General features: G+C 58.4%; 52 protein-coding genes, 4 tRNA genes and 1 pseudogene (2 of these 57 only partly in view). 22 read left to right on the top strand and 35 right to left on the bottom strand.

Going from position 1 to position 56,092, the window contains the following annotated elements; all coding sequences use genetic code 11:
• The 12 genes from ACUN0G_RS09195 to gltX form a co-directional block, all read right to left on the bottom strand.
• Nucleotides 1-1,610: the 5' portion of a hypothetical protein gene (locus tag ACUN0G_RS09195; RefSeq protein ID WP_445573183.1), read on the bottom strand. It extends 289 nt beyond the left edge of the window; only the first 1,610 of its 1,899 coding nucleotides appear in the window; it begins with the start codon at nucleotides 1,608-1,610; its stop codon lies off the left edge, out of view.
• 59 nt (nucleotides 1,611-1,669) lie between these two features.
• Nucleotides 1,670-2,617: a hypothetical protein gene (locus tag ACUN0G_RS09190; RefSeq protein WP_445573182.1), complete on the bottom strand. Its 948-nt coding sequence runs from the start codon at nucleotides 2,615-2,617 to the stop codon at nucleotides 1,670-1,672.
• Nucleotides 2,618-2,698: 81 nt separating this feature from the next.
• Nucleotides 2,699-3,652, bottom strand: a complete 954-nt coding sequence (locus ACUN0G_RS09185) for an adhesin (RefSeq protein ID WP_445573181.1) — start codon at nucleotides 3,650-3,652, stop codon at nucleotides 2,699-2,701.
• 542 nt (nucleotides 3,653-4,194) lie between these two features.
• Nucleotides 4,195-5,160, bottom strand: coding sequence for a tRNA dihydrouridine synthase (locus ACUN0G_RS09180; protein ID WP_445573180.1), 966 nt, complete (start codon nucleotides 5,158-5,160; stop codon nucleotides 4,195-4,197).
• A 40-nt stretch (nucleotides 5,161-5,200) separates the two neighbouring features.
• The gene (locus ACUN0G_RS09175; RefSeq protein WP_093199400.1) at nucleotides 5,201-5,650 is read right to left on the bottom strand and encodes an acyl-CoA thioesterase; all 450 of its coding nucleotides are present in this window, start codon (nucleotides 5,648-5,650) and stop codon (nucleotides 5,201-5,203) included.
• Between the two features lie 50 nt (nucleotides 5,651-5,700).
• Nucleotides 5,701-6,534, bottom strand: a complete 834-nt coding sequence (locus tag ACUN0G_RS09170) for an alpha/beta hydrolase (RefSeq protein WP_445573179.1) — start codon at nucleotides 6,532-6,534, stop codon at nucleotides 5,701-5,703.
• A gap of 28 nt (nucleotides 6,535-6,562) precedes the next feature.
• On the bottom strand, nucleotides 6,563-7,102 hold the full coding sequence (locus ACUN0G_RS09165; RefSeq protein ID WP_017478788.1) for a TetR/AcrR family transcriptional regulator: 540 nt from the start codon (nucleotides 7,100-7,102) through the stop codon (nucleotides 6,563-6,565).
• A gap of 183 nt (nucleotides 7,103-7,285) precedes the next feature.
• A tRNA-Glu gene (locus tag ACUN0G_RS09160) sits at nucleotides 7,286-7,361 on the bottom strand.
• Nucleotides 7,362-7,441: 80 nt separating this feature from the next.
• Nucleotides 7,442-7,517: transfer RNA gene (locus ACUN0G_RS09155), tRNA-Ala, on the bottom strand.
• A 50-nt stretch (nucleotides 7,518-7,567) separates the two neighbouring features.
• A tRNA-Glu gene (locus ACUN0G_RS09150) sits at nucleotides 7,568-7,643 on the bottom strand.
• A gap of 79 nt (nucleotides 7,644-7,722) precedes the next feature.
• Nucleotides 7,723-7,798: transfer RNA gene (locus ACUN0G_RS09145), tRNA-Ala, on the bottom strand.
• A 147-nt stretch (nucleotides 7,799-7,945) separates the two neighbouring features.
• Nucleotides 7,946-9,427 (bottom strand): glutamate--tRNA ligase, encoded by a 1,482-nt coding sequence (gltX, locus tag ACUN0G_RS09140; protein ID WP_093199413.1) that lies wholly within the window; start codon nucleotides 9,425-9,427, stop codon nucleotides 7,946-7,948.
• A gap of 196 nt (nucleotides 9,428-9,623) precedes the next feature.
• On the opposite strand from gltX, the gene ACUN0G_RS09135 reads away from it, so the two are divergent.
• Nucleotides 9,624-10,670, top strand: coding sequence for an HlyD family secretion protein (locus ACUN0G_RS09135; RefSeq protein WP_445573178.1), 1,047 nt, complete (start codon nucleotides 9,624-9,626; stop codon nucleotides 10,668-10,670).
• Nucleotides 10,660-12,210 carry an MDR family MFS transporter gene (locus tag ACUN0G_RS09130; protein ID WP_218264093.1) on the top strand — a complete coding sequence of 517 codons (1,551 nt, stop codon included), beginning with the start codon at nucleotides 10,660-10,662 and terminating at the stop codon, nucleotides 12,208-12,210. Before ACUN0G_RS09135 ends, ACUN0G_RS09130 begins: the two co-directional genes overlap by 11 nt.
• 238 nt (nucleotides 12,211-12,448) lie before the next feature.
• Here ACUN0G_RS09130 and uvrB read toward each other — a convergent pair whose 3' ends face one another.
• A complete protein-coding gene (gene uvrB, locus ACUN0G_RS09125; RefSeq protein WP_008438773.1) occupies nucleotides 12,449-14,464 on the bottom strand; it encodes an excinuclease ABC subunit UvrB in 2,016 nt (671 codons plus the stop codon).
• 343 nt (nucleotides 14,465-14,807) lie between these two features.
• Between uvrB and ACUN0G_RS09120 the strand changes: the two genes are divergently transcribed.
• A complete protein-coding gene (locus ACUN0G_RS09120) occupies nucleotides 14,808-16,004 on the top strand; it encodes an amino acid aminotransferase (RefSeq protein ID WP_003214471.1) in 1,197 nt (398 codons plus the stop codon).
• A 320-nt stretch (nucleotides 16,005-16,324) separates the two neighbouring features.
• Nucleotides 16,325-16,534, top strand: a complete 210-nt coding sequence (locus ACUN0G_RS09115; RefSeq protein WP_093199424.1) for a hypothetical protein — start codon at nucleotides 16,325-16,327, stop codon at nucleotides 16,532-16,534.
• 1,551 nt (nucleotides 16,535-18,085) lie between these two features.
• Here the strand turns inward: ACUN0G_RS09115 and ptrR are convergent.
• Complete coding sequence (gene ptrR / locus ACUN0G_RS09110; RefSeq protein ID WP_177027211.1) at nucleotides 18,086-18,958, bottom strand: putrescine utilization regulator PtrR; 873 nt, start codon at nucleotides 18,956-18,958, stop codon at nucleotides 18,086-18,088.
• A gap of 104 nt (nucleotides 18,959-19,062) precedes the next feature.
• Here ptrR and ACUN0G_RS09105 point away from each other — a divergent pair, with 104 nt between their 5' ends.
• Complete coding sequence (locus tag ACUN0G_RS09105; protein WP_445573177.1) at nucleotides 19,063-20,454, top strand: aldehyde dehydrogenase family protein; 1,392 nt, start codon at nucleotides 19,063-19,065, stop codon at nucleotides 20,452-20,454.
• Nucleotides 20,455-20,488: 34 nt separating this feature from the next.
• Here the strand turns inward: ACUN0G_RS09105 and ACUN0G_RS09100 are convergent, their stop codons facing one another.
• Nucleotides 20,489-21,127, bottom strand: coding sequence for a TetR family transcriptional regulator (locus ACUN0G_RS09100; RefSeq protein WP_445573176.1), 639 nt, complete (start codon nucleotides 21,125-21,127; stop codon nucleotides 20,489-20,491).
• 129 nt (nucleotides 21,128-21,256) lie between these two features.
• On the opposite strand from ACUN0G_RS09100, the gene ACUN0G_RS09095 reads away from it, so the two are divergent.
• Nucleotides 21,257-21,913, top strand: coding sequence for an O-methyltransferase (locus tag ACUN0G_RS09095; RefSeq protein WP_421523382.1), 657 nt, complete (start codon nucleotides 21,257-21,259; stop codon nucleotides 21,911-21,913).
• A gap of 98 nt (nucleotides 21,914-22,011) precedes the next feature.
• Nucleotides 22,012-23,184, top strand: a complete 1,173-nt coding sequence (locus tag ACUN0G_RS09090; protein ID WP_445573175.1) for a YeeE/YedE family protein — start codon at nucleotides 22,012-22,014, stop codon at nucleotides 23,182-23,184.
• Nucleotides 23,185-23,316: 132 nt separating this feature from the next.
• Here the strand turns inward: ACUN0G_RS09090 and ACUN0G_RS09085 are convergent, their stop codons facing one another.
• From ACUN0G_RS09085 to ACUN0G_RS09065, 5 genes are all read right to left on the bottom strand, one after another.
• Nucleotides 23,317-23,700: a c-type cytochrome gene (locus ACUN0G_RS09085; protein WP_445573174.1), complete on the bottom strand. Its 384-nt coding sequence runs from the start codon at nucleotides 23,698-23,700 to the stop codon at nucleotides 23,317-23,319.
• 33 nt (nucleotides 23,701-23,733) lie between these two features.
• Nucleotides 23,734-24,633 (bottom strand): alpha/beta hydrolase fold domain-containing protein, encoded by a 900-nt coding sequence (locus ACUN0G_RS09080; protein WP_445575536.1) that lies wholly within the window; start codon nucleotides 24,631-24,633, stop codon nucleotides 23,734-23,736.
• Between the two features lie 146 nt (nucleotides 24,634-24,779).
• Entirely contained in the window at nucleotides 24,780-25,220 is a 441-nt protein-coding gene (gene tspO / locus ACUN0G_RS09075) for a tryptophan-rich sensory protein TspO (RefSeq protein WP_026078147.1), read from the bottom strand.
• Nucleotides 25,221-25,344: 124 nt separating this feature from the next.
• Nucleotides 25,345-25,737: a hypothetical protein gene (locus ACUN0G_RS09070; protein ID WP_445573173.1), complete on the bottom strand. Its 393-nt coding sequence runs from the start codon at nucleotides 25,735-25,737 to the stop codon at nucleotides 25,345-25,347.
• 48 nt (nucleotides 25,738-25,785) lie between these two features.
• Nucleotides 25,786-26,385 (bottom strand): hypothetical protein, encoded by a 600-nt coding sequence (locus ACUN0G_RS09065; RefSeq protein ID WP_134326062.1) that lies wholly within the window; start codon nucleotides 26,383-26,385, stop codon nucleotides 25,786-25,788.
• 114 nt (nucleotides 26,386-26,499) lie between these two features.
• Here ACUN0G_RS09065 and ACUN0G_RS09060 point away from each other — a divergent pair, with 114 nt between their 5' ends.
• Nucleotides 26,500-26,772: a DUF3630 family protein gene (locus ACUN0G_RS09060; protein WP_445573172.1), complete on the top strand. Its 273-nt coding sequence runs from the start codon at nucleotides 26,500-26,502 to the stop codon at nucleotides 26,770-26,772.
• Between the two features lie 325 nt (nucleotides 26,773-27,097).
• Nucleotides 27,098-27,430, top strand: coding sequence for a DUF6124 family protein (locus ACUN0G_RS09055; protein WP_445573171.1), 333 nt, complete (start codon nucleotides 27,098-27,100; stop codon nucleotides 27,428-27,430).
• Nucleotides 27,431-27,452: 22 nt separating this feature from the next.
• On the opposite strand, the gene ACUN0G_RS09050 is transcribed toward ACUN0G_RS09055, so the two are convergent.
• From ACUN0G_RS09050 to ACUN0G_RS09035, 4 genes are all read right to left on the bottom strand, one after another.
• The gene (locus ACUN0G_RS09050; protein ID WP_003214497.1) at nucleotides 27,453-27,686 is read right to left on the bottom strand and encodes a hypothetical protein; all 234 of its coding nucleotides are present in this window, start codon (nucleotides 27,684-27,686) and stop codon (nucleotides 27,453-27,455) included.
• 217 nt (nucleotides 27,687-27,903) lie between these two features.
• A complete protein-coding gene (locus ACUN0G_RS09045) occupies nucleotides 27,904-28,611 on the bottom strand; it encodes an endonuclease NucS domain-containing protein (protein WP_445573170.1) in 708 nt (235 codons plus the stop codon).
• A 96-nt stretch (nucleotides 28,612-28,707) separates the two neighbouring features.
• The gene (locus ACUN0G_RS09040) at nucleotides 28,708-29,541 is read right to left on the bottom strand and encodes a hypothetical protein (protein ID WP_445573169.1); all 834 of its coding nucleotides are present in this window, start codon (nucleotides 29,539-29,541) and stop codon (nucleotides 28,708-28,710) included.
• 577 nt (nucleotides 29,542-30,118) lie between these two features.
• Entirely contained in the window at nucleotides 30,119-31,993 is a 1,875-nt protein-coding gene (locus tag ACUN0G_RS09035; RefSeq protein ID WP_445573168.1) for an AAA family ATPase, read from the bottom strand.
• Between the two features lie 610 nt (nucleotides 31,994-32,603).
• On the opposite strand from ACUN0G_RS09035, the gene ACUN0G_RS09030 reads away from it, so the two are divergent.
• Entirely contained in the window at nucleotides 32,604-33,548 is a 945-nt protein-coding gene (locus ACUN0G_RS09030) for an EamA family transporter (protein WP_445573167.1), read from the top strand.
• Between the two features lie 104 nt (nucleotides 33,549-33,652).
• Here the strand turns inward: ACUN0G_RS09030 and ACUN0G_RS09025 are convergent, their stop codons facing one another.
• The 4 genes from ACUN0G_RS09025 to ACUN0G_RS09010 all read right to left on the bottom strand — a co-directional run bounded on the left by ACUN0G_RS09025 (nucleotide 33,653) and on the right by ACUN0G_RS09010 (nucleotide 36,271).
• Nucleotides 33,653-33,895 (bottom strand): hypothetical protein, encoded by a 243-nt coding sequence (locus ACUN0G_RS09025; RefSeq protein ID WP_177027225.1) that lies wholly within the window; start codon nucleotides 33,893-33,895, stop codon nucleotides 33,653-33,655.
• 12 nt (nucleotides 33,896-33,907) lie between these two features.
• The gene (locus ACUN0G_RS09020) at nucleotides 33,908-34,387 is read right to left on the bottom strand and encodes a hypothetical protein (RefSeq protein WP_177080334.1); all 480 of its coding nucleotides are present in this window, start codon (nucleotides 34,385-34,387) and stop codon (nucleotides 33,908-33,910) included.
• Nucleotides 34,388-34,442: 55 nt separating this feature from the next.
• Nucleotides 34,443-34,943 carry a GNAT family N-acetyltransferase gene (locus ACUN0G_RS09015; protein ID WP_445573166.1) on the bottom strand — a complete coding sequence of 167 codons (501 nt, stop codon included), beginning with the start codon at nucleotides 34,941-34,943 and terminating at the stop codon, nucleotides 34,443-34,445.
• A 431-nt stretch (nucleotides 34,944-35,374) separates the two neighbouring features.
• A complete protein-coding gene (locus tag ACUN0G_RS09010; protein ID WP_421552648.1) occupies nucleotides 35,375-36,271 on the bottom strand; it encodes a LysR family transcriptional regulator in 897 nt (298 codons plus the stop codon).
• 136 nt (nucleotides 36,272-36,407) lie between these two features.
• On the opposite strand from ACUN0G_RS09010, the gene ACUN0G_RS09005 reads away from it, so the two are divergent.
• On the top strand, nucleotides 36,408-37,154 hold the full coding sequence (locus ACUN0G_RS09005) for an SDR family oxidoreductase (protein ID WP_445573165.1): 747 nt from the start codon (nucleotides 36,408-36,410) through the stop codon (nucleotides 37,152-37,154).
• Between the two features lie 96 nt (nucleotides 37,155-37,250).
• On the opposite strand, the gene ACUN0G_RS09000 is transcribed toward ACUN0G_RS09005, so the two are convergent.
• Complete coding sequence (locus tag ACUN0G_RS09000; protein ID WP_445573164.1) at nucleotides 37,251-37,814, bottom strand: NADAR family protein; 564 nt, start codon at nucleotides 37,812-37,814, stop codon at nucleotides 37,251-37,253.
• A 342-nt stretch (nucleotides 37,815-38,156) separates the two neighbouring features.
• Here ACUN0G_RS09000 and ACUN0G_RS08995 point away from each other — a divergent pair, with 342 nt between their 5' ends.
• The 3 genes from ACUN0G_RS08995 to ACUN0G_RS08985 are packed head-to-tail and all read left to right on the top strand — an operon-like array spanning nucleotide 38,157 to nucleotide 42,222.
• Nucleotides 38,157-38,609, top strand: coding sequence for a (2Fe-2S)-binding protein (locus ACUN0G_RS08995; protein WP_445573163.1), 453 nt, complete (start codon nucleotides 38,157-38,159; stop codon nucleotides 38,607-38,609).
• Complete coding sequence (locus ACUN0G_RS08990; RefSeq protein ID WP_404605424.1) at nucleotides 38,609-40,861, top strand: xanthine dehydrogenase family protein molybdopterin-binding subunit; 2,253 nt, start codon at nucleotides 38,609-38,611, stop codon at nucleotides 40,859-40,861. Before ACUN0G_RS08995 ends, ACUN0G_RS08990 begins: the two co-directional genes overlap by 1 nt.
• 17 nt (nucleotides 40,862-40,878) lie before the next feature.
• Nucleotides 40,879-42,222, top strand: coding sequence for a c-type cytochrome (locus ACUN0G_RS08985; RefSeq protein ID WP_445573162.1), 1,344 nt, complete (start codon nucleotides 40,879-40,881; stop codon nucleotides 42,220-42,222).
• A gap of 140 nt (nucleotides 42,223-42,362) precedes the next feature.
• On the opposite strand, the gene msrA is transcribed toward ACUN0G_RS08985, so the two are convergent.
• A complete protein-coding gene (msrA, locus tag ACUN0G_RS08980; protein ID WP_177027235.1) occupies nucleotides 42,363-42,869 on the bottom strand; it encodes a peptide-methionine (S)-S-oxide reductase MsrA in 507 nt (168 codons plus the stop codon).
• Between the two features lie 243 nt (nucleotides 42,870-43,112).
• Between msrA and ACUN0G_RS08975 the strand changes: the two genes are divergently transcribed.
• On the top strand, nucleotides 43,113-44,450 hold the full coding sequence (locus ACUN0G_RS08975) for an MFS transporter (protein ID WP_445573161.1): 1,338 nt from the start codon (nucleotides 43,113-43,115) through the stop codon (nucleotides 44,448-44,450).
• Between the two features lie 209 nt (nucleotides 44,451-44,659).
• Complete coding sequence (locus ACUN0G_RS08970; protein ID WP_445573160.1) at nucleotides 44,660-45,112, top strand: thiol-disulfide oxidoreductase DCC family protein; 453 nt, start codon at nucleotides 44,660-44,662, stop codon at nucleotides 45,110-45,112.
• Between the two features lie 170 nt (nucleotides 45,113-45,282).
• On the opposite strand, the gene ACUN0G_RS08965 is transcribed toward ACUN0G_RS08970, so the two are convergent.
• From ACUN0G_RS08965 to ACUN0G_RS08955, 3 genes are all read right to left on the bottom strand, one after another.
• Entirely contained in the window at nucleotides 45,283-46,083 is an 801-nt protein-coding gene (locus ACUN0G_RS08965; protein WP_445573159.1) for a GNAT family N-acetyltransferase, read from the bottom strand.
• 190 nt (nucleotides 46,084-46,273) lie between these two features.
• Complete coding sequence (locus ACUN0G_RS08960; protein ID WP_445575535.1) at nucleotides 46,274-47,605, bottom strand: IS4 family transposase; 1,332 nt, start codon at nucleotides 47,603-47,605, stop codon at nucleotides 46,274-46,276.
• Nucleotides 47,606-47,712: 107 nt separating this feature from the next.
• The gene (locus ACUN0G_RS08955) at nucleotides 47,713-48,723 is read right to left on the bottom strand and encodes a zinc-dependent alcohol dehydrogenase family protein (protein WP_421552623.1); all 1,011 of its coding nucleotides are present in this window, start codon (nucleotides 48,721-48,723) and stop codon (nucleotides 47,713-47,715) included.
• Nucleotides 48,724-48,894: 171 nt separating this feature from the next.
• Here ACUN0G_RS08955 and ACUN0G_RS08950 point away from each other — a divergent pair, with 171 nt between their 5' ends.
• The gene (locus ACUN0G_RS08950; protein WP_445573158.1) at nucleotides 48,895-49,809 is read left to right on the top strand and encodes a LysR family transcriptional regulator; all 915 of its coding nucleotides are present in this window, start codon (nucleotides 48,895-48,897) and stop codon (nucleotides 49,807-49,809) included.
• Here the strand turns inward: ACUN0G_RS08950 and ACUN0G_RS08945 are convergent.
• Nucleotides 49,806-50,393, bottom strand: coding sequence for a TetR/AcrR family transcriptional regulator (locus tag ACUN0G_RS08945; protein WP_258344633.1), 588 nt, complete (start codon nucleotides 50,391-50,393; stop codon nucleotides 49,806-49,808). The two genes, ACUN0G_RS08950 and ACUN0G_RS08945, sit on opposite strands and share 4 nt — an antisense overlap.
• Nucleotides 50,394-50,560: 167 nt before the next feature.
• Between ACUN0G_RS08945 and ACUN0G_RS08940 the strand changes: the two genes are divergently transcribed.
• The 4 genes from ACUN0G_RS08940 to ACUN0G_RS08925 all read left to right on the top strand — a co-directional run bounded on the left by ACUN0G_RS08940 (nucleotide 50,561) and on the right by ACUN0G_RS08925 (nucleotide 54,519).
• On the top strand, nucleotides 50,561-51,661 hold the full coding sequence (locus ACUN0G_RS08940) for an alkene reductase (RefSeq protein ID WP_445573157.1): 1,101 nt from the start codon (nucleotides 50,561-50,563) through the stop codon (nucleotides 51,659-51,661).
• Nucleotides 51,662-51,733: 72 nt separating this feature from the next.
• Nucleotides 51,734-52,522 (top strand): SDR family NAD(P)-dependent oxidoreductase, encoded by a 789-nt coding sequence (locus tag ACUN0G_RS08935; RefSeq protein ID WP_421552620.1) that lies wholly within the window; start codon nucleotides 51,734-51,736, stop codon nucleotides 52,520-52,522.
• A gap of 84 nt (nucleotides 52,523-52,606) precedes the next feature.
• Nucleotides 52,607-53,476, top strand: coding sequence for an alpha/beta fold hydrolase (locus tag ACUN0G_RS08930; protein WP_421552619.1), 870 nt, complete (start codon nucleotides 52,607-52,609; stop codon nucleotides 53,474-53,476).
• Between the two features lie 41 nt (nucleotides 53,477-53,517).
• A complete protein-coding gene (locus tag ACUN0G_RS08925; RefSeq protein ID WP_445573156.1) occupies nucleotides 53,518-54,519 on the top strand; it encodes an NADP-dependent oxidoreductase in 1,002 nt (333 codons plus the stop codon).
• Here ACUN0G_RS08925 and pdxR read toward each other — a convergent pair.
• Nucleotides 54,403-55,893, bottom strand: a pseudogene (pdxR, locus tag ACUN0G_RS08920) (MocR-like pyridoxine biosynthesis transcription factor PdxR); the annotation flags it as partial. The gene ACUN0G_RS08925 and the pseudogene pdxR sit on opposite strands and share 117 nt — an antisense overlap.
• Nucleotides 55,894-55,970: 77 nt before the next feature.
• Between pdxR and ACUN0G_RS08915 the strand changes: the two are divergent.
• A protein-coding gene (locus tag ACUN0G_RS08915) for a M24 family metallopeptidase (protein ID WP_445573155.1) crosses the window boundary here: on the top strand, nucleotides 55,971-56,092 show its 5' portion. It continues 1,549 nt past the right edge of the window; the window shows 122 of its 1,671 coding nt (coding positions 1-122); it begins with the start codon at nucleotides 55,971-55,973; the stop codon falls past the right edge of the window.

Raw genomic sequence — 56,092 nt, 5'->3', positions numbered from 1 at the left:
CGCTTGGCACTGACGGCGTACAGGAAATTCGCATCCTTGAGCAGTCCGCTGTCTGGGCCCTTGAAATGTGAGCCTTCCCGGGCCTTGTTCAGCTCGTCATGGGTCAGGTGCAGCGTACAGCCGTCGCGCAGGGTCACGGTAAAACCGTCCCGTGTCGGGGTGATGCTTTTATAGATGCCTCGGGGATTTTGACCGTACTTCATCATCGCCGCCTTGATCGCGGACACCGTGACGCAATTACCCTCGACCCCTTGATAAAATCCGCCCCAGATATCGGCAGGCTTGATGCCCACCGGCACATCCGAGGTTGGCGAAACGACGGCGCTTGAATCAATCGGTAATCCGGCAGGTATCTCACCGGCGAGCATGTAGCCATACGACCTGGCGACAGGGGCTTTACTTCCAGCGCTGTGCTGTACGCCCTCCAGGACAAAGGCGCTCGAATAGCCAAAGGTATTGATCACCCCGGCAGCACCCCGCGCCTGCATCTTGTCGGCGGCGACCAAGCGCAAAAAGCCGATCATCCCAAGATCCTTCAAGACCCTGTAGGGCGTATCGCCTTTTAGCGCGCTTGATAAAGACCGTTCAAAGGCGTTGTCCGGGGCAGGATCAAAGCGCGTCAGTTGCCTGCGTTTTACATAGGCCGCCCACATGAAGTTGGCCTGGCTCACTGCGTCCCGGTCAGGCCCGGCGAACCGCGACGCTTCGCTCGCCTGCGCCAATTCCTGCTGGGAAAGGTGAATCGCGAAACCATCCTTCATCGTGATGTCATAGCCACCGCCTGCCGGGGTGACGCTCTCAAGCATGTCCGTGAGGCTTTGGCCAAACCTCAGCATGATCATCTTGATCACGGCGGCATGGCTGCTGACATCAAACGACTCGCCAAACCTGGGTTCAACCGCATTAAAACCATTCAGGATCCCCGCGGGTTTCTCGGCGTGGTGCCTCGTCTGCCCAGCGCTGTCCAGCACGTAGACGTAAGGTCGGTCGGGGCGGTATTGACGGTCAAACCGATGCGCGACCCCGTTACGGATCAATGAGGCCCCAAAGTCGTGAGCTTCCATCACGCCAACGGCGTCCTTGCCGACAAGCTGGTGCGAAGGGAGCCGCCGCATAAACCGCTTCATCCCCATGCCTTTGAGCAGATTAAAAGCAGTCTCGCCCTGGAGAGACGCCGACAACGCTGCATCAAAGTGGCGGTTGATACTGCTGTCAGCGCTGGACAATTGTTTGCGTTTGATAAAGACCGCCAACGCAAAATTCGCATTCTCCATCGTGCCTGAATCACTGCCGACAAATCTCGACGCCGCTGTTGTACGGCGTAACTCATGCCCGGAAAGATGCAACGTGTAGCCATCTTTCAGAGTGACAACGTAACCATCGCCGACGCGCCTGACCTCGCTGAACATATCCACGGGGCGTGGGCCGAACGTGACCATCATCATCTTGATGACCGCCGAATGGCTGCTGGTATCAAAGTGTTCAGCAAACCTTCCCTCGGTAGAACTGAAGGCACTGACACTATCGGCGGGCCTTTTTTCAGCTTCCTGCTCACCAGGGAACACGTTGAACCCGACATTCATCGCAAAACCAGCGTTCAAAACAGTCATGGTCATGACCCTCAAAAAAACCACCACATGCCGGGCCTGTTGTTCGCCCCGGGAGAACGTCAGACCAATGCGATGGCATCCCCGAAACGCGGCGGTCCTCCTTTCCTGCCGTAGTACTCCTCACATCCATCGACCACAGCCACCGAGTGAGCATCCCTGTTGACCATCCCTATCATCGACTTATCTCGGAAGGCGCTGACCGATACTGTCTTCATGTGATTGCGCAAGCCCAGTCGCAGGAAGCCTTCCCCCGCCCCGCGCTCGTCTTCACCATCGTTGAGGCTATGTACGGCGGCATCAAAGCTCCTCGCTGCACGCCCATCGTTGTTTTCCATTTGTGCCCGTTTGGCGCTGACAGCAAACAGAAAGTACGCGTCCTTGAGCATGCCGGGGTCACGCATCGGGACAAACCTTGAGCCCCTTATCGCGGTGGCCAGTTCATGTTTTTTCAAGTCCAGCCTGAATCCGTCCCGCATCACGACGTGATAACCGTCACCTACGGCTTGAACAGAGCTGAAAATATCGGTCGGGCTCTGCCCAAACTTCATCATCGCCGCCTTGATCGCCGAAATGGTCACGCAATTGCCGTCGGGGCCTTGGCGAAATCCATTCCATATATTGTCGGGCTTGGCGCCATTGCGCTTATCGGAAAGATCAGGAAGCCGCAGTGGGGTTGGAGCAGGTAGTGGTACGTCCGGCTTGGGCACCACAGCGAGCTGGGCCGCAGGCGTTACCTGAGTCGGAGCGATGTTTGTCTGCTCCTTGCCTGTGAGCAGACTTTGCAACTGCGTAAAAAACTGGGTGAACAGCTCAAGAAGCTTCGCTAATACCGGCGCGTCGCTGGCGGTGTTACCCACACCACCTTGACCTTTATTAACGAGCGATGAGGAGGTCTGCCTATCTACGCTTACCTGCTCAACCGGAACCGATCGCCGTGGTGTGCAGGTTTCCAGGTGTTGGTAATAGTTGCCGAGCTTTCCCGCATTGTTAATTTCTGAACACGACATATAACTATCCTTCTCCAAGGGCTCCCCGGCGTTTATTGGCCGGGAAGCGCTTTATTGAAAAAACCAGAGGAAGTCGCTGACTTACCTGTTCACTCGGCGATCAGGATTGGAACGCCAGTCGTTGTCATAAGCCCGGCGCCTGCCTGTGGTTTCCAGCACAAAGTCATCCTCGGCCGGCCCGGGTGCGGTAATGTCCGGCGTCGGTGTGCCCGGCTTCGGCAGGATTGGCGCGTCTGGATTCGGCGAGACCGGCACGTCTGGATTCGGCGAGATCGGCGCGTCCGGCTTCGGCGAGACGAGTACCGTCGGTGCATTGGGCTTCGGCGGTACGGGGGCGCGTGTATTCGGTACATCCGGGTGAGGGCAATGGCAGTTCATCACCTGGACCGTGACGTTTACATCGGAATTGCTCCTGTTGTTCACTTGCACGTCTTTGTGCAATGTGGGTTCCCGGAAGCGGAATTCCGTCAACGTCTGGGGCTTTGGCGTTACGGTGAGCGTGGAATTCGGGACCGCTGGATTGTTTGCCGGCGTGTCTTTCTGCGTAGACACCTCAGGATTAGTCCCGGCCTTGTCCTTGAGTACCGTCTTCAGCACTTCCGCTTGGGTCCCGGCCATATCTTTGAGCACCGTCTTCAGCACTTCCGATTGAGTCCCGGCCTTGTCCTTGAGTGCCGTATTCAGCACAGTGGCCTGACTGCCAGTCTTATCCTTGACCAGGGCATCGCCCTCTCTCTCGGGTTTAGGCTGTGGACCTGCATCGGGTATCAACCTGGGCATCGCACCCTGACCGGACAGCATGTTCCGTATAGTCTTAAAGGCATACTCAAACATCTCGAACAACTTCTCGAGTGCATCTTTATTTAAGGTAACTGTTCCGTCCGACCCAATGGCGGGATTATTCTTCAATAATGTACCGGCCGTAGGTGCCGGCTTTTCACCCGCGTTCTTATCGACAGACCCTGGCAGCTCCGTACTTTGCTGATTGAAGTCATTATTCAAGCGAGAGAAGTTATTGACCGAAAAATGAGACATAAATAATTCCTTATTCAGTGATTGCCAAAACGCCGTCAGCGGCCTGGAACAGACCGTCCGGGTTCTGGACTGGAAACAAACCCAAGTGCTGCACACTCGCTACTTTCGTGGGTGTTGCGGGCATCGGGTTCCGAAACTCAGCCTTCACATAAGGAAATCAAATGAAAATCGAGACGTTATCCTATGGACTTTCCGGAATACATCGTGCTTTACCGGTCTTCGCAGTGGGCAAAACAGATATATCAGGCAACAGTCAGGGATTAAGGCAAATTGCTGAAATCACTCGCTCACACAAACCCATCTAGCCTGTGTTATTGCGCGCTCTCTAATACCCAAACTAATAAAAATTCAAAATATCACCATTCAACCAAGCAAGACTTTGTAGCAAACAAGAAGTCCGCTCACATATATAAAGCAACTAAAAATCGACACGGCAACCCAACAGCGACCTTTCTTCTCACGGCACAACGCTTTATTACACGCAAAAAAAGGGCGCCCATGGCGCCCTCGATGACTGAATTGAAACGTTTATATATATGAACTTAATTTTGCAGCGCCACCGAATCCGGTACCCCCAGCAATCGTCCTACCTGCTCCAGGTCGGTTTCCCGACGCATCTGTGTAAATAGTTCGACCGCTTCGGGATAGTTACGGGTCAACATGGCCAGCCATTGCTTCAAGCGTCCCGGCGCCTGGCGCTCGGTCAATTGCTCGACGGATTGCCGCCAGAACTCATGAAGCATGGGCTGCATTTGCGCCCAAGTCATCTCCACCACCTCTTCCCCTGCCCGCGCGGCAGCAATCTGCCGAGCCAGGTCGGGGCGAGCCACCAGGCCGCGGCCGAGCATGATGTCTTCCACACCGCTGATTTCCCGGCACCGTCGCCAGTCTTCAACGCTCCAGATATCACCGTTGGCGAACACCGGCACCTTCACCACCTCCTGTACGCGCGGGATCCACTCCCAGTGCGCCGGGGGTTTGTAGCCGTCGACTTTGGTGCGGGCGTGCACGACGATATGCGCCGCGCCGCCTTCGGCCAGGGCCGTGGCGCACACCAGGGCACCGTCCGGGCTGTCGAAGCCCAGGCGCATCTTGGCGGTGACCGGAATATGGGCCGGCACCGCACGCCGCACGTGCTCGACGATCTGGTTGAGCAGTTCCGGTTCCTTGAGCAATACCGCTCCGCCACGGGACTTGTTGACGGTCTTGGCCGGGCAACCGAAGTTCAGGTCAACCACCTGCGAGCCCAGCTCACACGCCAGGGCCGCGTTTTCCGCCAGGCACACCGGGTCTGAACCGAGTAACTGCACACGCAGAGGCACGCCGGCAGCGGTCCTGGCACCGTGCAGCAACTCAGGGGCGAGCTTGTGGAAATAGGCAGGCGTCAGCAGGCGGTCATTGACCCGGATGAATTCGGTCACGCACCAATCAATACCGCCGACCCGGGTCAGCACGTCCCGCAGGATGTTGTCGACCAACCCCTCCATGGGCGCCAAAGCAATTTGCATGGAAAACACTCAACGAAAAACGTGGCGCAGTTTACGGGTTTCAGGCGCCGGAGGGTAACTCGCCTTGCAGCGCCGGGCCGTAACCTTCAATAAATTCCGACGGCATGCGCTTGGGCTTGCCGCTGGACAACTCGATGCAGACAAAGGTGGTTTGCGCCCGCAGCAAGGTGGCGCCGTCACGGGGGCGTACCAGCTGGAAGCGTCGGGTCATTTTCAGGCGCTGGTCCCAGTCGACGATCCACGTCGCCAACTGCAACTCGTCGCCTTCGTAGCCGGCGGCGAGGTAATCGATCTCATGGCGCACCACGGCCATGGCGCGGTCCAGTCGGCGGTACTCGGTAAGGTCCAGCCCCAGGCGCTGGGAATGGCGCCAGGCGCAGCGTTCCAGCCAGGACACATAGACCGCGTTGTTGGCGTGCCCCAGGCCGTCGATGTCTTCGGCACCGACCTGAAGATCGATGATAAACGGCGTTGCCAAATCCCAGCCCATGCAGTGCTCCCGGTCGATTAATGTCGGCGGCGAGCAGTGTAACCCATGGTTCAGGCGGTTTGGCGCTCCGGCACGTGGCGGCCGGCGAGCAGCGCCAGGACGCCTTCGATCACGCGTGGATCTGCCAGCACCTTCTGGTGCCCGCCTTGCTCCAGGCGCAGCAGGCGGCTGTCGAACCAGGCGTCGTGGATCACCTGGCAGGCTTTGACCGAGACGAAGGTATCGTCTTCGGCATGCACGATCAGCCCCGGGATATTCATGTGATAGTGGGCGACGTCGAGGTGCTTGAGGGGCATGCCCATCGTCAGTTCCACCTCCTGGATAAACGCCGACCGCGCTCGCGCTGGCAGACCGACCATGCCGGCAAAGCCGCGCAATACATCGAGAAACCGCGAGGGTGCCGCGATGCTGACCAACGCCTCGGTGCGCAAGCCCAACTGCACCGCCAGCATCGCACTGGCGCCGCCCATGGAGTGACCGACGACCGCATGCAGCGGTGGCAGCTCGGCCGCGGCTTCCAGCATGGCGCGGGCAAACAGCAGCACATGGGCTTCGCGCCCCGGCGAACGCCCGTGGGCCGGACCATCCAGCGCAACCACCGAATAGCCCGCCTCCACCAGTGCCGTGATCAGGCTGGCGAACTGCGTCGGGCGCCCTTCCCAGCCATGCATCAACAACACTGCAGGGCCTTGGCCCCACTTCAGCGCCGACAGGCCGAAACGCAAAGTGATGCGCTCGGATTGCGCCAGCAGCGGCAGCTCCCAGTCACGGGGTGGCAAATCGCGAGGCGTCATGAACACTCGACGCATCTTGCTGGCAACGGTGTGCGGCGCCAGCCGGCCCAAGGTGCCATTGACGCCACGAATCCATTTCAACGTGCCCATCGCTCATTCCTCAGGCCAGAAGCCGTTTTTAACGCACTGCGGACTTGGCCGCACGCAACACACGGTCCGACAACTCACCCGGGCCCAGGGCGCGGGCCAGCGACAAGCCGCCGATCATCAGCGCCATGTCGGCCAGGGCCTTGTCGGTGTCTTCCGGGCTGGCGGCCAGCTGTGCGGCCATCAGCTCGCAGTGTTCGTTCAAGGCCTGGCGAAATTCGTCCGGCAGGCGGCTCATCTCGCCCACGGTGGCCGGGATCGGGCACGCCTGGGCGGTAGAGTCACGGTGCTTGCGCGACAGGTAGAACGCTGCCACCAGGGCGCGGCGCTCTTCACCGGTCAAGGTCGAGTCCATGTCATCGATGGACGCGCGACGCCGGGCCAACAACGCGGTGAAGGCCTCCAGCATCAGCGCATCCTTGCTTTCAAAGTGCGCGTAAAAACCACCGACGGTGAGCCCCGCCGCGCCCATCACTTCGCCCACACTCGGCTCGGCCGGGCCACGCTGCACCAGGGCGGCGCTGGCAGCTTGCAGAATACGTTCGCGGGTTTGCGCTTTTTTATCGTTCATCGTTGCCTCCGAATCTCATGCTTCGAATATTATTACCATAATAATATTTCGCAAGCCACCGGCATGACCATTGGTCAGAAGAACATTCAAGGAAGAGGAAGGAAGATTGGCCAAACGCCAGACAAACAAAAGGGCCATTCAATAATTGAATGACCCTTAAAAATCCCGCAGAGCGGGTAATCGTGGCGTCCCCTAGGGGACTCGAACCCCTGTTACCGCCGTGAAAGGGCGGTGTCCTAGGCCACTAGACGAAGGGGACACAAACCTTCTGTACAACTGATCAGCGCTGAGGACTGATCGAATTCAAGGACGGTGTGGCCAGACCTTGAACCTGTAAATTGGTGGAGCTAAACGGGATCGAACCGTTGACCTCTTGCATGCCATGCAAGCGCTCTCCCAGCTGAGCTATAGCCCCGGATTTTTCGCCTCGCGGCGCAGCAGACCTTTCGAACTGCTTGTTGAAACTGGCGTCCCCTAGGGGACTCGAACCCCTGTTACCGCCGTGAAAGGGCGGTGTCCTAGGCCACTAGACGAAGGGGACACAAACCTTCTATACAACGTGATCAGGCTGAGTCTGATCGAATTCAAGGACGCTGTGGCCAGACCTTGAACCTGTAAATTGGTGGAGCTAAACGGGATCGAACCGTTGACCTCTTGCATGCCATGCAAGCGCTCTCCCAGCTGAGCTATAGCCCCTCGTCGGTGAGGACGGGGCGAATCTTAATGGCGTATTCGAAACGTGTCAAATTTATTTTCAACAATTTTCAAAATTTTTTGCCGAGATAACAATCACTTACCGAGCAAACCCCGGAAAACCGGGGTTTGGCCATTACAACAGCAGGCTTAAGCGATAGCGCCCAGCAGCTTTTCCCATTCCTTGTTTTCTTTCTTCGACACACCACCCAGCAAATCAAGGGCTTGGCGCAGACGGAAACGGGTCAGGTCCGGGCCCAGAATTTCCATCGCATCGAGTACCGACACCGAACTCGCCTGCCCGGTGATCGCAGCAAACATCAACGGCATCGCATCGCGCAGTTTCAATTCCAGGGATTCAACCACCGCCTGGATAGTCGCGGTGATTGCATCCTTCTCCCACTGGCGCAGGCTTTCGAGCTTCCACAGGATCAACTGCATCAACTGGCGAACCTGATCAGCCGAGAGCTTCTTCGACTCAAACAGCTTCACGTCCGGGTTCACGCCACCGGCAAAGAAGAAGCTCGCCAACGGTGCAACCTGGCTGAACGTCTCCACCCTGCCCTGCACCAGCGGCGCGATCTTCATCATGTACTCGGGGTTCAACGCCCACTGCTGCACGCGGCTGGCGAACTCTTCCACCGGCAGGTCACGCAGCCACTGGCCATTGAGCCACGACAGTTTCTCGATGTCGAAGATCGGCCCGCCCAGGGACACACGGGACAGGTCGAAGTTATCGACCATTTCCTGCAGCGAAAACTTCTCGCGCTCGTCCGGCATCGACCAGCCCATGCGGCCCAGGTAGTTGAGCATCGCCTCAGGCATAAAGCCCATGCGCTCGTAGAAGGTCACCGAAGTCGGGTTCTTGCGCTTGGACAGCTTGCTCTTGTCCGGGTTACGCAGCAGCGGCATGTAGCACAGCTGCGGTTGTTCCCAGCCGAAGTACTCGTAGAGCAGGATCAGTTTCGGCGCCGATGGCAGCCACTCTTCGCCACGCAGTACGTGGGTGATGCCCATCAGGTGGTCATCCACCACGTTGGCGAGGAAGTACGTCGGCAGGCCGTCGGTCTTCATCAGCACTTGCATGTCCATGCGGTCCCACGGGATCTCGACGTCGCCACGCAGCATGTCCGGCACCACGCACACGCCTTCGCTCGGCACCTTCATGCGGATAACGTGCGGCTCGCCGGCGGCCAGGCGCTGGGCCACTTCTTCCTTCGACAGCAGCAGCGCGCGGCCGTCATAGCGCGGGGTTTCGCCACGGGCCTGTTGCTCGGCGCGCATCTGGTCCAGCTCTTCGGCGGTGCAGAAGCACGGGAAGGCGTGGCCCATGTCGACCAACTGCTGGGTGTACTTTTTGTAGATGTCGCTGCGCTCGCTCTGGCGATACGGGCCGTGTGGGCCGCCGACATCCGGGCCTTCAGCCCAGGTAATGCCCAACCAGCGCAGGGCATCGAAAATCTGCTGTTCCGACTCACGGGTGGAGCGCAGTTGATCGGTGTCTTCGATCCGCAGGATGAATTCACCGCCATGCTGCTTGGCAAAGCAGTAGTTGAACAAGGCGATGTAAGCAGTACCTACGTGGGGATCCCCAGTAGGCGATGGCGCGATGCGCGTGCGGACGGTGGTCATGGCGGGTCTCGAATTGGCGATAAAACTGAAAATGAAACAAGGGGCGAATGGTAACAGCCCCAAGCCCTTGGGCTCCAGCGTGGGGAGGCGAACAAAGGGCATATGAGACAAGCTCCGGTCTCAAGTCCCGCCATGGCTATTTGCCAGACGGTTCGCTGGCTATATTCCATTACCTTTTGTTACCGACATGATCGCCATGCCTGCCCCGCTCAAACGCCGCCTGTTTATCTTCCTGTTGATCGTGGTCCTGATTGCCGCGGGCTTTTTCGCCCAGTGGTTCTTCAAGGGCCGCTTTTATGAAAGCACCGATAACGCCTACGTCCAGGGCGAGATCACCCGCGTCTCCAGCCAGCTTGGCGCGCGCATCGTCGAGGTGCTGGTGGGCGATAACGAACACGTGGAAAAAGGCCAACTGCTGGTCAAGCTCGAAGACGACGACTTCCACCTCGCCGTCGACCGCGCCAACGCCGCCCTGGCCATGCGCGAAGCCGAGCGCGTGCAGGCCCAGAGCAAACTCACCCAGCAAGCCAGCCTGATCGCCGCCGGTGCAGCCAAGGTTTCTTCCAGCCAGGCCACCCTCGGTCGCTCGCAGATCGACCTGAACCGCGCACAAACCCTGCGCAAACCCGGCTATGTCTCCGAAGAACGCGTCACCACCCTCGACGCCGACAACCATATCGCCCGCTCCCAGGTGACCATGGCCCAGGCCGACCTGCAGGGCCAGCGCCAGCAGGTCAACGCCCTGAACGCCGAGATCAAGCGCCTCGATGCGATGATCGCCAACGCCAAGACCGACCTGGCCCAGGCCGAACTGAACCTGACCCGCAGCGAAATCCACGCGCCCATCAGCGGCCTGATCGGCCAGCGTGCCGCGCGCAACGGTCAATATGTGCAAGCCGGTGCCTACCTGCTGTCGATCGTCCCGGACCAGGACATCTGGGTGCAGGCCAACTTCAAGGAAACCCAGATCGGCCACATGCAACCCGGGCAAAAAGCCGAGCTGACGTTCGACGCCTACAGCGATACTCCAATCGAAGGCCGCGTGGCCAACCTGTTCGGCGCTTCCGGCGCGCAGTTCAGCCTGCTGCCACCGGACAATGCCACAGGCAACTTCACCAAAGTCGTACAACGGATTCCGGTCAAACTGACCTTCGCCGCCGACAACCCGCTGCAAGGCAAAATACGCCCGGGCATGTCGGTGACGGTCAAAGTGAATATCCAAGACCCGCACGATGGCCGGTGATCAACTGCTGCCGCCGGTCGGCGAACCGACCCGGCGCGACTGGATCGCGGTCATGAGCGTGATGCTCGGCGCCTTCATGGCAGTGCTCGACATCCAGATCACCAACTCGTCCCTCAAGGACATCCAGGGCGCACTGTCGGCCACCCTGGAAGAAGGCTCGTGGATTTCCACCTCCTACCTTGTGGCCGAAATCATCATGATCCCCCTCACCGCCTGGCTGGTGCAGCTGCTGTCGGCGCGTCGCCTGGCGGTGTGGGTGTCGGGCGGGTTTCTGATCGCCTCGTTGATGTGCTCCATGGCCTGGAGCCTGGAAAGCATGATCGTGTTCCGCGCCTTGCAGGGTTTTACCGGCGGCGCGCTGATCCCGCTGGCGTTCACCCTCACCCTGATCAAGCTGCCCGAACATCACCGCGCCAAAGGCATGGCCATGTTCGCCATGACCGCCACCTTCGCCCCCTCCATCGGCCCGACCATCGGCGGCTGGCTCACGGAGAACTGGGGCTGGGAATACATCTTCTACATCAACATCCCGCCGGGCCTGATCATGATCGCCGGGCTGCTGTACGGCCTGGAGAAAAAGGATTCCAACTGGGACCTGCTCAAAAGCACCGACTACCTCGGCATCGTCACCATGGCCGTGGGCCTTGGGTGTCTGCAGGTGTTTCTTGAGGAAGGGCATCGCAAGGACTGGCTGGAATCCAGCCTGATTGTCAGCCTGGGCACCGTCGCCCTGCTGAGCCTGATCACCTTTGTGATCGTGCAGATGTCCAAGCCCAACCCGCTGATCAACCTGCGTATCCTCGGCAACCGTAATTTCGGGCTGTCGAGCATCTCCAGCCTGGGGATGGGTGTGGGGTTGTACGGCTCGATTTATCTGCTGCCGCTGTACCTGGCGCAGATCCAGAACTACAACGCCCTGCAAATCGGCGAAGTGATCATGTGGATGGGGGTTCCGCAGCTGTTCCTGATTCCGCTGGTGCCCAAGCTGATGAAATACGTGTCGCCCAAATGGCTGTGCACGCTGGGGTTCGGGTTGTTTGGGTTGGCGAGCTTTTCATCGGGAGTGCTGAACCCGGACTTTGCCGGCGACCAGTTCAACCGGATCCAGATCATCCGCGCGCTGGGGCAGCCGCTGATCATGGTGACGATTTCGCTGATTGCCACGGCGTACATCATGCAAAAAGACGCGGGGTCGGCGTCGAGCCTGTTCAATATTTTGCGAAACCTGGGTGGGGCGATCGGGATTGCGTTGCTGGCGACGCTGCTGGATGCGCGCACCAAGACCTACTTTGATTACCTGCGTGAGGCGATTGTGCCGACCAATCCGCAGGTGGCGGAGCGCATGGCCAGGCTGACGGAGACGTTTGGCAGTGAGACGGCGGCGCTGGGCAAGTTGAGTGAGATAGCGCATCAGCAGGCGCAGATCATGGCCTACAACGATGCGTTCCATTTTGTGGGGTTGGCGTTGGGGATCAGTATGGTGGCGATCTTGTTGACCAAGGCGTTGCCGGCGGGGCTCAAGGCTGGGGAATCCCACTGAAATAACCTGTGGCGAGGGAGCTTGTTGTGGCGAGGGAGCTTGCTCCCGCTGGAGTGCGGAGCGCTCCCAGAATTTTGGGGCCGCTTCGCAGCCCAGCGGGAGCAAGGTCCCTCGCCACAAAGAGCTTGAAGATCGTTCCCACGCTTTGCGTGGGAACGCCTCACTGGACGCTCCGCGTCCGCTCTTGGGACGCAGAGCGTCCCGGGCTGCTTTCCCACGCAGAGCGTGGGAACGATCATCAGACCGCCAGCAACCGCTCGCGCAACTTACCAATCTCATCGCGCATCTGCGCCGCTGCTTCAAACTCCAGATCCCGCGCCAACTGGTACATCTTCTCTTCCAACTGACGAATCCGCTTGGTGATCTCGCTCGGCGAACGCAATTCCGCTTCGTACTTGGCGTTCTCCTCCGCCGCCTTGGCCATGCCCTTGCGCTTCTTGCTGCGCGAGCCCGGCACGGTCGCGCCTTCCATGATGTCGGCCACATCCTTGAACACACCCTTCGGTGTGATGCCATGCTCCAGGTTGTAGGCAATCTGCTTGTCGCGACGCCGCTCGGTCTCACCAATCGCGCGCTCCATGGAACCGGTAATCCGGTCCGCATACAGAATCGCCCGGCCATTCAGGTTCCGCGCCGCCCGGCCAATGGTCTGGATCAAAGAGCGCTCGGACCGCAGGAAACCTTCCTTGTCGGCATCGAGAATCGCCACCAGGGACACTTCCGGCATGTCCAGACCTTCACGCAGCAGGTTGATCCCCACCAGCACATCGAACGCACCCAGGCGCAGGTCGCGGATGATTTCCACACGCTCCACGGTGTCGATGTCCGAGTGCAAATAGCGCACGCGCACGCCGTGGTCGGCCAGGTAATCGGTCAAGTCTTCGGACATGCGCTTGGTCAGCGTGGTGACCAGCACCCGCTCTTCCAGGGCCACGCGCTTGGTGATTTCCGAGAGCAGGTCATCCACCTGGGTCAGCGCCGGGCGGATTTCGATTTGCGGGTCCACCAGGCCCGTCGGGCGCACCAGTTGCTCAATCACGCGCCCGGCGTGCTCGGCCTCGTAGTTACCCGGCGTGGCCGAGACAAAAATCGTCTGCGGGCTGATGCCTTCGAATTCGTCAAAACGCATCGGCCGGTTATCCAGCGCCGACGGCAGGCGGAAGCCGTATTCCACCAAGGTCTCTTTACGCGAACGGTCACCTTTGTACATCGCGCCCACCTGCGGCACGCTGACGTGGGATTCGTCGATCACCAGCAAGGCATCGTCCGGCAGGTAATCGAACAAGGTAGGTGGCGCCTGCCCGGATTCACGCCCCGAGAGGTAGCGCGAGTAGTTTTCGATGCCGTTGCAATAGCCCAGTTCGAGAATCATCTCCAGATCGAAGCGGGTGCGTTGCTCCAGGCGCTGGGCTTCCACCAGCTTGTTGTTGGAACGCAGGTATTCCAGGCGCTCCACCAGCTCAGCCTTGATGCCCTCGATGGCGCCCATCAGCGTTTCGCGCGGGGTCACGTAGTGGCTTTTCGGGTAGAAGGTGAAGCGCGGCAGCTTGCGGATCACCTCGCCGGTCAACGGGTCGAAGGCCGACAGGCTCTCGACTTCATCGTCGAACAGCTCGATGCGGATCGCTTCCAGGTCGGATTCCGCCGGGTAGATGTCGATCACATCGCCGCGCACGCGGAAGCTCGCCCGGGCGAAGTCTATGTCGTTGCGGGTGTATTGCAGGCTCGTCAGGCGACGCAGCAGTTCGCGCTGGTCGAGTTTGTCGCCGCGGTCGACGTGCAGCACCATCTTCAAATAGGTTTCCGGGCTGCCCAGGCCGTAGATGCACGACACCGTGGTGACGATGATCGCGTCCTTGCGTTCCAGCAGCGCCTTGGTCGCCGAGAGTCGCATCTGCTCGATGTGGTCGTTGATCGAGGCGTCTTTCTCGATAAAGGTGTCGGACGACGGTACGTAGGCTTCGGGCTGGTAGTAGTCGTAGTAGGAAACGAAGTACTCCACCGCGTTGTTCGGGAAGAACGCCTTGAACTCGCCATACAACTGCGCGGCCAGGGTCTTGTTCGGCGCCAGCACCAGGGTCGGGCGGTTCACCTGGGCGATCACGTTGGCGATGCTGAAGGTCTTGCCGGAGCCGGTCACGCCGAGCAAGGTCTGGTGTGCCAGGCCGGCTTCGATGCCTTCGACCATCAGGCGGATGGCTTCCGGTTGATCGCCGGCAGGCTCGAAGCGGGTGACTAGCTGGAAATCCGACATAACGTACCTCTTGAGTCACCCCGAGGCCGGAAAAAGCAACGGGGACGAAAAAGACCGCGACCCGCGACTGTTCGGCGCAGATTGCAGGAAAAAACCATGATAGCTGTAGAAGTGGAGGCAAATGTGACGGGTTTCAAGGCAATCGTCCTACATGCCATTGCCAGTCAATGTTGCAATAAGACTAACGGTCGGTAAATAAACCGAAAAACTTGGCCGAAAAGCCGTTTCGGCTGTCGCCGTGAGCAGTGATGGCCTCTATACTAGCTCCCCGTTTGTGCACCGCTCTAGTGCATTCGGCTGGAGCGCGACACGTCCCTCCACTCTCTATAGAGCTGCCGCAAAAATGAGCCTGTTCTCCGCTGTCGAAATGGCACCACGCGATCCAATCCTGGGCCTCAACGAAGCATTCAACGCCGATACCCGAACCACCAAGGTGAACCTTGGCGTGGGCGTTTACTGCAACGAGGAGGGGAAGATTCCACTCTTGCGTGCCGTTGCCGAAGCGGAAGCCATTCGCGTGGCGCAACACGCCGCCCGTGGCTACTTGCCGATCGACGGTATTGTCGCCTACGACCAGGCCGTGCAAAAGCTGCTGTTCGGCGCGCAATCGCCACTGATCAGCTCCGGCCGCGTCATCACCGCCCAAGCGGTCGGCGGCACTGGCGCCCTGAAAATCGGCGCAGACTTCCTCAAGCAACTGCTGCCCAACGCCGTCGTCGCCATCAGCGACCCGAGCTGGGAAAACCACCAGGCGCTGTTCGAAAAAGCTGGCTTCCCGGTACAGACCTATCGCTACTACGACGCCGCCACCCACGACGTGAACCGCGCCGGCCTGCTGGAAGACCTCAATGCCCTGCCGCCCCAGTCCATCGTCGTGCTGCACGCCTGCTGCCACAACCCGACCGGCGTCGACCTGAGCCCGGCCGACTGGCAACAAGTGCTGGACGTGGTCAAGGCGAAAAACCTCGTACCGTTCCTCGACATGGCCTACCAGGGCTTTGGCGACGGCATCGACGAAGACGCCGCTGCGGTGCGCCTGTTCGCCGAATCGGGCCTGACCTTCTTTGTGTCCAGCTCGTTCTCCAAATCGTTCTCGCTGTACGGCGAGCGCGTGGGCGCCCTGTCCATCGTTACCGACTCCAAGGAAGAAAGCGCGCGCATCCTGTCCCAGGTCAAGCGTGTGATCCGCACCAACTACTCCAACCCGCCGACCCACGGCGCGGCGATCGTTGCAGCGGTGCTGAACAACCCTGAGCTGCGCGCCCAGTGGGAAGCCGAACTGGCTGAAATGCGCCTGCGCATTCGCGGCATGCGCGAGCAGATGGTGGCTGACCTTGCCAAGGCTGCACCGGGCCACGACTTCAGCTTCGTCGGTCGCCAGCGCGGGATGTTTTCCTACTCCGGCCTGAGCGTTGAGCAAGTGACGCGCCTGCGCAGCGAGTTTGGCATCTACGCGCTGGATACCGGTCGTATCTGTGTGGCGGCGTTGAACCAGAAGAACATTGATGCCGTGACCAAGGCCATCGTTCAGGTGCTGTAAGCCTGTTGTGATGCAAAAAAAGGGGAAGCCGATGGCTTCCCCTTTTTACTGCAACATTCTTTTGTGAACACCGAACCTGTGGCGAGGGGGCTTGTCCCCCGTTGGGCTGCGCAGCGGCCCCAAAAACCTGCCACCGTGAACTTTCTGAGTGAATGCGGTGCCTGAATCAGGGCCGCTTCGCGCCCCAGCGGGGGACAAGCCCCCTCGCCACAGGGTAAGTGGGTTGCCTAAACAAATAGGGCATCCCCCCTAAAAATTCGCTGCTTTCAGTCCGCTGCCCCTAGACTGACAGCAAGACAGTCCCTTTCCTTGAGTAGCCTATGAGAAACGACGACCTGGACCTGCGTGCCGACCGCGACGAACTGGACCACTTCACCCCGCGCCCACCCCCCGTCAAGCGCCAGAAAAGCCTGGTACTGCAAATCGCCCTCGGCGTATTCCTCGGCGGTTTGGCCTTGTGGCTGGTGCAACTGGGCGCCGGCGCCCTCATGGCCAAGCTGGCCATGGGCACCTTCCAGTTCGGCGGCTGACCAAGACTCAATGTGGGAGCCGTCGAGCTTCAGCGAGGCCGCGATTGCGGTGGGTCAGGCACCATCAATATCGACTGTGCTGACGTCATCGCAGCCTCGCTGAAGCTCGACAGCTCCCACAGGGACCTATTTCGCCTTCAGGCCGCTCTCTTGTGGCCAGTGCAACTCGGTGCAAGCAGGCACCCCGCAATTTGGCGGCTGACCAAGACCCAATGTGGGAGCCGTCGAGCTTTAGCGAGGCCGCGATAGCGGTGGGTCAGGCACCATCAATATCGACTGTGCCGACGTCATCGCAGCCTCGCTGAAGCTCGACAGCTCCCACAGGGGGCCTGTGTGACTGATGCAACTGGGTACCGGCGCCCTGATCGCCAAATCGGCCATGGGCACCCTGCAGTTCGGCGGCCGACCAAGACCCAATGTGGGAGCCGTCGAGCTTTAGCGAGGCCGCGATAGCGGTGGGTCAGGCACCATCAATGTCGACTGTGCCGACGTCATCGCAGCCTCGCTGAAGCTCGACAGCTCCCACAGGGGACCTGTGTGACTGATGCAACTGGGTACCGGCGCCCTGATCGCCAAATCGGCCGTGGGCACCCTGCAGTTCGGCGGCCGACCAAGACCCAATGTGGGAGCCGTCGAGCTTCAGCGAGGCCGCGATTGCGGTGGGTCAGGCACCATCAATATCGACTGTGCCGACGCCATCGCAGCCTCGCTGAAGCTCGACAGCTCCCACAGGGGACCTGTGTGACTGATGCAACTGGGTACCGACGCCCTGATCGCCAAATCGGCCATGGGCCCCCTGCAGTTCGGCGGCTGACCAAGACCAAATGTGGGAGCCGTCGAGCTTCAGCGAGGCCGCGATTGCGGTGGGTCAGGCACCATCAATGTCGACTGTGCCGACGTCATCGCAGCCTCGCTGAAGCTCGACAGCTCCCACAGGGGGCCTGTGTGACTGATGCAACTGGGTACCGGCGCCCTGATCGCCAAATCGGCCATGGGCACCCTGCAGTTCGGCAGCTGACCAAGACCAAATGTGGGAGCCGTCGAGCTTCAGCGAGGCCGCGATTGCGGTGGGTCAGGCACTATGAATGTCGACTGTGCCGACGCCATCGCAGCCTCGCTAAAGCTCGACAGCTCCCACAGGGGGCCTATTCCGCCTTCAGTCCGCGCTCTTGTGGCCGGTACAACTCGGTACAAGCAGACACCCTGCAATTGGTGGCCGACCAAGACCAAATGTGGGAGCCGTCGAGCTTCAGCGAGGCCGCGATAGCGGTGGGTCAGGCACTATCAATGTCGACTGTGCCGACGTCATCGCAGCCTCGCTGAAGCTCGACAGCTCCCACAGGGGGCCTATTCCGCCTTCAGTCCGCGCTCTTGTGGCCGGTGCAACTCGGTACAAGCAGACACCCTGCAATTTGGTGGCCGACCAAGACCAAATGTGGGAGCCGTCGAGCTTTAGCGAGGCCGCGATTGCGGTGGGTCAGGCAGCATCAATGTCGACTGTGCCGACGCCTTCGCAGCCTCGCTGAAGCTCGACAGCTCCCACATAACCCGCTATTCCGCCTTCAGGCCGCGCTCTTCCAGCAACCGCACAAAACTGTTCAAGCTCTGTGACACCGTACCCCGGCGCCAGATCAGCCAGGTATTCAGGATCCGGAACGTATCCGTCAACGGCCACACACTCACCGTCCTGAACCCCGGCATGCTTTCCAGCATGCTCCTCGGCATCAGCGCCAACCCCGCACCGGCGCTCACGCACGCCAGCATTCCGTGATACGACTCCATCTCGAAGATCTTCCCCGGCACCGCACCATCCTGGGAAAACCAGCGCTCAAAGTGGTGCCGGTACGAACAGTTCGAGCGAAATGTGTAGATGCTCTCCCCGCTCACATCCTGCCCCCGGGTGATCGGCGCGTGGTGCAGCGGCGCAATCACGACCATTTCCTCCTCAAACACCGCCACGCCTTCCAGGGTCGCATGCAGCACCGGCCCATCGACAAACGCCGCCGCCAGCCGCCCCGACAACACGCCCTCGATCATCGCCCCGGACGGCCCGGTGGTCAGGTCCAACTCAACCTTGGCGTGCTTCTGGTTATACGCCGCCAACACCGCAGGGATGCGCACCGCCGCCGTGCTCTCCAGCGAACCCAAAGCAAACGCGCCCTGAGGCTCCTCCCCCGCCACCGTCGCGCGGGCTTCCTGCACCAGGTCGAGAATCCGCCGCGCATACCCGAGGAAATTCCACCCGGCCGGTGACAACCGCAATCGGCTCTTCTCGCGAATAAACAAATCCACGCCCAGGTCCTGCTCCAACTGCTTGATCCGCGTGGTCAGGTTCGACGGCACGCGATGGATCAACTGCGCGGCGGCGCTGATGCTGCCTTGCTCGGCAACGGCTTTGAAAATTTCCAGCTGGACCAGATCCAAGTCATTCTCCAAACGTGAACGTATTGCTTAATATTATTCAGTTTCCGAAAAAGATACAGCCCCGTACGCTGGCCTCCATCCCATTCACTGCGCAGGACGGTGCCATGAGCTCGATTTCTTCCCAAACCCACGCCTTGTCGATCAACCCCGCCAACGGTGAAACGGTCGCCAGCTACCCGTACGAAACCGAGGCGCAGCTGGATGCCGCCCTCACCCGCTCGATCAACGCCTTCCGCAGCGGCCGCACTACCCCCGTCGCCCAGCGCGCCGAGTTGCTGCTGGCCCTGGCCAGCACCCTGCGCGATCAGGCCGAAGCGATGGCCCAGATGATCACCCTGGAAATGGGCAAACCCATCGCCCAGGCCCGTGGCGAAATCGAGAAATGTGCACAACTGGCCGAGTGGTACGCCGCCCACGGCCCGGCCATGCTCGCCCCGGAAGCCACGCTGGTGGACAACGGCACCGCGCAAATCGAATACCGCCCGCTGGGCCCGATCCTCGCCGTGATGCCGTGGAACTTCCCGGTGTGGCAAGTGCTGCGCGGCGCCGTGCCGACCATGCTCAGCGGCAACACTTACGTGCTCAAACACGCACCTAACGTGATGGGCAGCGCGTACCTGATGAAACAAGCCTTCCAGCGCGCCGGCTTCGCCGATGGCCTGTTCGAAGTGATCAACGTCACCCAGGACGGTGTGTCCAAAGCCATCGCCGACCCGCGCATCGCCGCCGTGACCCTCACCGGCAGCGTGCGCGCCGGCATGGCCATCGGCTCCCAGGCCGGTGCCGCGCTGAAGAAATGCGTACTGGAGCTGGGCGGCTCCGACCCGTTCATCGTGCTCAACGACGCCAACCTCGACGAAGCCGTGCAAGCCGCCCTGATCGGCCGCTTCCAGAACTCCGGCCAGGTGTGCGCCGCTGCCAAGCGCCTGATCATCGAGGAAGGCGTGGTAGAAGCCTTCACCGCCAAATTCCTCGAAGCCAGCCGCAACCTGGTGATGGGCGACCCGACCGCCAGCGAAACCTACATCGGCCCGATGGCCCGCTTCGACCTGCGGGACGAACTCGACGGCCAGGTCCAGGCCACCCTGGCCGAAGGCGCCACCTTGCTGCTGGGCGGCCATAAAGTCGAAGGCGCAGGCAACTTCTACGCACCCACCGTGCTGGCCAACGTCACCGACCAGATGACCTCGTTCAAACAGGAACTGTTCGGGCCGGTCGCCTCCATCATCACCGCCCGGGATGCCGACCACGCCGTGGCCCTGGCCAACGACAGTGAATTCGGCCTGACCGCCAGCGTGTTCACCACCGACCCGGAGAAGGCGCGCCACATCGCCAACCAGCTGGAAACCGGCGGGATCTTTATCAACGCCTACAGCGTATCCGATCCCCGGGTCTCGTTTGGTGGTGTGAAAAAGAGCGGCTTCGGGCGGGAGTTGTCGCACTTCGGTGTGCGGGAATTCTGCAATGCGCAAACCGTGTGGCTGAACCGCCGCTAAGGCAAGCGCTGCAAACGATGGCCCGCCCTGCGGGTCATCGTGCTGCCTGGTTAAGCACCGTCACATACGCACCGAACATATCCGCCATCGCATCCGCGTAGGCAGTAATTTGCGCCTCGGTGCGCGGGCTTCCCGAGAATTCCTTGCCCACCGAACTGAAGGTGGTGACTATCAAGTCGCACGCCAGGACGCGGGTCGCCTCAGGCACCTGCGGCAGCAGTTCCAGCATGAACGTCTGGAAGACCTGTTGCCCTCCCGCCCGAACCTCATGGGCTTCGGGCGCATTTCGATAAAGCGGTGCCGCGTCGCTCAAGGCGACGCGCATCTGCGCCTCCTCACACTCCGAACGAATAAACGCATGCACCAACGCCCGCAGCCGCTCAAGGGGCGGCTGGCTTACGTCTTCCAGAATCCGGCTGAGCATTTGCGAGGTTTGCTGCCATTCATCGGTCTGCAACCGGAACAGGATCGCCGCCTTGTTAGGGAAGTATTGGTACACCGAGCCCACACTCACGCCCGCCTTCTCCGCAACCCGGGCGGTGGTGAAACGGCTGGCGCCTTCCTTGGCCAAAACCTGAATAGCCGCTTCAAGAATGGCCGACACCAACTCGGTGGATCGCGCCTGTTTGGGCTCTTTGCGTGAGGAAATCTGCGAGGTCTGGCGGTCGGTCATGGGGCGTGCCTGATGCGGTTTGAATGCGAATAGCGAATGTGACGAATTGTTCGCATACTTTAAATGCGACGAATCATTCGCATACTAGCCCGGCGCCTCACGGCGCTCAACCTGCAACAGGACCTCCCCATGAATACGCTTACCTCGGCCCCGATGGCGGCTCTGATTGAACGGCTGTACACACAAGCCGATGCCGTCACGAGCCCCGTCCTCAACAACGTGACACCTGAAGAACGTGATCGCCTGATGCGCAGCAAAACCGACTACCTGGAACTCTACGGGATGCTGAAAGACCTGTGGCTGCCCGTCTCCCGCGACACCGGCACCCTGCTCTACATGCTGGCCCGCAGCAGCAAAGCCCGGGCCATTGTCGAGTTCGGTACCTCGTTCGGCCTGTCCACCCTGCACCTGGCGGCCGCCCTACGGGACAACGGCGGCGGCGCGCTGATCAGCAGCGAGTTCGAGCCCTCGAAGATCGCCCTCGCGCGGCAACACCTGGAGCAAGGCGGCGTGAGCGACCTCGTGGAGATCCGCCAAGGTGATGCCCTGGTCACCCTGGCCACCGGCCTGCCCGACAGCGTCGACCTGCTGCTGCTCGACGGCGCCAAAGCCTTGTATGGCGATGTACTGAACCTGGTGGAAAGCCGCCTCAAGCCCGGCGCGTTGATCATCGCCGACAACACCAACTACTGCCCCGACTACCTGGCCCGGGTGCGCTCGCCTGCAAATGGCTACCTGTCGGTGCCGATCGGTGACGACGTCGAGCTGTCAGTTCGCCTCGGCTAATACCCCTCATTGGAGGATTCGAGACGCCAGTGGAAGGGTGCGCGGTTTATACTCGGCACCCTCGCCTTTAACCCACGGCCTACGAACCGAGATACCCGATGAGCCTTTCCCTCTCTACAACCCCTGCGCGCAAGCCGCTCGCGCCCCTGCTGGCGTTTGTCATTCTGCTGTTTGGCGCCATCTTCCTGCAAAACAGCGTCGGCTCGCGCCAAGTGCTGTTGCTGGTGGTCGGCGCCGCACTCGGCTTGACGCTGTACCACGCCGCTTTCGGCTTCACCTCGGCCTGGCGGGTGTTCATCACCGACCGGCGCGGCGCGGGCTTGCGTGCGCAGATGGTGATGCTGGCGATTGCCGTGGTGCTGTTCTTCCCCGCGCTGGGAGCCGGCACGCTGTTCGGCCAACCCGTGGTCGGGCTGGTGGCGCCGGCTGGGGTGTCGGTGGTGTTCGGGGCATTTATCTTCGGGATCGGCATGCAACTGGGTGGCGGCTGTGCGTCCGGCACCCTGTTCACCGTGGGCGGCGGTAACGCGCGCATGCTGGTGACCTTGTTCTTCTTTATCTGCGGTTCGTTGATCGCGACTCACCACGTCGACTGGTGGTTCTCGCTGCCTTCGTTCCCAGCGGTTTCCATCGTCAAAAGCTTCGGCGTGGTGCCGGCGTTGCTGCTGAGCCTGGCGGTATTTGGCATCATCGCGGCAGTCACCGTGCGCCTGGAAAAAGGCCGTCACGGGCAACTTGAAGCCGGCGTCACCAGCGAACACCAGGGCCTGCGCCGCTTCCTGCGCGGGCCATGGCCATTGGTGTGGGGCGCGATTGGCTTGGCCCTGCTCAACTACGCCACCCTGGCACTGGCCGGGCGGCCGTGGGGCATCACTTCCGCGTTCGCGCTGTGGGGCGCCAAGGTCGCCAGCGGGTTGGGCGTGGACGTGGGCAGTTGGGTGTTCTGGCAAATGCCGGGCAACGCCAAGGCCCTGGCAGCGCCGGTGTGGGAAGACATTACCAGCGTGATGGACATCGGCATCATCCTTGGTGCGCTGTTGGCTGCGGGATTGGCCGGGCGTTTCGCTCCAAGCCTGAAGATTCCGGCACGCTCGGTGTTCGCCGCGGTGATCGGTTGCAATATCGGCGCGTACTTCAGCGGGATTGCGTCGGGTAGCCTGCATGGCTGGGTGTGGTTGGTGGCGGCGTTTATCGGCAATAGCGTGGGCGTGCGGTTGCGGCCGTTCTTCTTTGCGGGTGAGCGTCCGCAAGTGGCATTGAGCGGTTGCTGACTGATCGTGACTGATCGCTGATCGTTCCAACGCTCCGCGTGGGAATGCCGCCGGGGACGCTCTGCGTCCCGCTGTTGGTGACGCGGAGCGTCACGGTATGCATTCCCACGCAGAGCGTGGGAACGAGCAGCATCATCGACTTTTTGAAATCACACCACTCATGTACTGATTCAAGTCGCGGAAGTCCTGAACTTTCCAGGTGAACGGCGACAGCTTCACACCGTTCTCCCGCAACGTTCTGGGAATCAGGTCGCCATTCGGACGAAGAATGACGGACGACACGATAACGCCCGGATAATCACTCAAGCGTTTTTTGAAAGTAGCCGTTGTCAGGTCAGGCGTAGGCGGATTGCTTTTATTCGCCAAGGGTCCCGTGCCTTTGATATCCGCGCCATGGCACATGGCGCATCGCTGCAGATAAATGTTTTTCCCGTTAGCGTTGTCCGCAAAGGACAGTGACGTGTGAACCAGCGATAAAATCCCCAGCGACGCGATGAATGTTTTTCTTATGCTCATCTTTCCATGTGGCCTTGTTGTAAAAATCCGATATCAACTAACCGAGCGTAAACGCCCCGTGATCCACTCACGGCTGTAAGCCAGCACCCTGCCCGACATCGCCGTCGGAAAATGAATAAACCCATGAGCCGCCCGCGGTAACAGATACACCTCGGACCCCGCCCACCGCTCCGCCATCTGCAGCGTGTCGTCCAGCAGCGGGTCCAGATCCCCCACAAACATCAGCGCCGGCGGCAGTCCCGCAAGGTCGCCATACAACGGTGACAACGACGGCTGCCGACGCTGCTCATCACTCAGGCCCGGCGTCAGCAAGCGCAGCGCCTCCACCATGCCCGGCCCGTCCAGCAACAGCGTATCCCGCCCTGCCGTGCGCACGCTCGGTGTGCCGGTCAAATCGTAGACGCCGTAATACAGCACCGTCCCGCTCACCCGCGCCAGCAACTCGGGCCATTGCTTCAGCGCCAACAACGTCGCCGCCGCCAGATGCCCACCGGCAGATTCGCCGACGACGATCACCGGCAGGCCGGCAAACTCCTCACAGTCCGCGAGCAACCAACGCGCCGCAGCCAGGCAGTCTTCCAGAATCCCTTCGACCGGCGTGTTCACCGCCAGCCGATAATCCACCGACACCACCGCCACCTCGCACGCGTTCACCATGGCCACGTTGAGGTCGTCATTCATCTGCGCATTGCCAATCACCCAACCGCCGCCATGGATATCCAGCACCACGCCCTTGGCCTTGCCCTTCGGCCGGATGATGCGCAGCGGCACCGAGCCCACCCGCCGGCTTTCTGCCTGAAGGCCATGCTTGAGCAACTTGTTGCCGGCCACCATCTGGCCGGAGCGCAACAGCGCCTGGATCACCCGGGGCGTCACGCGGTTGCGGATGCGAAAGCGCGGCAACCACGCGAGCCTTTGGTTGAAGCGCTGCATTTGCGCCAGTTCATGTTCTTCAGCAGGCCACAGCGTATGAGTTCCCAATCTGTATTTCCTCTATCTCTAAAAGAGATGTTCACCTTCGCCAGTGTGCGTGGGCATCATGGCAATGATGTTTCCGCCCTCTGCCCACGCCGCCAGGCTCAGCGGTTATTGCGCAGGATGGAGAAATTCAACGCAGCCGCAACGCTTAGCCACACCAGGTACGGGAACAGGATCAGCCCGGTGATCAAATCCAGCCGCACCGTCAGCAACACCATGGCGGCGACCACCAGCCACAGCAGCGTGATGATCACCATCCCGGCGAGAATGCGGTGGGCGCCGAAGAACACCGGCGTCCACAGGGTGTTGAGTGCGATCTGCGCAGCCCATAGAGCCAGCACGATTTCGCTGCCGGGGATCAGGGTCAGGCGGTAGCCGGCCCAAGCGAGCAGCAGGTAGATGATGGTCCAGGCGACCGGGAACAGCCAGTTGGGTGGCGTGAAGCTGGGTTTGACCAGGGAGGCGTACCAGTCGCCCGGTTTGAAGATAATGCCGGTGCTCGCTGCAGCACCGCAGGCCAGAAGAAAAATAAACAACGTCACCATAATCGGTCCTTAGCTGAGAGCAGCTGCATGGAGATGAAAGCCTTGACGGCGGTTTCAGGGTTGGACGCCCCGCGCAGCAAAAAGTGTATTTTTCTTTCCTCTGCGCCCCGCCACAGATGCCCTAGCTGAACGCGATGTAAACAGGCTGCTGCTCCACCGCCGACTGCTCACAAGCACGCACCAGATCCCCCACGCAATAAAGCCGCCAGCCCATGCCCGCGCCCCACTTGGCAGCCACATCATCAAGCGACGCCGCTTCATCCCGCGCGGCCCGCTCCCAATCATCGTGTCCGATCTCGGCGATCAAGCGTGTTTGGTAGTCCTTCAAAAAGGGAAGCAAGCCCTGCGCATGATCAACCTCCAACAGCACAACGTCAGCCGAATCGAGTTGCTGCCTGGCCGCCTCGACCCAGTCCCGCGCCTGCAACGGAAGCGCGTCCAACACCGCCTCAAAAGCCGATCCCGACTTGTCGCTGCCCTGAAACGAACCACACCCAATCTCGCCACCCGCCATGTCGCTCTCCTTGATAGTGATTCATACGCGCTGGGTTACTGCCGGCGACTACTTTTCCGGACAGGGATTGAACACTTCCGTCGCCGCCACCGCAGACACATACGGAATTTTCGTACCTGGAATGATCCCGACGGAGTAGGCATTTTTGCCGGTTTCACGCACATAGGTCTTGTCGGTGGTCAGATCGCCCGGCTGGTTCTCACCGAGCAGGTAATCCAGAAACTGGATTTTCACCGGCGTATTGAACTGCCCCTCGGCCGTCAGCGGAATGATCTGAGCAGCCCCCGCCCGAGTGAACGCGAAAAACGCCGCGGCGGCTTCACGGCTGCGGAAGGTTTTCACGCACAGCACATCGCGAGTACGCAGTGTGATAAAGCGCTGATAACGACCACCGGAATAGGTGCTCAGAATCAAGCCATCGTCCACCAGAACGCCCAGCCCCTGAGTGGCACGGCACTGGCCATCGCCGCCATTCTCCGAGCCGTAGGGCAAGTAGCACCAGTTGGTCTGGCTCAGGGCCCGCACCGAACCGGGGGCAATCTGCAGGTCGTGCTCGATTTGCTGGCGGGCTTCGGGTGTTTGATACGGAATGCTGCAGCCGCTGAGGATCAGGGCCAGTAACACGTACAACAGGCGATAAGAGCGCATAGGTTTTCCATAACAGGCACGGCAGGTCGTTGCGCGGGTTGCCAGGGGGTCATTCCTTTGAAAGCTGCGCAGGTTCTGTCACATTCTACGACAAGTACCTTTCGGCGAAACTTTATGGAAATACAGATTTCGGAAACGTCCGACTGGCAATTGTTCGCGACCATCGCCGAAACGCTGGAGCACGGTTTGAAAGGCGAATGGACCGTAAAGGCCGACGGGCTGGATCAGCGCTATTGGGATTTGTGCGTCGAAGGCCAGACCCTCATCCTGCACCTTGAGCATTATCTGGGGATCAGCCTGCTTATGCCTGGCCAAGGCGAGAGCCTGGAGGGGTTGAGTGATTTGGGGTTGAGGGCGTACCGGCTGGTGGTTCCGTTTGCGGGATAAAGGAGACTTTGCGTAGGCCGTAGCACCTTGCTCCTTTGCCTACGCTTGCGTCAGAATCCGCCGGCTTGTGCACCTGGGTGGCCATCTCTAAGGTTGCTCGGTCGCTGAAAACTCAGTGATCGGGTTTAGTAGCCCTAGGGTCAATTACACATAGTGCATGAGCTGCATCTATCAGACGTTCCTGTCTGTGCTTGATGGTGGCTGTGCGTAGGGCGCCTTCGGGTGCGCCGGCTTTGTGTAATTCCCCGGTCTACTAACCTGCGTACAGCTGCCACCCTTCTTGTGTAGTAGCGAAAGGGTGTCGGCCCCATTCAGGAATTGCACCATGTTCAAAGTAACGCCGAATCCTCCGAAGAAACCGGATCTAAAACTCCACCAGGCTGCCCAGCGCGCCATTGATCACTACCTCAATCCCGGCACTGATGCCGAGACAGTCCCAGAGACAACCGCCCTCTTCAGCGTCACCTCCGGCGTCAGCAGCGAAATCCTGATCGCCAACAGCTACGAAACCGTTACCTCCGTCAGCGCCCTGCTGCTCGACCTGTCCGACGAACTGACCGGCAAAGACCGCGACGTGGCATTGGCCATACACCAACTGAGCGAATTGAGCGTACTGCTGATCGGTAAACTGATGGACCGCGAAACACCTCGGGCGTAGAGCCCAACGCGGTCCTGCGGGACTAGCCCTTCAACTCACCCAACCGATTACTCGCCGCGTCGTCGTATGCCACATACAACGACTCGGCGATTTGGCTTTTGATGGCCTTGGCGCTTTCCAGACCCAATACAAAACCTTCAGCCTTACCGCCTGCGCGGTTCAGGTCTTCTTTGGTGTCAGCACCGGTGATGGCGTCGAGGAGCTTGATGGCTTGAGGGCCTACGCCTTTTGGGAGGCTGATTTGGTCGATGCTCATAGGGATGCCTCGGATGAGGTGCGGGATGGGGTGGTGCGGGTGAATGAGGTCATGGGAGATACCTTGAGATTGAGGTCGGTAGCGCGTGGAACCACTGCCGGGGGTGGCATGGTAGACCGGTATGGGGATTAAAGGGCTGGTTTCGGCCAAAAGCAGGCATTCGAACCAGTAGCGGTTCGAGAGGTGAGGATGACTATGAAACTAGGAGAGACTCACTTCATCTGAAGTTGGCAGGCTTGATCTCGTTCAGGCTGAAGCTGATGTGATACTCAAAAAGCGAAACGTTTGGAACCGCAACAACGGCATGTTTAAGGTTGACGCTAATATCCTTTGCGACAATGACCCCTTTGACCTTCGTTCCTTCCGCTTTATTCGTAATCAGCCAGCCCATGTAGCGGCTGATCTGTCCAATAGCTTTGTCTGCCACGCGACCACGTTTCAGCTCAAAGACTACATACGCGCCATCGCTATCTGTAGCCAAAATGTCTATAGACCCAATCCCTGTTGGGTACTCAATACCGTCCCGGCCTTGGTCATCTACATATAGCCGCAGTGCCTTACCATCAACCTTGATCGACTCGATATTATGGGCTATGAAGTCTCGTAGCTGGTACTCAAGCTCAAAAACTGTTTCACGATCGCTGTCTGGCGTATCCAGGTTGTTTAAGTCAGGATCTTTTTCGCCAAGCATTTCTAAGGCTGACTGGGTGGTGCCGGGTTTGAAGAAACGCACCTGTGAGTCGGTTTCCTGGACTGCCCATCCAAGCCGGTCAAATCCTCGCCGCAAAGCCTGTGAATTTGCTTCCTTGGGATTTAAGGCTGGTGCTTCGGTCGGATTGGCCCTGCACCAGTTCTTCATAGGGTGAAACTCAACGGTTCCTTCTGCGTTTACTTCTACAACGAGATACTGCTTTGGCGAGCGCATAGGCTTCCCTGCTGATTGTGTATATCGATGCTCGCCAATCTGTCAAGGCAAGCTATTTTCTGGAGCCTTTAAATTACCCCGGACTAATTGATTCCCCTACGGAACCAGATCATTTTCATTAGGTAGAGATTTGTAAATGACGCACTGCAATAAAATTTGGCGAAGGATTTCTGCTGACTCGTCGACAGCACCGCTTATATTTCCTTTCATTTTGGATCCATGTACAGCGGCAGAGCGAGTATTGTAGAGCTTTTTGATAGTTTCAAATGTGGCCTTGCGCTTGATGGGATCTTCATTATGCAAAAAACAGGCGATATATAAACTAATCCGAAATCGGATCTCAGAGCTTGCGCCAAAAATCCCCTCTATACCTGCCCACAGCACTGCGAGCTTTATCCTCGGCATCGAATGCCACCGATATGAAGCGAGGCAATGTATAGCAGTTTGAAAACGATCATCACTCAGAAGTTCCCTTGCACTTGCAAAATGGGTTCTGATCCATATCAACTCTTCAGGTGAGAGTTTATGTGGGTTGTCGGAAGTCAGCCCTCGCATGTGATAGCTAGTTGCGTGTAAGTGACTGGCCTCATGAATTTCGGATGCTGTAGTATCTGATTGAAGATTAAAGCCAATCTCCGTATGAAATACTGCGCTAAGTATGAGGACGTCCCATGCGGAGTTCCAGGCACGGATAGCCAACTCATCCGGCGTGTTAGCGGTCACTTTCAATTGTGCTGAAATTCGCGGCATGTATGCTGCTACAACGGCGATATCATCTGGTCTTCTGCAAGTAGCAATTGCTGTATGAAAATCCAAGTGAGAGGCGTCTGCAGGTTGCAGGCAAATGTTATCATCGAGCTGCACTTCGCCAGGTACGACTATTCCGTTTAGAAGCATATAGGTCGTACTTCCACTTCCTATTACTTGCATCAGTACTCCTTGGTTTCAGAGAAAGTCAGTCTATTAATTCTTCAGATGTTTATGGATGAAGCTCGATGGGCAAAGTCGACTGTGTCTATCAGTGAGTAATCATCTGGCATATTGTCGACTCTTGTCGAGAAAAAACCAAGCATACCAGCGGCAGTGGTGAAGTGGTTTAGGGCAAAATTTGGGCAAACTGAAGATCGACATAGACCGCAGGACGCTATTAACAAAGGACGAATGTACCGAATTTCCTGGCCTTGAGCGAGCTGTAGGGACGTCTGAAGGGGTTCGAACCCTATAGTTGAATTGGTTTCCCTATGACCGCTTTCGACCCAAAGCTGCCCGTCGCGACCGGCGGAAATTGGTCAAAAGCGGACATAAGTGTCTGGGAAAACGGGACAATTCATTATTATTGCCTAAGTCTGGTTTGGAGAACTCCGCAGGGAACAATTTCCCCAAATTACTGAAAACAAGAGCTTTCGTACGTCGAGGGTCACTTTAGCTCTTTGTAATGAATGCAAGCGCTTTCGACTAACATGCTAGGAATAACTTTAATAAAAATCACTGCTGGCATATTAGCTTGCTAATTTTTCGATTCAATATGAGCGTATATTTTTTCGCAAAGCTCAATTAAGCCTTGGGATAAACTCCATTCAATGTCATTCATCACCTGTACAGCTTGCTGGCAAAATTTTACCTTGTCATTGATAGTTCCACTTTCATCAGCAAAGACCTTTCGCTCTTTACCTTTCCCTTTAAGACCAAGTACTTTATCCAAATGATAGCCAATCCCATGAATTGAATTGGCCAAGTCTATACTTAGAATATTTCTTAGGTTATCCGCAACCAAGCCTTCTTTTGTTTTAGATATCTTTCTGCCAAATATTTTCTTAGCACTCTCAAAGACTATAATTGGCGGCAATAAATTCTCTATTTCTTTACAAGAAAGCAAGTGAAAGCGATTTTGTAGTTCCGCCGACAATTTTTGAGCTCGTTCTGACTTACCTACAATGTCGCCATCAGCGATTAGAAAGGCGTCTGCACATAGTCGTGACGCATTTAAACGCTCAGTAGTATCGTCGTCGTCATCAAACCCCCAATGGCCTAACGTACCGCCTTGATACTCAACGAATGCATAGTGATAGTTTTCTAAGTAACCTTCGAACATAATTTTTTTAGGACCTGACTCAAGTGAGTCAAGGTATTTTTTCATGAAGACCTTTAAGTAGAGTCGATCTGTTATACCTTCAATCCATATCGTTGAATTAGCAAGGTATACTGATGACGCCCGCACTCCCAAATCTGCCAGAATTTCACGATCCTTAGTGCATTCCTGTATAAAAAAGCCTTTGCCGTCTTGATTGCTCTTTTTACTCACCCTATGAATTAAAACTTCGTCATGGCTTTCAGCTAAGTCAAGCAAGTGATTTGAGTGAGTGGTAGCGATATATTGATGATTAGTGTGATTTAGTAAAAACAGAGCCAGTTTTCTCAGTAGTCCTGGATGGAGGCATGCCTCCGGTTCCTCTATAAAAAATATTGATTCTTCTTGTTCGAGAAATGCAGCAGACGTAATTATAATTACTTGCTGAAGGCCGTCTCCAAGATCGTATATTGAAAACTGCGCATCATCACCTATTTTTACCGCGACTGTGTCTTGTCCATATTGAGGTATAAGTGTGATATCGGCACCACCGAAAAATTCATTTCCCAGTATTCTCTCATAATTACGAACTCTTTCTCGCTCATCCGGTTGTCCGAGTAAAAATCGTGCTAGCAAATTATAAAGGTCAAAACCGGTGATCACATTGAGGCTATCAGGTGTAGGAAAATAATCTCGCAGTGTTCGTTTGAGAAAAACATCTGTCCCATCGTCAAGAGGCCGCATACCTCTTAATATTGGAATGTAATGTTTTTTAATGTTTAGTATCTGTACATCTAGATCCTCAAGGTTACTTAAGGCCTCCTCAAAATTCCTCTGAGGCAGATGGCGCCGCATGAGATTAAAATCATTTACAGTGCTGCCCTGAGCCCTAAAACCTTCGTTAGCGGCATATTTCAAAGTCCTAATAAAAGTTTGAAGTACAGCGCTCACCACATTTACACTCCTGCTTTCCCCTCTATATATACTCTGGAATTCATCGCAATCTAAATCGAGTATTTTCTCGCACCCACTAATTATATTAACAATTGCCTCAAGCCCGCTGCATGCCTGCTTGAAAGCATCACCGATGCTAACAGAAAGCATCTCTGGCTTAGTAGAAAACAACGTTCTTAATAATCGACTTTTCCCACTATTGTTCGGCCCTATTAGAAGGTTTAATTTTTGTAGCTTTATCCACTTTTCTGCCGGCAATATATTTGAGTAGCCTACAAGATTGCTAGACCAGATTTTTTGCACCTGCATCAAAATTTGCTCCATCCAATTATTGTGATTTATAGAAATAAATAGCGACAACAGGTGATCTTGCCGCCTGGTTTTGTAACACGTACTAAATTAACCAAGGTGACGTGGTTGCTAGACGTTACCGACCAGCCTCAAGGCTGTCTAGCTGACATGTAGGAACGTCTGGATAGGGGCCAGCTCTCTACGCCCTAGCTCGCACGCAAGAACATAAGTGCTGACGCCAGCGGCAGGTAAGGGTCGATAGCAGTTGATCATGACTGACCGCTTTTGGCTGAAAGCGGTCTTTCGCGAACAGCCAATCTCGACCATCACAAATTATTTAACTTATCTCCATGTTGTTGGGACAAAACCCATCTATTCCAAATCAATAAACCCGTCCCTTTCCGACCTAATTGCCGAAAACACACTGGGACGCTTCCGCCAAAAAACTCATACGATCTCCTTCTAACGACCAGCTGAATTAGAGCTATCCGCCCCAGGCCCAGCTCCCCCTACGAATTTCGGTGGAAGCTGCATCAGTAGGCACTCTTAGTCAACCAAACTAAAACACACCCTTGCCCCCTCGTACCAAACACGCTACAAATCCCACCACCAAGTTGTACGACAACCTAAAAATACCCCCCCATCCCCGACGATGGCGCCAACTCCCCGAGCCCCCACCATGACTCCCCCTGCCCCCACCCAATTCCCCCGCCACATCGCCGTTCTAATCCTGCTCTGCATGGGCTGCGCCTTCGCCGGCAACCACATCGCTGCTCGCGTAGCCTTCGACGACGGCGCCGGAGTCCTGCTGGCAATCCTCATGCGCTCCGGCGGCACCCTGTTAGTGCTAGCGATACTGGTCCTATACCAACGCCAAAACCTCCGCCTCCCCCCAGGCGCCTGGCGTTGGCAAGTCCTTCTGGGCCTGCTCATCGCCACCCAAAGCCTCTGCCTCTACTCCGCCGTCGCCCGCGTCCCGGTAGCGTTGGCCTTATTGGTCGCCAACGTGTTCCCTATTCTGCTGGCCCTGCTCACCTGGGCACTCGGCGGCCCACGCCCCACCGCACACACGGCCTTGCTGATGGGCCTGATTCTGGTGGGCCTGGTGTTCGTGCTGGACGTACCCGGCCGTCTCTCTGCCAACACCACCCTCGGCCCGGAATGGCTGGTCGGCGTCTCCCTGGCCTTTTGCGCCGCGTTCGTATTCGCCTGTGCGCTGTGGATCACCGACCACAAGTTGTCTCAGGTACGCGGTTCGGTGCGCAGTCTGCTGACGATTTTCATTGTGTTCAGCAGCGTCAACCTCGCCGGCTTGAGCGGTGCGCTTGTCGATGGCCTGAACCTGCCGGCCACCAGTACCGGTTGGCTGGCATTGGCCACGTTGGTGGTGCTGTATGGCACGGGGTTTATCGTGCTGTTCATTTCGGTGCCGCGCCTGGATATGCCGCGTAATGCACCGGTGATGAACATTGAGCCGCTGGCGACGTTGTTGATGGGCTGGATCGTGCTCGACCAGATGCTCAGCGCCGGGCAGGTGGTGGGCGGGGTGATTGTGGTGACGGGGATTGTGCTGCTGACGTATCGCAAGTCGCCCCGGCAGGCCGTCAAGGCTCAGGCTGCGTAGGCCGAGAGGCGAACCGGAAAAGGTACGGATCTATTTTCAAATAAGTCCGTCCCTTCTTACTGCCGGGCGTGGGGGCGCTTATAGCGGAAATTCCTGGCCCTCCTTCAGCCCATCGGCTCGAACCGCCGCCGCTTCAGGAACAACCCCACCCCCAGTGCAACGGCAAAGATCGACAGCAGCCCCAGGTCAAACCCAAACAAGCGGATTTGGCTCACAGCCACGCACCCGACCGCCCCCATCGCTACCAACAGCACCCCTAGCCATTTGCGAAGCGGGTACGACTTAATAAACCGATCAAGCAGAAAGAAAAGCACCAGGGCAACGACCAGTTGGGTAATGTCAGACATGTGTTTCTCCCGTCAGGTCTTGATGATCAGTGTCGAGGCGCTGCGTTGCGGGCCGATGCCGCCGTTCACCTGCGCTTCGATGCTGACCAGTATGTCGCCTGCATGATAGGTGGGCAGGGTGTCATTCACATACATGCGCACTCCGGCGCCGACAGGGGCGCCCACGTAAGGAGACGCTATGTATGAGGTGGCGCCAGCGAAGGCCGAGGCCGCAAGGTTGGCGATTTTGGTGCGTTGGGCGTTGAGCACGTCGCCCTGTTGCCGGGTCAGCGGTTTGGAGATGCCGATCATCATCAGGCACGGCAGGTTTTTGGCCAGCATCTTGTCGTACACCTCGACGACTTTGCGGTTGACCTCGTAGTGGGCGCTTTTCGCTTCGCCAAAATGCAGCTCGCCCAGGCGTCCGCGTTCGCTGTCGGTGAGGGTGATCTGCGAGACGTTGAACACGATCCCGTGATTGCCCATGTATTGGAAAGTCCCTTCGAACTTCATCGCACGCATCCTTTCGAGCCAAAGGCGGGGATTGTCTAGAAGGAACGCGCCGGATTCAAATCATTTCACCTGGCTGGCAAGGTGTGTTGCCCGCCGTAAGGTGCTGACGGACATAATAATTGTCGAACTCACTGCTTTCGACGAACTGGAAACCATGGCGAGTGTAAAAGCGATTCGAGGCGCTTTCTTTGAGGGCACCTACTTTAATCGGGAGTGCAGCTGCATCCGCCTCTTTGAAAATCTGAGTGAGCACAGCAGAGCCGATCCCTGATCCTTGCGCGCTCGGCCTCACGTATAGGTGGTCGAGCACGAGTTCATTGGGGTGATGCTTGACCACTACAAAGCCAACCCGCTCTCCAGACACCTCAATGTGATGTGTATTGTGGGCTTCAAAACCGCTAACAAACCGCTCGCGCGCCCGTACAGGATCAAATCGCCCGAGGCGCTCCAGGCTTTCGCGCATGGCCTCAATTCGAAGGGCAACAAGATCGTCCAAGTCGCTTTGTTGAGCGCGGACTAGCGTCACTGGGGAGTTTTGATTGGGTTTGATGGGCATAGGTTGCGTTTCGCCTGGCATGCTGGGATGGCCAGTATAGGAAGATCAGATCACGTTCCACGGATTTCTATCGTGGCCTGGCACCATTTTTTCAGCCAGACACTGGATTCAGCTGCCTGTTCGTTTCCGACCGACGAGCCTACGCGCCCTATGACGGTCAGACTGGGACAATGTTTTGTCCTCGACGCAATGAGCCATGACCGCGGTCAGCTCAACGTCCATAGGAAAGCCATCCTCCAGTCATTTAAGCGCCAGCCCCGCCACCAACATGTCGGCAGGCAGCGTAGTGCCGGCGGTGAATCAGGGCACTTGAGATACAAACGCTACGTCCCGATGGCTATTCAGCCCCGCCGATTGCAACTGTGTTAAGCGTGCATCCGATCTCACTACAAAGGGCCTTCGTAGTTTTGGTTATCCGTTCGGGCTTGAGGCTACCTTAGGCGTTCATGGAATGCAGAGCTTTTTGCGAACACATCCGCCATAAAGTCCATGAAAACGATGGCTCGCTTGGGCAGGAGCCGATTCGCTAAGTAAACGACCTGGATCGGCACCTGTGGTGCTACGTAGTCGCTAAGCAGCAGCTGAAGATTGCCACTTCTTAGCCCTTGCTCATAAAGCCATTGAGGGCCTTGCGCGATTCCTAATCCTGCATTGACGTACTCACGTATCGCCTCGGGTGAATTGACCCGCAGGCGACCGGAGACCGGGACATCAATGTTCTTAAACCGCCAGTTAGTACCGGTAGATAGCAGAGTGTAAACAAGGCAGTCGTGTTCTTTCAGGTCATCAGGGGAAGTGGGAGAGCCACGTTTCTCCACGTATTCACGGCTGGCCACACACACACGCTCGAACCACCCTAGTGGCCGGGCACGCATTGCGCTGTCCTTTAGGTGGCCAATGCGAACCGCGAGCTCGGCTCCCTCGTCGACCAGATTGACGTAGCGATCATTGATCTGGAGATCGAGCGACACTTCTGGATAGAGCTCAAGAAAGCTAGCCACATGGGGCACTATAAAGGTGTGCGCCAATGCAGTTGGGCATGCGACGCGCAGTAACCCAGACGCTGCCACGTTCCCTCGCAGAGAGGACTCTGACTCTTCTACTGAATCCAAAATACGCCGCGCATCTGCGTAGTACCGCTCACCTTCCGGTGTCAGCGTCAGCTTTCTTGTCGATCGGTGAAGCAGCCTGGTTTGCAGATGATCTTCGAGTGCGGCGACGTAACGGCTGACGTTCGGTTGTCCGAGTCCAAGATCACGTCCCGCAGCTGAAAAACTGCCGGTCTCTACGGCGCGCACGAAACAACTCATCAGTAACAACCGATCCATCACGCGTCCTCTTTCATGCAGATTTTGCATGAGATGTATTCTGCCTGGCTATCTTATCAGCGCACTAGCATGAATACATAGTTGCTCTCAGAAGGTCAGTCGTCCGACTGGTCGTCACAAACGAGAGGAAATTTACATGTCCCGTTTACAAGGCAAGCGCACGCTCATCACTGGCGGCACAAGTGGCATTGGTCTGGAGACCGCAAAGCAATTCCTCGCAGGAGGCGCTCGGGTCATGGTCACTGGTGTTAATCCTGAGTCCATTGCAAACGCCCAGGCTGTCTTAGGCAGCGAGGTTCTGGTGTTACGAGCCGACTCCGCCAGTGTCACAGCGCAGAAGGAACTGGCCCACGCGGTTCAGTCTCATTACGGGCAGCTCGACATTGCGTTCCTCAATGCTGGCGTATCCGTCTGGATGCCAATCGAAGACTGGAACGAGGAGATGTTTGACCGCTCCTTTGACATCAATGTCAAAGGCCCTTACTTCCTCCTGCAAGCACTGTTGCCGGTCCTCTCCAACCCTGCATCGGTGGTTCTTAACACCTCGGTCAGTGCGCACCTGGGCGCCGCGCGTTCATCCATTTATGCCGCAACAAAGGCTGCCTTTCTGAACATGTCGAAAACGCTCTCCAGCGAGCTTCTACCGCGTGGTATTCGAGTAAATGCGGTCAGCCCTGGCCCGATCGACACGCCGCTGTACGACAAAGCGGGTATCCCCGATGCCTACCGCGAGCAGGTCAACAAAGATATTGCTGCGACTATCCCATTTGGCCGTTTTGGCACGCCTGAAGAAGTAGCTAAGGCGGTGCTGTACCTCGCGTCAGACGAGTCTCGTTGGACGGTGGGAACGGAAATTATCGTTGATGGTGGTCGCTCGCTTTAACGAGATAGGCACGCCTTCGAGTCTGTACATCCCGCTTCCTGCCCGGAAGCGGGAGTTGTCGAAGTTGCCGAAGATTATGCGTCCCGGTTCCGCACACTACCTTGAGGCAGGCATACCAGTCCCGTCCCGCACCTGCATCAGCGCAAACCCCAGCAGATTCAACCCCTTCCACAGATTCGGATTGTTCACATCCGCGTTGTCCTGTGCGAGCCCTATACCCCAAATGTTATCAACCGGGCTGGCTTCGACAATAACGCGGGAACCGGTTTGTAGAAGGTATTCGTTCAACGGTGGATTCTGAGAGAACTTGGCCTGGTTCGCTCGAACGACGATGTCGTATCGGTGTTGCAGCCAAACCTTGTCATTGAATCCGCGCACGTTGCGGCCAAGTGCTTTGGCGGCATTGGGTGTAGGAGCGCGGAGCACCTGCGCACGGATTTCCTGATCGTCGAACAAGGCCGCTTTCTCGGCCATCATGAAGTGTTCGGCCGTAGGGTAATGTTGCCCCTCGACATTGAACCCAGCCTCGAACCATTGGCTGAAGCATGACGCTGTGACGGCCGTTTTGCTGCGTTGGTGCCCCCAGAAAAACGTATAACTCAGCTGTTCTCCAGCGTTAAAACGGGCGCAAAGTTCTTTCAGATGTTCAGAGTCGTTCAATGAAATATCCTCGCTAACTAAAGGACGAAGTTACAGCTACTGTGCTGACCAGGGCAACCACGAAGCTTGGTAGATCGAACCTCCACCGATTGACGCTTACGTGGATACTCCCGCCTCCCCTATCGCAATCCTGTCGAATACTTGCCTAATCCTCCGACCTTTCACCCTCCCCATAGCGCCCCCCTGACCTACGGTCTAGAGTCAATCCAAACGCCCGCTAAACTACTCAAACCACGCGCGCGTGAACCATAACGGGCCAACGATGCCCTGCGGCGAAGCCCCACTTCGCCGCCCAAAAATACTAAAAAAATGCAACACCAACCGATGATCAGCGGGTGAGCCATGGAATTACGAATTAACCAGCAGACCCACCAAGTCGATGCAGAACCCGACACGCCTCTGCTTTGGGTCATCCGCGACAACCTGGGCATGACCGGCACCAAATATGGCTGCGGTCTGGCGCAGTGTGGTGCGTGCTCTGTGCTTGTGGACGGCAATGTGGTGCGTTCCTGCGTCACGCCGGTCTCCGGTGTGGTCGGTCGGGAGATCACGACCATTGAGGCGATCGAGTCCGATGATGTCGGTAAGCGGGTGGTCGCGACCTGGGTCGAGTATCAGGTCGCTCAATGCGGCTATTGCCAGTCCGGCCAGGTGATGGCTGCGACGGCGCTGCTCAAGCAAACGCCCAAGCCGACCGATGCGCAGATCGACGCGGCGATGGTCAATCTCTGCCGCTGTGGCACCTATAACGCGATTCATGCGGCGGTGCATGACCTTGCAAAGGGAGAGGTCTGATGAACGTTCGCATTGATCCCGCTGCCCTGCCTTTGGTCGCGGCGTTGAATGACCCGGTGAATCTGTCTCGCCGTCGTTTCCTGGCCAGTACGGCCGTGGGTGCGTTGGTGATTGGCTTTGGTCTGCCGTTGGGTTCTGGCCGGGTGCAGGCGGCCACTGCGGCGGCGGCTGGTGAGCGCGGTACGCAGGTGCCGGCGTTCCTGGAGATTCGTCCGGATAACACGATCCGTTTGCTCAGTCCCTTTATCGAAGGCGGCCAGGGCACGTTCACGGCGATGGCGCAGATTGTCGGCGAGGAGTTGGACGCCGACCCGGCCACGTTCCTGGTTGAGTGTGCCCCGCCCGGCGAAGCCTTTGTGGTGATGGAAAATGGCATGCGGATCACCGGCGGCAGTATGTCGGTGCGCATGAGTTACCCGACGATGCGCCGGCTGGGTGCGCTGGCCCGGGCGATGTTGTTGGAGGCCGGGGCACAGGCGTTGAAGGTGCCGGTGGGTGAGTTGTCGACCGAGCCGGGCAAAGTGGTACACGCGGCGTCCGGGCGTTCCCTTACCTATGGCGAGTTGGCCGGGCGGGCGATGGACCTGCCGGTGCCGGACGTGGCCAGCGTGAAGCTGCGGGATCCGAGCCAGTTCCGTTGGATCGGCAAGCCGGTGAAGCGTCTGGATGCGTATGACAAGTCCACCGGCAAGGCGCTGTACAGCATTGATATGAAGGTCGACGGCATGCTCCACGCGGCGGTGCAGCATGCGCCCCGCTTGGGCATGACGGTGGGCAGCCTGCGCAATGAGGACCAGGTCAAGGCCATGCCGGGGGTGCATTCGGTGCATCGCCTGCCGGGTGCGGTGGCGGTGGTGGCTGAGCGTTGGTGGCATGCCAAGCGTGCGGTGGAGTCGATTCAGGTGGACTGGCTGGAGCCGACGGCGGATTCGAAAGTGCGCGGGATGCCGAAGGACTTTTCCAGCGACGAGCATTTCAAGCGCCTGGCCGCGGAAACCGGCCCGGCCCGGGATGATGAGAACGAGGGTGATGTGGCCGGTACGCTGGCCAATGCCAAGACCAAGATCGAGGCCACTTACCACAACCAGTACCTGCACCATGCGCAGCTGGAGCCGCCTTCGGCGCTGGCGCGTTTTAATCCTGATGGTTCGCTGGAGATCTGGTTGCCGAATCAGGCGCAGGATATGTTCCTGGCCGATATCGCCAAGCGCACCGGTCTGGACCCGTCGCGGATTACCCTGCATTCGCCGCTGTTGGGTGGGTTTTTCGGCCGGCATTTTCTGTATGACTCCGCCAGCCCTTACCCACAGGCCATTGAGTTGGCCAAGGCGGTCGGGCGCCCGGTGAAGTTGATCTGGAGCCGCGAAGAAGAGTTTCTGCGGGATGTGCTGCGTCCTGTCGCGGCGGTGAATTTCCGTGGGGCGCTGGACAGCGATGGCTGGCCGGTGGCGATTGAAGCGGTGAGTGCCACTGAGGGGCCGACCGAGGCTCTGGCCGGCAAACAGGGCGAGAAGCTCGACCCGACGGCGCTGGAGGGGTTGTCCGGTAAGTCCTATGCGATTCCCAACAAGCGCATCGCGCAGATTTATGTGAAGGGCCCGGTGATGCTGGGTTACTGGCGGTCGGTGGGTAACTCGCTGAATGACTTTTTCTATGAAGCCTTTCTGGATGAACTGGCTGACAAGGGCGGCAAAGACCCGTTCGAGTTGCGCCTGCATCTGTTGCGGGATAACCAACGGCTGACCACGCTGCTGAAGGCGGTGGGCGAGTTGTCGGGAGGCTGGAAACGTGGCCCGTTTGTCGCCGAAGACGGCAGCAAGCGCGCCCGTGGGGTGGCGATGGCGTCGCCGTTCGGCACGCAGACGGCGGTGATCGCCGAGGTGTCGATCGAGAACGGGCAGGTCAAGGTGCATGACATCTGGCAGGCGATCGACCCGGGCAGCATCGTCAACCCGGCGATTGTCGAGGCGCAGGTGAATGGGGCGGTGTCCTTGGGCTTGTCCCAGGTGCTGTTGGAAGAGGCGGTGTATGTGGACGGCTTGCCTCGGGCGCGTAACTACGATTTGTATCCGGTGCTGCCGCCTTCGCGGATGGCGCGGGTGCATGTGCGCGTGATCGAGAGCGGGGAAAAAATGGGTGGCATCGGCGAACCGCCGCTGCCAGCCGTGGCACCTGCCGTGGCCAACGCCGTGGCGACCTTGACGGGGCAGCGCATTCGCAGCATGCCGTTAAGCCGCTACTCCTTCACCTGACCGGGGCCTTAGCACTTATGAACAACCGTCGATTCGCAAGAACCGTTGGCTGGCTGGCGCTGCCGTGCCTGGTCGCGGCAGGCCTGTTGGCCTGGTATGTCACCCGTGAGCCGGTTTCGCCGCTGGGCGCCGAGCCTGTCGCCGCAGACCCGGCGCTGATCGCCCGAGGCGAGTATGTCGCCCGGCTCAGCGATTGTGTGGCGTGCCACAGCGTGCCCAACGGCGCGCCTTTTGCCGGTGGGCTGGAGATGGCCACGCCGCTGGGGGCGATCCATGCCACTAACGTCACGCCGGACCCGGAAACGGGTATCGGCCACTACAGCCTCGCCGACTTCGACCGCGCGGTGCGCCAGGGTGTCGCGCCGGGTGGGCGTCGGCTGTATCCGGCGATGCCTTATCCGTCCTATGCCAAGCTCAGCGACGAGGATGTGCGGGCCTTGTATGCGTTCTTCATGAAGGGCGTGGCGCCGGTGCGGCAGGCGAATATCGAGAGTTCGATCCCTTGGCCATTGAATATGCGTTGGCCCATCGCGCTGTGGAATGGTGTGTTTACCGACAGCAAGCCCTACGTAGCGAAGGCCGGGAAGGATGAACTGTGGAACCGCGGCGCCTACATCGTGCAGGGGCCGGGGCATTGCGGCAGTTGCCACACGCCACGGGGCCTGGCCTTTAACGAGAAGGCGCTGGATGAAAGCGGCAAGCCGTACCTGGCCGGTGGTTTGCTGGATGGCTGGTACGCACCGAGCCTGCGGGACGATCACAACACGGGCCTGGGGCGCTGGAGCGAGCCGGAAGTGGTGCAATTCCTGAAGACCGGTCGCAATAAACATGCGGTGGTTTATGGCTCGATGACCGAGGCGTTCAACAACTCCACGCAGTTCATGACCGACGATGACCTGGCGGCGATTGCGCGCTATCTCAGGTCGTTGCCGGGGGACGAGCAGCGTGATGGTAAGGCCTGGCAGTATCAGGCGGTGTCGGCTGCGGAACGCCTGGATGCGCCGGGTGCCCATACCTATGTGACCCGTTGTGCTTCGTGCCATGGGTTGGAAGGCAAAGGGCAGCCGGACTGGATGCCGCCGCTGGCGGGTGCGACTTCGGCGTTGGCCAAGGAGAATGCTTCGGCGATCAACATCACCTTGAATGGCTCACAGCGGGTGGTGGCGGCGAATGTGGCGGACGCTTATCGCATGCCGGCGTTCAGGGAGCAGTTGTCGGACCAGGAGATTGCTGAAGTGCTGACGTTTGTGCGCGGTACTTGGGGCAATCAGGGCGGTGCGGTGGATGCGAAGGCGGTGGGCAAGTTGCGTGAGCACACGGGCCCGGCGAGCAGTAGCCCGATCATTCTGCAGATGCGCTGAGGGGAAAGGCGCCTTGTGAGGGAGGCGCCTTATGCAGGAGCTGCTTTATGTGGGAGCGGGCTTGCTCGCGAATGCGGTGTGTCAGTCAGCAAATTCTTCACTGACCCACCGCTTTCGCGAGCAAGCCCGCTCCCACATTTTTAACCGCGTTTCGGCAGTTTCCAGTTGGGGCGGATGAAGTGGCAGGTGTAGCCATTCGGAATCCGTTCCAGGTAATCCTGATGCTCCGGCTCCGCTTCCCAGAACGGCCCCGCCGGTTCGATTTCCGTCACGACACGGCCTGGCCACAAGCCCGAGGCATCCACATCCGCGGCGGTGTCTTCAGCCTCGTCGCGTTGCTGTTCGCTGAGGTAATAGATCGCCGAACGATAGCTGGGGCCAAGGTCATTGCCTTGGCGGTTGGGCGTGCTCGGGTCGTGGATCTGGAAAAAGAACTCGAGGATCTGCCGGTAGGTGATCACCGCCGGGTCGAAAACAATCTCGATGGCTTCAGCATGGTTACCGTGGTTGCGGTAGGTGGCGTTCGGCACATCGCCGCCGGTGTAGCCGACGCGCGTTTGCAGCACGCCGGGGTAGCGTCGCAACAGGTCTTGCATGCCCCAGAAGCAGCCGCCGGCGAGGATGGCGGTTTCAGTTTGGTTGCTCATGGCGTGTTCTTCCCCTGGATGGATACAGCCCTAGTTATGGGGCCGGGTTGAGTAATACCAAGGTTGAACAGCGCGTTACCAGCCCCGCCCGTCGATAGACCCTCGTCTCACCTGGCCCAAATCCTGCGTACTCCAGCCCCATCAAGTCGCTACTGACTACGCGGACGACTCTTTTGAGCCCCGCCGCCCAGCGGCCGCCCCCGATAATCAAGCATCCCCCTACCACCGCCGAGGCCTTCCCCCATGACGAGCCCCTCCACCGAACAGGTCAGCCCGCAAACCCTGCGAAGAGTGATCATCGCCGCCGGCATCGGTAACTTCGTCGAGTGGTTCGACTTCGCCGTCTACGGCTTCCTTGCCACCACCATCGCCCAACAATTCTTCCCCAGCGGCGACGCAAGCGCGGCGCTGCTCAAGACCTTCGCGGTATTTGCCGTGGCGTTCGCGTTTCGGCCCCTGGGCGGGATTTTCTTCGGCATGCTCGGCGACCGGATCGGCCGCAAACGCACGCTGGCCATGACGATTTTGCTGATGGCCGGCGCCACCACGCTGATCGGCCTGCTGCCCACCTACGCCGCCATTGGTGTAGCGGCGCCGATTCTGTTGTCGCTGATCCGCTGCGCCCAGGGCTTTTCCGCCGGGGGTGAATACGCCGGCGCCTGTGCCTATCTGATGGAGCACGCGCCGAGTGACAAACGCGCCTGGTATGGCAGCTTTGTGCCGGTGTCGACGTTCTCTGCGTTCGCCGCCGCAGCGGTGGTGGCTTATGCACTTGAAGCGTCGTTGTCCGCCGAGGCGATGGGCAGTTGGGGCTGGCGCCTGCCGTTCCTGATTGCCGCGCCGCTGGGCTTGGTGGGGCTTTACCTGCGCTGGAAGCTGGATGAGACGCCGGCCTTCCAGGCGGTGAAGCAGGAACACGCGGTCGCCCACTCCCCGCTCAAGGAAACCCTGCGCAACCATGGTGCGGCAATCTGCTGCCTGGGCGCTTTTGTGTCGCTCACAGCGCTGTCGTTTTATATGTTCACCACCTACTTCGCGACGTATCTGCAGGTGGCGGGTGGGCTGAGCCGTGCAATGGCGTTGCTGGTGTCGCTGATTGCACTGATCTTCGCGGCGGCGATTTGCCCGCTGGCGGGGTTGTATTCGGATCGGGTGGGGCGTCGGGTCACGGTGATGACGGCGTGTGTGTTGTTGATGGTGGTGGTGTACCCGTCGTTCCTGATGGCCAGTTCCGGCTCGTTCGCGGCGTCGGTCGTCGGGGTGATGCTGCTGGCGGTGGGCGCGGTGTTGTGTGGCGTGGTGACGGCGGCGTTGCTGTCGGAGACCTTTCCGACCCGCACGCGGTATACCGCTTCGGCGATTACTTACAACATGGCTTATACGATCTTTGGGGGTACGGCACCGTTGATGGCGACGTGGTTGATCAGCACCACGGGCAGCAATCTGTCGCCGGCGTTTTATCTGATTGCGGTGGCGTTGCTGGCGCTGGCGGGTGGGTTGGCGTTGCCGGAGACCTCGCGGATTTCGCTGCATGAGGTGGGCGCGGAGGAAAAAGGCGCAGCGCCGTTGTTGTCACGCTAGGTTCGGCTGTTGTGAACGCAATGCCCAATCCAACAAAGATCAACTGTGGGAGCGGGCTTGCTCGCGAATGCGGTGGGCCAGTCAGCACATTTTTCACTGACAGACCGCATTCGCGAGCAAGCCCGCTCCCACACTGGATTTTCTTTTCCTATCAGATCTCCACTCCCGGGTATGATCCAGGCTAAACCGGCCCGACTGGACCCACACACATGCCCGCCGCCCACACCCGCCCTACTCCCGCACCGCTCCTCAAGCCCGGCGAAACCGTGGTGCTGTTCGACGGTGTGTGCAAGCTGTGCAACGGCTGGGCAAGGTTTCTGATTCGCAACGACCGCGACCGGCGTGTGCGGTTGGCGGCCGTTCAGTCGCCCGAAGGTCAGGCGCTATTGGCCTGGGCCGGGTTACCTTTGGATCAGTTCGACACCATCGCAGTGATCCGCGACCGGCATTACTGGGAGCGTTCGGAAGCGGTGTTCGAAATCATTGCGCAACTACCTGCCCGCTGGCGCCCATTAATGCTCCTGCGCGCCTTCCCGCGCTTTCTTCGGGATTGGGCTTACGATCGCATCGCACGCAATCGCTATCGACTCTTCGGGAAATACGACACTTGCCTGTTGCCCGATCCGGATCATGAGCAGCGCTTTTTGAAGGAACAGCCATGAATACCTTGGTGCGCATCAACCGGATCGCCCGCCTTTCTATACCAACAGCCCAATCAACTGCCACGACGTCACCTTCGTCACCATGATCAGCACGATCACAAACATCCCCGAAAACCCGAAAACGAAGTGTAATGTTATGGGGGGCGCAGGCGCTCCCACGCTGACACACCTCAACTACCCACCAAACGATACAGCGCCTGAGCGTGAGATGCCGTAAGCCCTGCGCGCTGCAAATTACGGCGACTTTGCGAGCTGGGAAGCGCAGTTGCGGCGACCACAAGACTGCCGTGCTGCTTTGCTTGCGCTATCCGGTGAGATATCAGGGCTGCGTGATAACCCAAGCCTCGTGCATCTTTTCGGGTGGCAGCCGTCCCCAGGTAGGCAACTCCGTTGCTGGCCAGGTACATCAACGCGCCTGCAACCACCTGTCCGTCAGCCTTAAGGACGTAGATTTTCAAACGGTCATTTGCCATCAGTCCTGCAAACGAAGCCTGGCTCATCTGACGATGCTCTGGCTTGGTATGAAAGCCACTCGCATGAACGGCGGCGAACTCAGGCAGCGTGTGTGAGGTGGCTTCTTCGATTTCGAATGCGTGGTGATTCAAGGCCACATCCTCGATGGAGCACGCGAGTTGCTGGTGCGTCCAACCCCTCAAGCGCTCCAGTCGTCCCTCTCCCACATAAGCGTGCTGTTCCAACGTCGAGGCCTTGCCGATAAGAGGCGTGACAGTCGAGTACTCTGCTGATTCCTTGAGCAGGCTCAACAGTGCCTGGGGCTTGCTGGAGCTGTCGCCGTAGATGCGATTGAACATCGGGCTGGGCGATGCCTTCACTTGAAAGCATGGAAACGCTTCGTTGAAAAACACACGAGCACCAAAGGGGTTTCCACTTATCCGAGACAAACTCTCAACGCGGGAACACAAATACTCGCTTTCTGCGGTCTCGATCGCATGAGCCATTCCAACATCCATGTGCGTCGTCCTTATTGCGGGATTTCCAGGGAAGGTAGCGGTAAATCAATCACAACGCACCTGCAAAGACACCTGCTAATGTACGGCGCAAATGGCTAACGATGGCAATCAAGCCAAGACATCGACTTAGCCATTTCAGACCTACCGGCCCAGCCGAGCAGCAAAAAGACGCCAAAGTGGCTAATGCCAGTCAGTTAAGCTGACTGGCATTTTTATTTCTGATCGGATACTTCGGTGATTTCAGCCGAATCGCCCGAGGATATACGCGCTCCTCACGTCGATGCGGCAGCACATAGTGCGGCGCTGAAGCATGAAGCTCGGCCAAATACTTGGGGATGTTCCCGGAACGGTCGGCGCAGACGCTGTTGATAAACCCCAGAATCGCCCAAGTGCAAGCGGTGAAGCTCATTTCGCTCGGATAAATGCCAGGACAGTGGCGACTCATTTCCACCATCTGATAACGCAACAAGTTGTAGCCCAACAATACGCCCCACAACTCTTGTTCGATCATCTCTGGCGTCTTGCTGCGCAGCGTATAACTGCTGTTGAGCAGCGTCTGTTTCATCTCTCGAAACCCTAGTTCGATCTCCCATCGCTGGCTGTACAGATCGACGATTTCGTCGGGCGGGAAGCGCAGCGGATCGCTCATCGAGGTCAGGATCTGACACATCTTGCCCTTTACGGTTTTGCTCAGCAGCCGTGCAGTCAGGCGCCCCGGCAGTCCCGGCCATTGCTTGCGCGCCTGCGGCGAGGTGCTCAGCGAAACCACCGCATCTTGACGCCCCAGACGCTGAATGACTTCGTACTGCGCACCTTTGCGCAGCGGCATCAGCCAATGTCGCTCGGTGCCCGCCTGCTGCCACTGATGCAGTAAACCCAAAGAATAAAAACCGCGATCAAACAGCGTCAGCGAGTGATCGGGCGTGGTTTCAATCAGCTTTTCCGCCAGTTTCATTTCGTTGCTGCGATAGCCATCAAAAGCACTGCCGATCAGCAAGTGACTGGTCAATTCCATTTGGCAAACCATACGCACCTGAGGAAAGCCCGTATCACCATGCTGATTGCTGGCGGAATCGTAATGCGCGCGGTTTTCGGCAGTATCGGGTGTTCGCCAGACGACGCCGTCGACGCCCAATAAACGCAAACCCGCCCACGTTGGGTGATCGGCCGCCTCATGCCAATTTTTCTGAGTCAGATCGAAGACCTGCCTTACCGCTTCGCTGCCCAATCTCTGACGGGCCTGGACTACGGCGCTGGGCGCCACCAGCGGACGCTGGCCCGGCAGCATGATGTTCATGCGACTAACCACATCCCATGCCGACATACGCCGGAAGAACGCCATGGAAATCACGCACCACAGCATCATTTCCAGCGGCAAGCGCCGCTTGCGCAGGGTCGCCACACCGGCCTGTTCAAGCGCCTGTTCGACCAAGGAAGGATCGAGCAAGGCATCCAATCCCTCGATGGCGTTGGGGGTAGAGGCGATGTTGTGGGTCAGTTCCAGTGCTCGAGCGAGACGCATAAAAAAATCCGATGCCAGTACGGCATCGGATTTTGATTTCTTGCGGCCAAACGTCAAGCGAGAAGGCTTAACTGACTGGCATTAGCCAAAGTGGCGCCTTTTCGTTGTTAAGCGATTTTAATCACAACCTTTCCAAATGCGCCCTTCGCGAGATGTTCGTAAGCTTCTCGTGCTTTCTCAAACGGGTATACCTGATCGATCACGGGACGAATCTTGTGTTCGTTGAGGAACGCATTCATCCGGTCGAATGATGAACGCGGCGCCACGGCAATACCACGAAGGGTCGTCTGGCGGAAAATGAGGGGCATCAGATTGAGTTCAACGGTTTGCCCTGTCAGAAAGCCGATCTGCGCAATACGCCCCGACGCCTTGGTGGCGGCGACCGATTGATTGATGCCACTGCCACCGGCCACATCGAGCAGCAGATCCACGCCCTTGCCGTCGGTCAGCTTCAGCACTTCATCTGCCCATTTCGGCGTCGTTCTGTAGTTGATGCCCGCCACAGCCCCCAGCGCCTTCACGGCTTGCAGATTCTGGTCGCTACTCGACGTTGCGATGACCTTCGCGCCAAGGGCCGTAGCGATCTGCACGGCAAATATCGACACACCTCCAGTGCCTTGAACCAATACGGTCTGGCCCGGCTGGATTTGTCCGTAGTCCACCAGCGAATACCAGGCCGTTAGCGCAGCAATAGGCAGTGTTGCCGCCTCTTCATCGCTCATGTTGTCGGGTGCACCGACGGCGCTGTCCTCATGGATGATCATGTATTCGGCCAAACCGCCGGGCAACGGTGAGCCGAAGCAGTAATCAGGTTCGTTCGGCCCCGGCTCGCCATCCAGCCAACGTGAGTAAAGATGCGAGTTGACGCGATCACCGACTTTAAACCGCGAGACGTTGTCTCCGACCGCTACCACCGTGCCGGCTGCATCGCTCACCGGGATCAGTGGCTTGGGCACGCTGTGCGGCTCATAAATGCCGTCGACGATCGCTTTGTCGCGAAAGTTGAGCGAGACAGCACCAACCTTCACCAGCAACTCGCCAGCCTTTGGTTGCGGGGTCGCTACCTCTCCCAAGTGCAGGTTGTCGAGTCCGAAATCTTTCAATAACCACGCTTTCATTGCGCCTCTCCATATTCATATCAATGGCCTCGAACCAGAACCGGTTCGGCCTTGGGGGTATTTTTCGCTTTTGACGGTGGGCAATAAATGCGTGAAAAAAGACATGATTGTTCTATCCTTGGGCAACAATCAGTTTCAACTTCGTGTAGGCGGGGTTCATAGGAAAGCGTCATGGAACTGCTTCAATCGATGCGACTGTTCGCCAGGCTTGCCGAACTCGGCAGCTTTACCAAAGCCGCCGAATCGCTGGACATAGGGCGCCCCCAGGTCACTCGGTATATCCAGGAGCTGGAGACGTCATTGGGCGTGCGCCTGTTCCAGCGCACCACAAGAAAGGTGGCCCTCACCACCGAGGGCGAGAGGTTCTACGAGCGGGTGCAGGAAATTTTGGCGGGTATTTCTGCTGCGACTTCCATGTTCGACCGCTCCGGAGCAACGCTCACAGGTCGACTTCGCGTGGATATCCCGACCGCGTTCGCGCAAATGGAATTCATCAAAGGCCTTAAGGGATTCACCGACACCTACCCGGGTATCAACATGGTCCTGGGCGTGACTGACCGGGCCGTCGACTTGATCGGTGAAGGCATCGACTGCGCGTTGCGTATCGGCGACCTACCGGATTCGACCTTGATCGCTCGCCCCATCGCGATGGCGACGATGGTGACGTGTGCCGCACCCGAGTATCTGCATGAGCATGGCGTACCCGAGACCCTCGACGATCTGGCCTCCCACCGAGGCGTCAACTTCTTGTCCGGCCAGAGCAACAGAACATTGCCTTGGCATTTCTCGGTAAAAGGTCAGGATCGAACGTTTGTGAGCAACGCCGGTATCACAGTCACCGAGTCGAATGCCTACGTTCAGTGCGGCGTGTCGGGCTTCGGAATAATCCAGGCGCCCGGGATCACCGTGGCCGAGCATCTGGACAGTCACGGGTTGGTGGAGATCCTGAAACCCTATCGGCCAGCCCCGCGCCCTGTGTCGTTGCTGTACCCAAGCCGGACGCATCTGGCGCCACAGGTTCAAGTTTTCATTGAGTGGCTGCAAGCGCGTTTTCCGCCGCTTTATTCTGACTGGTTGGAACCCTAGCGATCCTTTTGTGGCGCCAACGGCAATGACGCCACCAACTCAGCACGGCAAACATCGAGTATTTCATCCGCGAGAGGAGAGTCATCCGGGCACGCCCGCGACAACATGACGGCACCGATTGCATGCGCCAGCAGGTCGATCATTTTTGCTCGAACGTCTTGCTTCGTCGCACCCTCACGCGGCTGGTATTTTTCCTCGAGTGCTGCCAGCGTACTTTCTACCCCGCTGGCAAAGGTCGCCTTTAACTCATCGGACTGGCGGGCAGCGTCACCACACAGCGCGGCCATTGTGCATCCCGCGCCCCGGCCGTCTCTGTGATCTCGCGACACGTACAGATTTATGAACCCGGCAACATCAAGGTCGCAGGTGCTGGCTACGGATTGCGCGAGGCTTTTTTCAGCTGCCTCGGCCATCAAATCCGCCTTGGAACCGAAGTGTTTGTAGAACCCTCCCTGGGTAAAACCGGCAGTGGCCATCAGCTCCGCCACCCCCACACCATCGTAACCACGTTCGCGAAAAAGCTCCGAAGCCGTTTCCACAATGTGCGCTCGGTTGGCGAGTGACTGTGTCTTGGTGATCTTCATTTCTCGCCTCCAGGCCTCTTGAACGATGGCCTGACTATACTCTGATGTCGATCATAATCAAAGTTGTTGACAGCTTTGATTATGATCGACATCATAAAACCACTGCCGCATGCCTTAGCCGCCACGGCGCAATTTCCCGTCATTGATCGACGAGTATGGAATCCGATATGAACGAAAAGACTTTGTTTGAAGCCTACAAGCTCGGCTCACTGACGCTTTCCAACCGAATGGTAATGGCGCCATTGACGCGAAACCGTGCCGGGGCCGGTTTTGTTCCGAGCGAGCTCGCGGCGACCTATTACAGCCAAAGAGCATCCGCAGGCCTGCTGATTTCAGAGGCCACGCAGATCTCACAACAAGGACAGGGCTATCAAGATACGCCCGGGATTTACACCCAGGCGCAGATAGACGGCTGGCGTAAGGTCACAGAAGCCGTTCACGCCAAGGGCGGACATATTTTCTTGCAGCTGTGGCATGTCGGGCGCGTGTCCCACACCGACCTTCAGGCCAATGGCGCAGCACCGGTGGCCCCCTCTGCGATTCGCCCGGCGACAAAGGTTTTCGTCAACAATAGTTTCGTAGATGTTTCGGAACCTCGAGCTCTCGAAATCGGCGAACTAGCTGGAATCGTCAACGACTTTCGCCAAGCGGCATCAAACGCGATGGCTGCAGGTTTTGATGGCGTGGAAATCCATGGCGCGAACGGCTACCTGCTTGACCAGTTCCTCAAGGACGGTGCGAACGTGCGCACGGATGCCTACGGTGGCTCGGTTGAGAACCGCGCCCGACTTCTGCTGGAGGTCACATCGGCAGTCGTGAGTGAAGTCGGTGCTGAGCGAACCGGTATCCGTCTCTCTCCAGTGTCCCCCGCCAATGGTGTTTCCAGCACCGCGCCGCAAGCGCAATTCGACTACCTCGTCGAACAACTCAACGCCCTGGGCCTGGTTTACCTGCATGTAGTCGAAGGCGCCACTGGCGGGCCGCGCGAGGTTGCGCCCTTCGACTTCAGCGCCCTGCGTCAACGCTTCAATAACACCTACATCGCCAACAACGGCTACGACCTGAATCTGGCTACCACGACACTGATCGAAGACAAGGCCGACCTCATCGCCTTCGGACGTCCGTTCATTGCTAACCCTGATTTGGTAGAGCGCTTCAAGACCGATGCCGCTTTATCTGCATTGGACCCAACCACTTTGTATGGCGGCGGCGCAGCTGGCTACACCGACTACCCGACGCTTACTGAAGGCGCCCAGCATCACCACTGAAGATCACCATTGCGCGCTTTCCAGCGATACACATGAACCGCCAATCGACACCCACACACCAGAGAGAAAGCCATGAGCATCCCTAATACCGTTCTGATCACAGGCGCCTCCACGGGCATTGGCGCCACCTATGCCGAGCGCTTCGCACAACGTGGCCACGACCTCGTACTGGTGGCCCGCGACAAGAACCGACTGGACGCGCTCGCAGCGAAACTGCGTGAAAAACACAATGTCGCGATTGATGTCCTTCAGGCTGACCTGACCCAAAGCAGCGACTTGGCGACCGTCGAGACACGCCTGCGCGATGACGCCAGCATTGGCATCCTGGTGAACAACGCTGGCGCCGCGCAATCCGGCAACTTTATCGAACAGTCCACCGACAGCGTTGCTCAGTTGGTGACGCTCAACACGACGGCACTGGTACGGCTTGCCAGCGCCATCGCCCCACGCCTGGCACACGCGGGGGACGGGGCAATTATCAACATAGGTTCCGTGGTTGGCCTTGCACCAGAGTTCGGCATGACGGTCTACGGTGCTACCAAGGCGTTTGTGCTGTTTCTGTCACAAGGTATGAGCCTGGAATTGACGCCCAAAGGCGTCTACGTGCAAGCCGTCTTGCCAGCCGCTACGCGTACTGAAATCTGGGAGCGGGCAGGTATCGACATCAATACCCTGACTGATGTCATGGACGTCGGAGATCTGGTCGATGCGGCGCTGGTTGGTTTTGATCGTCGCGAGCCCGTGACTATTCCGCCCCTACAGGACGCCGATCGCTGGGATGCCTTGCAGGCTGCGCGCCAAGGCTTACTGTCGCAGATTCGGCAATCCGAAGTCGCCGAGCGCTACAAAGCCAAAGCGTAAAACATCGCGAAGAAGCGCTGGCACCGGGGCGCCTGCTCCGGCCCAGCTCACTTGCAGCTTTTCAACCCGCACCTTGGGGCGAACATGACCCTCTCAGACACGAAACCTCAAAGCGGCTCGCCCTCGCGATTCGTCAATGCAGCGAATCAATGGATCAACGTCAACGGAACGGCGTTCGCTTACCGAGACATAGGTCCCAACGGCGGATTACCGCTGGTGCTGCTGAATCATTGGGGCGCCGTGCTGGACAACTTCGATCCAAGGCTCGTGGATGGGCTGGCAAGCAGCAGGCGCGTCATCGCCATCGACTATCGGGGAATCGGCGCTTCAGGCGGTATTGCCCCGACAACGGTCAGCGAAATGGCAAACGATACTGTCGCCGTGATACGCGCGCTGGGCTTCGAAAAAGTCGACCTGCTGGGCTTTTCCCTTGGTGGATTCGTGGCCCAGGAAATCGTGCTGAACGCCCCTGACGTTGTGCGCAGACTGATATTGACTGGCACGGGGCCTGCCGGTGGTCACCGCATTGATAAAGTCTGGTCAGTGTCCTGGCCGTTGATGCTCAAAGGCTTGCTGACGTTGCGCGATCCCAAGACCTACCTGTTCTTCACCTCGACAGCCAATGGACGGCAAGCCGCCAGGGACTATTTGAAGCGTTTGAAAGAGCGCAGTAAGGATCGAGTTAAAAGTCCTACACCCACCGCGTTCATGCGGCAGTTGAAAGCCATCCACGACTGGGGCAGACAGCCTGCGCAAAACCTCAGCCGCATACGCGTACCGACTCTGGTTGCCAACGGTGATACCGACATCATGGTTCCAACGGTGAACACCATTGATTTGGCACGCCGGATTCCAGACTCACAGCTGGTTGTTTACGCAGACGCAGGGCACGGCAGCATCTTCCAACACCATGCGGATTTCGTGGTGAAAGTAACGGCATTCCTGAATAACTGAAGCGGACAAGTTTCATTCAACGCCATGAGAGTTGAATCACCATGAAAGCATTTTCAATCGACCGTTACGGTAAAGAGAATGGACGTATCGGCGAGGTACCCACCCCAGAAGTGGGTGCCTATGACGTTCTTGTTCAGGTGCATGCCACCAGCGTCAACCTGCTCGACTCGAAGATCAGTAAAGGCGAATTCAAACTGATCCTGCCGTATTCGTTCCCGTTGATACTGGGGAATGATCTGGCGGGAGTGGTCCTTAGCGTAGGGGCCTCGGTGCGACGCTTCAAACCGGGTGATGAAGTTTACGCACGTCCTCCTCAGGAGCGCATAGGCACATTCGCCGAACTGATTGCGGTAGATGAAAATGCGCTCGCGTTGAAACCGAAAAACATCAGCATGGAAGAGGCTGCCTCCCTCCCGCTGGTCGCACTGACGGCCTGGCAAGTGCTGGTTGAAACCGCCAAGCTGAAACGCGGCCAAAAGGTGTTTATCCACGCAGGTTCCGGTGGCGTAGGCACCTTTGCCATCCAGCTTGCCAAGCATCTGGGTGCGTTCGTCGCGACAACCACAAGCACGAGGAATGTGGATTGGGTCAAGGCACTGGGAGCAGACGTCGTCATTGATTACAAGAAACAAAACTTTGAAAAGGTTCTGCAGGATTATGACGTCGTACTCAATAGCCTGGGCGCTGATGAGCTGAAAAAGTCCCTCACCATTCTGAAGCCCGGGGGGCAGTTGATATCCATCTCAGGGCCACCGACTCCACAGTTTGCTCAAGAGCAAAAGCTGCCCTGGGTACTCGGCCTCGTTATGCGTATGTTGAGCAGCGGTATCCGCAGGAGAGCGCGCAAAAAGAACATCAGCTATGGGTTTGTATTTATGCGTGCCAGTGGCGCCCAACTGGACAAGGTAACTGCATCATTATTTAGCCGCTTCCCCAATCGCCCGCGCCGCCTGAGCCAGGCGCTGCGTGGCGGCGCGGATTTCCTCCGGGTTGAGCGAGGCGAAGCCCAGGCGCAAGGCATTCTCGGGATGATCAAAGGGTGAAAACAGGCGACCGCTGCGCACCACCAGGTCCAGCTCCAGGGCTTTTTCAGCCAGTTGATTGACGTCGATTGAGTCGGCAAACCTGACCCACAACGCCAGCCCGCCTTCCGGTTCCTGCACGGCTATCTGCTCGCCAAACGCCTCCAGCAAACAACTGAGCAGTGTCTCCCGACGCCGACGGTATTCCTTGGATACCCGACGCAGATGCTTCTTCAACTCGCCATCGTTGATCAAGTCCGCCAGCATCCGCTGCATGACGGCATCGCCCTGGCCCAGGCTCACCGCCGCCGTGCGCTCGAGCACTTCGATGAGGTTCGACGGGGCAACGATATAGCTGCAACGGAAGGTGCTGCCCAGGGACTTGGACAGTGAGCCGATGTAGATCACATGACGCTGCGCGCTGTCACTGGCCAGGGGCAAATAGGGCCGTCCGGCAAAGTGGTACTCGTGGTCGTAATCTTCCTCGATGATGCAGAAATCATGCAGCCGGGCCAATTCCAGGAGCTGCTGGCGACGTCCGGCACGCAGGCTGACGGTAGTAGGAAACTGGTGATGGGGGGTGACATACATCATTCGCACATTGTGCAGGCGGCACAGTTCATCGAGCTGGTCGACCCGGCAACCCTCGTCGTCCAGGTCAACGGTGACCAGTTGCGCGCCCAACTGCCGAAAAATCTCCCAGGCCGGTGGATAACTCAGGCGTTCGACCACCACCACATCACCGGGTTTGAGCAGCGCGCTGGCGGTCAGGTACAGCGACATCTGCACGCCTTGGGTCAGGCAAATCTGCTGCGCGTCGACATTCAGGCCGCGATTGTGGCGCAACATTTCGGCCAGGGCGTCGCGCAGGTACTGGCCGCTGCCTTCGGTGCCATGGCGCACGGTGTTGGTGGTAAAGCTGTTGCGCAAGGCGTTGCGGTAATAGCGATGCAGGACGGCTTGGGGCAGCAAACGATGGTCACAGGCGCCATTATCGAAAAACAGCGCGCCCGGCCGGTGTTGCAGTTTTGTCACCTGCTCGCCCGGGGTGAAATAGGCAGCCGCAGGCACGTCCCGCAACGCCGGGGCAAACGACTTCGGCGCGCCGGCGGCAGTCACCGCGCCTGTCGCCAGTTGCGTACTGACGAAAGTGCCGCGACGTTGAATGCTGACCAGCCAGCCTTTGGTCACCGCCTCCTCGTAGGCAAGGATCACCGTCTTGCGGTTGACGTCCAGCAGTTGCGCCATTTCCCGCGTACCGGGCAACAGCGTTCCGGGGCGCAGGCGTCCCTCGGCAATCGCGCTTACCAATCCTTCGATGATCTTTCTGTACGACGCCTGCGGCTGCGCGCCATCGAGCTTGAGCAGCGGGCGCCATTTGCGGAGCTGGACCATGTGAATTATCCAAAACTGGAGGTTCTTCTGGTCCTAGTCTAACGCAACAATCAAACCTCAATTGCCCCGAGGTGTTTATGCACAACCGCCATGTCGTTGAATTGTTGCCCTCGGGCAAATCCTTCGAAGCCGCCGACCAATTGCTGCTCGACGCCATGCTGGCCAGCGGCCTTGCCGTCCCCTTCTCCTGCCGGCGCGG

The sequence above is a fragment of the Pseudomonas sp. 32A genome, from assembly GCF_052682255.1.
This window is presented reverse-complemented; position numbering and strand designations above follow the sequence as displayed.

Excerpts from the sequence above, each read along its gene's own strand:
- ACUN0G_RS09190 (WP_445573182.1), bottom strand. The coding sequence starts at position 2,617 with ATGTCGTGTTCAGAAATTAACAATGCGGGAAAGCTCGGCAACTATTAC.
- ACUN0G_RS09185 (WP_445573181.1), bottom strand. The coding sequence starts at position 3,652 with ATGTCTCATTTTTCGGTCAATAACTTCTCTCGCTTGAATAATGACTTC.
- ACUN0G_RS09180 (WP_445573180.1), bottom strand. The coding sequence starts at position 5,160 with ATGCAAATTGCTTTGGCGCCCATGGAGGGGTTGGTCGACAACATCCTG.
- ACUN0G_RS09175 (WP_093199400.1), bottom strand. The coding sequence starts at position 5,650 with ATGGGCTGGGATTTGGCAACGCCGTTTATCATCGATCTTCAGGTCGGT.
- ACUN0G_RS09170 (WP_445573179.1), bottom strand. The coding sequence starts at position 6,534 with ATGGGCACGTTGAAATGGATTCGTGGCGTCAATGGCACCTTGGGCCGG.
- ACUN0G_RS09165 (WP_017478788.1), bottom strand. The coding sequence starts at position 7,102 with ATGAACGATAAAAAAGCGCAAACCCGCGAACGTATTCTGCAAGCTGCC.
- gltX (WP_093199413.1), bottom strand. The coding sequence starts at position 9,427 with ATGACCACCGTCCGCACGCGCATCGCGCCATCGCCTACTGGGGATCCC.
- ACUN0G_RS09135 (WP_445573178.1), top strand. The coding sequence starts at position 9,624 with ATGCCTGCCCCGCTCAAACGCCGCCTGTTTATCTTCCTGTTGATCGTG.
- ACUN0G_RS09130 (WP_218264093.1), top strand. The coding sequence starts at position 10,660 with ATGGCCGGTGATCAACTGCTGCCGCCGGTCGGCGAACCGACCCGGCGC.
- uvrB (WP_008438773.1), bottom strand. The coding sequence starts at position 14,464 with ATGTCGGATTTCCAGCTAGTCACCCGCTTCGAGCCTGCCGGCGATCAA.
- ACUN0G_RS09120 (WP_003214471.1), top strand. The coding sequence starts at position 14,808 with ATGAGCCTGTTCTCCGCTGTCGAAATGGCACCACGCGATCCAATCCTG.
- ACUN0G_RS09115 (WP_093199424.1), top strand. The coding sequence starts at position 16,325 with ATGAGAAACGACGACCTGGACCTGCGTGCCGACCGCGACGAACTGGAC.
- ACUN0G_RS09105 (WP_445573177.1), top strand. The coding sequence starts at position 19,063 with ATGAGCTCGATTTCTTCCCAAACCCACGCCTTGTCGATCAACCCCGCC.
- ACUN0G_RS09100 (WP_445573176.1), bottom strand. The coding sequence starts at position 21,127 with ATGACCGACCGCCAGACCTCGCAGATTTCCTCACGCAAAGAGCCCAAA.
- ACUN0G_RS09095 (WP_421523382.1), top strand. The coding sequence starts at position 21,257 with ATGAATACGCTTACCTCGGCCCCGATGGCGGCTCTGATTGAACGGCTG.
- ACUN0G_RS09090 (WP_445573175.1), top strand. The coding sequence starts at position 22,012 with ATGAGCCTTTCCCTCTCTACAACCCCTGCGCGCAAGCCGCTCGCGCCC.
- ACUN0G_RS09085 (WP_445573174.1), bottom strand. The coding sequence starts at position 23,700 with ATGAGCATAAGAAAAACATTCATCGCGTCGCTGGGGATTTTATCGCTG.
- ACUN0G_RS09080 (WP_445575536.1), bottom strand. The coding sequence starts at position 24,633 with ATGCAGCGCTTCAACCAAAGGCTCGCGTGGTTGCCGCGCTTTCGCATC.
- ACUN0G_RS09070 (WP_445573173.1), bottom strand. The coding sequence starts at position 25,737 with ATGGCGGGTGGCGAGATTGGGTGTGGTTCGTTTCAGGGCAGCGACAAG.
- ACUN0G_RS09065 (WP_134326062.1), bottom strand. The coding sequence starts at position 26,385 with ATGCGCTCTTATCGCCTGTTGTACGTGTTACTGGCCCTGATCCTCAGC.
- ACUN0G_RS09060 (WP_445573172.1), top strand. The coding sequence starts at position 26,500 with ATGGAAATACAGATTTCGGAAACGTCCGACTGGCAATTGTTCGCGACC.
- ACUN0G_RS09055 (WP_445573171.1), top strand. The coding sequence starts at position 27,098 with ATGTTCAAAGTAACGCCGAATCCTCCGAAGAAACCGGATCTAAAACTC.
- ACUN0G_RS09050 (WP_003214497.1), bottom strand. The coding sequence starts at position 27,686 with ATGAGCATCGACCAAATCAGCCTCCCAAAAGGCGTAGGCCCTCAAGCC.
- ACUN0G_RS09045 (WP_445573170.1), bottom strand. The coding sequence starts at position 28,611 with ATGCGCTCGCCAAAGCAGTATCTCGTTGTAGAAGTAAACGCAGAAGGA.
- ACUN0G_RS09040 (WP_445573169.1), bottom strand. The coding sequence starts at position 29,541 with ATGCAAGTAATAGGAAGTGGAAGTACGACCTATATGCTTCTAAACGGA.
- ACUN0G_RS09030 (WP_445573167.1), top strand. The coding sequence starts at position 32,604 with ATGACTCCCCCTGCCCCCACCCAATTCCCCCGCCACATCGCCGTTCTA.
- ACUN0G_RS09025 (WP_177027225.1), bottom strand. The coding sequence starts at position 33,895 with ATGTCTGACATTACCCAACTGGTCGTTGCCCTGGTGCTTTTCTTTCTG.
- ACUN0G_RS09020 (WP_177080334.1), bottom strand. The coding sequence starts at position 34,387 with ATGAAGTTCGAAGGGACTTTCCAATACATGGGCAATCACGGGATCGTG.
- ACUN0G_RS09015 (WP_445573166.1), bottom strand. The coding sequence starts at position 34,943 with ATGCCCATCAAACCCAATCAAAACTCCCCAGTGACGCTAGTCCGCGCT.
- ACUN0G_RS09010 (WP_421552648.1), bottom strand. The coding sequence starts at position 36,271 with ATGGATCGGTTGTTACTGATGAGTTGTTTCGTGCGCGCCGTAGAGACC.
- ACUN0G_RS09005 (WP_445573165.1), top strand. The coding sequence starts at position 36,408 with ATGTCCCGTTTACAAGGCAAGCGCACGCTCATCACTGGCGGCACAAGT.
- ACUN0G_RS08995 (WP_445573163.1), top strand. The coding sequence starts at position 38,157 with ATGGAATTACGAATTAACCAGCAGACCCACCAAGTCGATGCAGAACCC.
- ACUN0G_RS08990 (WP_404605424.1), top strand. The coding sequence starts at position 38,609 with ATGAACGTTCGCATTGATCCCGCTGCCCTGCCTTTGGTCGCGGCGTTG.
- ACUN0G_RS08985 (WP_445573162.1), top strand. The coding sequence starts at position 40,879 with ATGAACAACCGTCGATTCGCAAGAACCGTTGGCTGGCTGGCGCTGCCG.
- msrA (WP_177027235.1), bottom strand. The coding sequence starts at position 42,869 with ATGAGCAACCAAACTGAAACCGCCATCCTCGCCGGCGGCTGCTTCTGG.
- ACUN0G_RS08975 (WP_445573161.1), top strand. The coding sequence starts at position 43,113 with ATGACGAGCCCCTCCACCGAACAGGTCAGCCCGCAAACCCTGCGAAGA.
- ACUN0G_RS08970 (WP_445573160.1), top strand. The coding sequence starts at position 44,660 with ATGCCCGCCGCCCACACCCGCCCTACTCCCGCACCGCTCCTCAAGCCC.
- ACUN0G_RS08965 (WP_445573159.1), bottom strand. The coding sequence starts at position 46,083 with ATGGATGTTGGAATGGCTCATGCGATCGAGACCGCAGAAAGCGAGTAT.
- ACUN0G_RS08960 (WP_445575535.1), bottom strand. The coding sequence starts at position 47,605 with ATGCGTCTCGCTCGAGCACTGGAACTGACCCACAACATCGCCTCTACC.
- ACUN0G_RS08955 (WP_421552623.1), bottom strand. The coding sequence starts at position 48,723 with ATGAAAGCGTGGTTATTGAAAGATTTCGGACTCGACAACCTGCACTTG.
- ACUN0G_RS08950 (WP_445573158.1), top strand. The coding sequence starts at position 48,895 with ATGGAACTGCTTCAATCGATGCGACTGTTCGCCAGGCTTGCCGAACTC.
- ACUN0G_RS08945 (WP_258344633.1), bottom strand. The coding sequence starts at position 50,393 with ATGAAGATCACCAAGACACAGTCACTCGCCAACCGAGCGCACATTGTG.
- ACUN0G_RS08940 (WP_445573157.1), top strand. The coding sequence starts at position 50,561 with ATGAACGAAAAGACTTTGTTTGAAGCCTACAAGCTCGGCTCACTGACG.
- ACUN0G_RS08935 (WP_421552620.1), top strand. The coding sequence starts at position 51,734 with ATGAGCATCCCTAATACCGTTCTGATCACAGGCGCCTCCACGGGCATT.
- ACUN0G_RS08930 (WP_421552619.1), top strand. The coding sequence starts at position 52,607 with ATGACCCTCTCAGACACGAAACCTCAAAGCGGCTCGCCCTCGCGATTC.
- ACUN0G_RS08925 (WP_445573156.1), top strand. The coding sequence starts at position 53,518 with ATGAAAGCATTTTCAATCGACCGTTACGGTAAAGAGAATGGACGTATC.